43 protein-coding genes and 1 other RNA gene (1 of these 44 running past the window's edge) are annotated in these 42,846 nt (G+C 67.2%); 12 read left to right on the top strand and 32 right to left on the bottom strand.

The window, feature by feature from the left end; all coding sequences use genetic code 11:
• Positions 1-253: 253 nt before the first annotated feature.
• Together R2910_09670 and pyrE are read left to right on the top strand one after the other, a co-directional pair.
• Positions 254-1,147, top strand: a complete 894-nt coding sequence (locus R2910_09670; GenBank protein ID MEZ4413238.1) for a serine/threonine-protein kinase — start codon at positions 254-256, stop codon at positions 1,145-1,147.
• 2 nt (positions 1,148-1,149) lie between these two features.
• A complete protein-coding gene (pyrE, locus tag R2910_09665) occupies positions 1,150-1,698 on the top strand; it encodes an orotate phosphoribosyltransferase (GenBank protein MEZ4413237.1) in 549 nt (182 codons plus the stop codon).
• A gap of 114 nt (positions 1,699-1,812) precedes the next feature.
• On the opposite strand, the gene R2910_09660 is transcribed toward pyrE, so the two are convergent.
• The gene (locus R2910_09660; protein ID MEZ4413236.1) at positions 1,813-2,583 is read right to left on the bottom strand and encodes a thioredoxin domain-containing protein; all 771 of its coding nucleotides are present in this window, start codon (positions 2,581-2,583) and stop codon (positions 1,813-1,815) included.
• A gap of 68 nt (positions 2,584-2,651) precedes the next feature.
• Positions 2,652-3,551 (bottom strand): helix-turn-helix domain-containing protein, encoded by a 900-nt coding sequence (locus R2910_09655; protein ID MEZ4413235.1) that lies wholly within the window; start codon positions 3,549-3,551, stop codon positions 2,652-2,654.
• A 232-nt stretch (positions 3,552-3,783) separates the two neighbouring features.
• Between R2910_09655 and R2910_09650 the strand changes: the two genes are divergently transcribed.
• From R2910_09650 to R2910_09635, 4 genes are all read left to right on the top strand, one after another.
• Positions 3,784-6,873 (top strand): protein kinase, encoded by a 3,090-nt coding sequence (locus R2910_09650; protein ID MEZ4413234.1) that lies wholly within the window; start codon positions 3,784-3,786, stop codon positions 6,871-6,873.
• 38 nt (positions 6,874-6,911) lie between these two features.
• Positions 6,912-7,290: RNase P RNA component class A (rnpB, locus tag R2910_09645), an RNA gene on the top strand.
• A 108-nt stretch (positions 7,291-7,398) separates the two neighbouring features.
• The gene (locus R2910_09640) at positions 7,399-8,202 is read left to right on the top strand and encodes a hypothetical protein (GenBank protein MEZ4413233.1); all 804 of its coding nucleotides are present in this window, start codon (positions 7,399-7,401) and stop codon (positions 8,200-8,202) included.
• A gap of 26 nt (positions 8,203-8,228) precedes the next feature.
• Positions 8,229-9,101 (top strand): biosynthetic peptidoglycan transglycosylase, encoded by an 873-nt coding sequence (locus R2910_09635; protein MEZ4413232.1) that lies wholly within the window; start codon positions 8,229-8,231, stop codon positions 9,099-9,101.
• Between the two features lie 99 nt (positions 9,102-9,200).
• Here R2910_09635 and dnaN read toward each other — a convergent pair whose 3' ends face one another.
• A complete protein-coding gene (dnaN, locus tag R2910_09630; protein MEZ4413231.1) occupies positions 9,201-10,310 on the bottom strand; it encodes a DNA polymerase III subunit beta in 1,110 nt (369 codons plus the stop codon).
• Between the two features lie 218 nt (positions 10,311-10,528).
• Positions 10,529-11,914 carry a chromosomal replication initiator protein DnaA gene (dnaA, locus tag R2910_09625; protein MEZ4413230.1) on the bottom strand — a complete coding sequence of 462 codons (1,386 nt, stop codon included), beginning with the start codon at positions 11,912-11,914 and terminating at the stop codon, positions 10,529-10,531.
• Positions 11,915-12,601: 687 nt separating this feature from the next.
• On the opposite strand from dnaA, the gene rpmH reads away from it, so the two are divergent.
• The 5 genes from rpmH to mnmE all read left to right on the top strand — a co-directional run bounded on the left by rpmH (position 12,602) and on the right by mnmE (position 16,630).
• Positions 12,602-12,763 (top strand): 50S ribosomal protein L34, encoded by a 162-nt coding sequence (gene rpmH, locus R2910_09620; GenBank protein ID MEZ4413229.1) that lies wholly within the window; start codon positions 12,602-12,604, stop codon positions 12,761-12,763.
• Positions 12,760-13,125, top strand: a complete 366-nt coding sequence (rnpA, locus tag R2910_09615) for a ribonuclease P protein component (GenBank protein ID MEZ4413228.1) — start codon at positions 12,760-12,762, stop codon at positions 13,123-13,125. Before rpmH ends, rnpA begins: the two co-directional genes overlap by 4 nt.
• Entirely contained in the window at positions 13,112-13,339 is a 228-nt protein-coding gene (gene yidD / locus R2910_09610) for a membrane protein insertion efficiency factor YidD (protein ID MEZ4413227.1), read from the top strand. Before rnpA ends, yidD begins: the two co-directional genes overlap by 14 nt.
• A 15-nt stretch (positions 13,340-13,354) precedes the next feature.
• Entirely contained in the window at positions 13,355-15,070 is a 1,716-nt protein-coding gene (gene yidC / locus R2910_09605) for a membrane protein insertase YidC (protein ID MEZ4413226.1), read from the top strand.
• 177 nt (positions 15,071-15,247) lie between these two features.
• Positions 15,248-16,630, top strand: a complete 1,383-nt coding sequence (mnmE, locus tag R2910_09600) for a tRNA uridine-5-carboxymethylaminomethyl(34) synthesis GTPase MnmE (protein ID MEZ4413225.1) — start codon at positions 15,248-15,250, stop codon at positions 16,628-16,630.
• A 20-nt stretch (positions 16,631-16,650) separates the two neighbouring features.
• On the opposite strand, the gene R2910_09595 is transcribed toward mnmE, so the two are convergent.
• From R2910_09595 to R2910_09470, 26 genes are all read right to left on the bottom strand, one after another.
• Positions 16,651-17,103, bottom strand: coding sequence for a hypothetical protein (locus R2910_09595; GenBank protein ID MEZ4413224.1), 453 nt, complete (start codon positions 17,101-17,103; stop codon positions 16,651-16,653).
• A 136-nt stretch (positions 17,104-17,239) separates the two neighbouring features.
• Entirely contained in the window at positions 17,240-17,461 is a 222-nt protein-coding gene (locus R2910_09590) for a CDGSH iron-sulfur domain-containing protein (protein MEZ4413223.1), read from the bottom strand.
• A 220-nt stretch (positions 17,462-17,681) separates the two neighbouring features.
• A complete protein-coding gene (locus R2910_09585) occupies positions 17,682-18,620 on the bottom strand; it encodes a DUF2268 domain-containing putative Zn-dependent protease (GenBank protein MEZ4413222.1) in 939 nt (312 codons plus the stop codon).
• Positions 18,621-18,729: 109 nt separating this feature from the next.
• Complete coding sequence (locus R2910_09580) at positions 18,730-19,560, bottom strand: rhomboid family intramembrane serine protease (protein ID MEZ4413221.1); 831 nt, start codon at positions 19,558-19,560, stop codon at positions 18,730-18,732.
• 1 nt (position 19,561) lies between these two features.
• Complete coding sequence (locus R2910_09575; GenBank protein MEZ4413220.1) at positions 19,562-20,581, bottom strand: D-alanine--D-alanine ligase; 1,020 nt, start codon at positions 20,579-20,581, stop codon at positions 19,562-19,564.
• Positions 20,582-20,769: 188 nt separating this feature from the next.
• Positions 20,770-22,158, bottom strand: coding sequence for a pyridoxal-phosphate dependent enzyme (locus R2910_09570; GenBank protein ID MEZ4413219.1), 1,389 nt, complete (start codon positions 22,156-22,158; stop codon positions 20,770-20,772).
• A complete protein-coding gene (locus R2910_09565; protein ID MEZ4413218.1) occupies positions 22,155-22,568 on the bottom strand; it encodes an energy transducer TonB in 414 nt (137 codons plus the stop codon). Before R2910_09565 ends, R2910_09570 begins: the two co-directional genes overlap by 4 nt.
• 223 nt (positions 22,569-22,791) lie before the next feature.
• On the bottom strand, positions 22,792-25,410 hold the full coding sequence (mutS, locus tag R2910_09560; protein MEZ4413217.1) for a DNA mismatch repair protein MutS: 2,619 nt from the start codon (positions 25,408-25,410) through the stop codon (positions 22,792-22,794).
• An 8-nt stretch (positions 25,411-25,418) separates the two neighbouring features.
• On the bottom strand, positions 25,419-26,237 hold the full coding sequence (locus tag R2910_09555) for an SPOR domain-containing protein (protein MEZ4413216.1): 819 nt from the start codon (positions 26,235-26,237) through the stop codon (positions 25,419-25,421).
• 56 nt (positions 26,238-26,293) lie between these two features.
• Complete coding sequence (gene holA, locus R2910_09550; protein MEZ4413215.1) at positions 26,294-27,349, bottom strand: DNA polymerase III subunit delta; 1,056 nt, start codon at positions 27,347-27,349, stop codon at positions 26,294-26,296.
• Between the two features lie 79 nt (positions 27,350-27,428).
• Positions 27,429-28,040, bottom strand: coding sequence for a sigma-70 family RNA polymerase sigma factor (locus tag R2910_09545; protein MEZ4413214.1), 612 nt, complete (start codon positions 28,038-28,040; stop codon positions 27,429-27,431).
• 118 nt (positions 28,041-28,158) lie between these two features.
• Positions 28,159-28,707 carry an NUDIX hydrolase gene (locus R2910_09540; GenBank protein ID MEZ4413213.1) on the bottom strand — a complete coding sequence of 183 codons (549 nt, stop codon included), beginning with the start codon at positions 28,705-28,707 and terminating at the stop codon, positions 28,159-28,161.
• Complete coding sequence (locus tag R2910_09535; protein MEZ4413212.1) at positions 28,704-30,011, bottom strand: VanZ family protein; 1,308 nt, start codon at positions 30,009-30,011, stop codon at positions 28,704-28,706. Before R2910_09535 ends, R2910_09540 begins: the two co-directional genes overlap by 4 nt.
• Positions 30,008-30,442 (bottom strand): DUF1801 domain-containing protein, encoded by a 435-nt coding sequence (locus tag R2910_09530; protein ID MEZ4413211.1) that lies wholly within the window; start codon positions 30,440-30,442, stop codon positions 30,008-30,010. Before R2910_09530 ends, R2910_09535 begins: the two co-directional genes overlap by 4 nt.
• A gap of 346 nt (positions 30,443-30,788) precedes the next feature.
• Positions 30,789-32,165, bottom strand: coding sequence for a DUF2779 domain-containing protein (locus R2910_09525; GenBank protein MEZ4413210.1), 1,377 nt, complete (start codon positions 32,163-32,165; stop codon positions 30,789-30,791).
• A 30-nt stretch (positions 32,166-32,195) separates the two neighbouring features.
• On the bottom strand, positions 32,196-32,702 hold the full coding sequence (locus R2910_09520) for a macro domain-containing protein (GenBank protein MEZ4413209.1): 507 nt from the start codon (positions 32,700-32,702) through the stop codon (positions 32,196-32,198).
• Between the two features lie 2 nt (positions 32,703-32,704).
• The gene (locus R2910_09515; GenBank protein ID MEZ4413208.1) at positions 32,705-33,055 is read right to left on the bottom strand and encodes a hypothetical protein; all 351 of its coding nucleotides are present in this window, start codon (positions 33,053-33,055) and stop codon (positions 32,705-32,707) included.
• Positions 33,056-33,381: 326 nt separating this feature from the next.
• Complete coding sequence (locus R2910_09510; GenBank protein ID MEZ4413207.1) at positions 33,382-33,978, bottom strand: hypothetical protein; 597 nt, start codon at positions 33,976-33,978, stop codon at positions 33,382-33,384.
• A complete protein-coding gene (locus R2910_09505) occupies positions 33,975-34,742 on the bottom strand; it encodes a hypothetical protein (protein MEZ4413206.1) in 768 nt (255 codons plus the stop codon). The genes R2910_09510 and R2910_09505 overlap by 4 nt, the downstream gene beginning before the upstream one ends.
• 49 nt (positions 34,743-34,791) lie before the next feature.
• A complete protein-coding gene (locus R2910_09500; protein ID MEZ4413205.1) occupies positions 34,792-36,936 on the bottom strand; it encodes a xanthine dehydrogenase family protein molybdopterin-binding subunit in 2,145 nt (714 codons plus the stop codon).
• Entirely contained in the window at positions 36,933-37,388 is a 456-nt protein-coding gene (locus R2910_09495; GenBank protein ID MEZ4413204.1) for a (2Fe-2S)-binding protein, read from the bottom strand. The genes R2910_09500 and R2910_09495 overlap by 4 nt, the downstream gene beginning before the upstream one ends.
• Positions 37,389-37,419: 31 nt before the next feature.
• A complete protein-coding gene (locus R2910_09490; GenBank protein ID MEZ4413203.1) occupies positions 37,420-37,758 on the bottom strand; it encodes an META domain-containing protein in 339 nt (112 codons plus the stop codon).
• Positions 37,759-37,929: 171 nt separating this feature from the next.
• A complete protein-coding gene (locus R2910_09485) occupies positions 37,930-38,445 on the bottom strand; it encodes a hypothetical protein (protein MEZ4413202.1) in 516 nt (171 codons plus the stop codon).
• A gap of 4 nt (positions 38,446-38,449) precedes the next feature.
• Complete coding sequence (locus R2910_09480) at positions 38,450-39,010, bottom strand: hypothetical protein (GenBank protein ID MEZ4413201.1); 561 nt, start codon at positions 39,008-39,010, stop codon at positions 38,450-38,452.
• Positions 39,011-39,025: 15 nt separating this feature from the next.
• Positions 39,026-39,181 carry a hypothetical protein gene (locus R2910_09475; GenBank protein ID MEZ4413200.1) on the bottom strand — a complete coding sequence of 52 codons (156 nt, stop codon included), beginning with the start codon at positions 39,179-39,181 and terminating at the stop codon, positions 39,026-39,028.
• Positions 39,182-39,268: 87 nt separating this feature from the next.
• Positions 39,269-40,138, bottom strand: coding sequence for a c-type cytochrome (locus tag R2910_09470; protein ID MEZ4413199.1), 870 nt, complete (start codon positions 40,136-40,138; stop codon positions 39,269-39,271).
• A gap of 110 nt (positions 40,139-40,248) precedes the next feature.
• Here R2910_09470 and R2910_09465 point away from each other — a divergent pair, with 110 nt between their 5' ends.
• Positions 40,249-41,580, top strand: coding sequence for an ArsB/NhaD family transporter (locus tag R2910_09465; protein MEZ4413198.1), 1,332 nt, complete (start codon positions 40,249-40,251; stop codon positions 41,578-41,580).
• Positions 41,581-41,595: 15 nt separating this feature from the next.
• Here the strand turns inward: R2910_09465 and R2910_09460 are convergent, their stop codons facing one another.
• Positions 41,596-42,180 (bottom strand): YdcF family protein, encoded by a 585-nt coding sequence (locus R2910_09460; GenBank protein ID MEZ4413197.1) that lies wholly within the window; start codon positions 42,178-42,180, stop codon positions 41,596-41,598.
• A protein-coding gene (locus tag R2910_09455) for an MBL fold metallo-hydrolase (GenBank protein MEZ4413196.1) crosses the window boundary here: on the bottom strand, positions 42,181-42,846 show its 3' portion. Its footprint extends 720 nt past the window's final position; 666 of the gene's 1,386 nt are visible here — the last part of the coding sequence; the start codon falls outside the window, past its right edge; the stop codon is at positions 42,181-42,183. It abuts the gene before it with no gap.

Here is a 42,846-nt window from a genome sequence, read left to right as displayed (position 1 = left end):
ACTGGTGAGCGTCTCCTCGGGCGATGGCGTGGCACTGGTGCCCACGCGCTGCCAGGAGCTGCACGCCATCATTGGCAGAAGGAGGAGAAGCAGACTGTCGCGGAACCGGAGCACGAGGCCCCCTTCGATGACGGGCGGGAATTCAGGGCGTGCGGCGCACGCGAAGGGTATCCTCTGCGCCGAAGCATGGTCAAGCGCGGGCCGGTCTGCTGCTTGCCGGTCCCGCCGGCGGCGAGTACCTTCCCTCCATCTCATGACGCCAGACGAACTCATTGGCCGCACGGTAGCCGGCCACCGCCTCATAAAGCATGTCGGCGAAGGTGGCACGGCTTTGGTGTACAAGGCCGAGCACCCCGAGCGTGGCCCGACGGCCATCAAGGTGCTTCGCCCCCGGCTTGGGCAGGACCCCATCGCGGTCAAGCGCTTCCTGCGTGAGGCCGAATTCGGTGTGCGCGTGGTCCATCCGAACGTGGTCCGCACCTGGGAATACGGCGAGGAGAACGGCGCCTACTTCCTCGCGCTGGAATGGGCGGAAGGGGAGGCCCTCGAGCTCTTTGCCGCCCGGTCCGGCCCGCTGGCGCCGATGGTGGTGGCCCAGATCGTTGAGCAGGTTGGCGCGGCGCTGACCGCCGCCCACACCGCCGGGATCATCCACCGCGACCTGAAGCCCGCCAATATCATGTACGATCCCGCCACCCAGACCGCCAAGCTGCTGGACTTCGGGATTGCCCGCGACGCGGAACTCCCCCAGGAGGAGCGGCTCACCCGCGCCGGCTTCTTCGTTGGGACCCTGCAGTATGTCGCCCCGGAGGCGTTGTCCGGCGAGCTGGTGGGCGAGCAGGCCGACGTCTACAGCCTGGCCACGATTGCCTACTACCTCCTGACCGGCGAACTCCCCTTCCCGGGCAAGTCGCCGCGGGAGCTCTTCCAGCAGCTGCTGACCCAGACGCCCCGCCCGCTCAGCGAGGTGGCCAAGAACGCCAAGTTCGGTCCCGACCTCGAGGCCGCGCTGATGGCGGGACTGGAGCGGGACCTCAAAAAGCGTCCGGCCACGGTCAAGCAGTTCGCCACGCGATTCTGCGCGGCGGCCCGCGCCGAGCCGGAAAAGAAGAAGGGCTTCCTCTCCGGGTTGTTCGGCAAGGATTGACCGTGGACGAGCACGCCGCTCTCCTGCAGCTCCTCCACCACCGCTCGATCCGCCACGGCGACTTCACGCTCGCCTCGGGCGCCCATTCCACCTACTACATCGACGCCCGCCCGACCACGATGTCCGCCGAGGGGCTGTACCTCATCGGCCGGCTCGGCGTCGCGGCCCTGCGCGCGCGGGGATGGTCGCCCGCAGCGGTGGGGGGGCTCACCATGGGTGCCGATCCCGTCGCGTATGCCGTGGCGCTCGCCAGCCGGGAGGCGCCGCCGGTCGTCGACGCCTTCAGCGTCCGCAAGGAGGCGAAGGGGCATGGCACGAAGCGCCGGGTCGAGGGGAACTTCCGCGCCGGCGACCGGGTGGTGGTCGTGGAGGACGTCATCACCTCGGGGGGCTCCGCGATCCAGGCCATCGCCGCGGTGGAAGAGGCGGGCGGCATCGTGCTTGGCGTGCTGGCCGTCGTCGACCGCGAACAGGGCGGCGCCGCCGCGCTCACGGAGCGGGGCCACGCGGTGGCGGTGCTGACGACCGCGACAGAACTGGGGCTGCGGTAGGGGAAGCGACGGCGGCGTCGGCTCCCTCGGAGCGTCGTCGCCATGACCGACCGAAACAGCACGACCCTCCGGGATGCGCCTGGAGGGTCGTCGTTGTTTGGGGACAGGGGTGCGTCAGGGCGCGGCGGCCAGGTGCCGGTTGATGATCGGCACGAAATTGTTGGCGGGGTGCGCGCCCTCGAGCGACACGCCGTTGATCACGAACGCCGGAGTGCCGGTGAACCCGAAGGCCTGCCCTTCGGCGATGTCGGCGGCCACCCGCGCGCGCACCGCGTCACTCTGCTGGTCGCGCAGTGCACGTGGAACGTCCGCGCCGACTCGCCCCGCCGCCTCCACCACGAACTGCTGTCCCCGCTTCTCGAGCTGTTCCTGCTCGGCGTACATCAGCTCATAGAACTTGAAGGCCGGCGCGGCTCCCTGCAGCGCCAGCGCCTCGAACATCAGCGCGGCCGGCATCGCGTTCGGATGCATTTCGAGCGGGGTCTGCTTGACGACCAGGCGAACCTTGCCCTGATACTGCTCGAGCAGCTGATGCATCACCGCCACCGACTCGCGGCAGTAGGGACACTCGAAGTCGGTGTACTCGACGATGGTGACTGGCGCCGACGGACTGCCGAGCGATACGCGGTCGCTCAAATCGGGCTGTTTCGGGTTCTGGAATTCCGCATCGATCCTGGCGGCCGCGGCCTGCTGCTGCGCGGCCTGCGACGCCTGGAAGGCGGCGTTGAGGGCCTGCATGAACTCGGTGGGGTGCGCCCGGATGGCCCCGACGAGCACTTCGGGATGCGCGCTCAGCGTGCGCTGCAGCGCCTCGGGGGAGGGGTCCCGCGAGCAGGCGGTCGTGCCCAGCAGGGCCAGCACGGCGGTCAGGCGACGAAGCAACACGGGCACACTCGCGGTTAGGGAAGCCGCCCCAAGCTAGAGCCGAGCTGCCGTTCACCGCAACGGGCCGGTCACGCAGGAGGAGGGGCCTGACCCGCCAAACAGTGTCCGCTGTCCCAGCTCCCTGTTTCCAGGGGATGGAAGACGGGCCAGACGCCTCCGTAGGGCACGACCATGAGGTCGAGAAACCGTGCAAGCGCAGTGGGAAAGGGGAACCGGCGCCGGAATTCGAGGCTCGTGATGCCGAGCATGGCCCGGATGTGCCTGCCGAAGCTCTGCGGCGAGGAGTACTCCATCCGGTAGGCCACGTCGGCAATCGATCGCCCCGGCGCCTCGAGGAGGTGCGCGGCGTGGAGGAGCCGCACGCTGGCGAGATACCCCTTGGGTGAAGGCAGCCCCGCCCTGGCAAAGCGGGACATGAGGGTGCTGGGGCGTACTTCGCAGGCGCGGCAGAGGGCGCGGACGGTGGTGAGGTCCGGGGCCAGACGGACCAGCATCTCAAAGAAGAAGCGCAGGTCCGCCGGTGCATCGCCCAATGCGTGGATCAGCGGCCCCTGGATCCGGGCGGCAGCCCGGGTCACCGGCGCGGCCATGAGCTGCCGAAGGCGCTGCCAGCCCGAGGGGCCCGTAATGTCGACCACCTGCCGCAGGCCGGTGGCTCCGAGCTGAAGGAGCGTTTCGCTGGCGGAGGCGTCGTGTGTCGAGACGAGCGCCACGGTGGGGATGCCGGGGAAGTCGTGGACCAGGCGGCGGACGTCTCGGACCTCCGTGCTGGGACAGCGGTGGACCGAGAGGAGGATGCCATCCACCGGCCGCTCCCGGACGGCGCGGACGGCCTCCGGCACCGAGTCACGGTGCAGGAGGGTGAAACACCCCTGGCCGGCGGCCTCCACCTTGGCCCGTTCGGCGGGGAGGAGGACGGCGGCGATGGTCGGCGGCCCCTCCGGCATCTGGACAAGTGAATCAGGCACGGGCTGGCTCCGTAGTGGTGTGGTGGGGGGCACGCTAGGCGTCTCCCCTCAACAGCAGTCCAACCGGAATAGGGGCGGCGGGGCCGGCCGGGCAACCATTCTCGTGCGGCAGGCATCCCACCCAATACATCTCCCTGTCTGGAAGGGGGCCGGTGTGTATTTTGAAGAGCCCATCGGCGGTGCGGCCCCACCGCCAGTCACGGACGATTCCCCTCACACGTGGAGCCCGCGGGTGACCAAACCCCAGGCAGGCCCCGGACTCGCTGAGCGCCTGCAGGCCGCGCTCGGATCCCAGTACGTCCTGGGTCCGGAGCTTGGTCGCGGCGGCATGGGCGTCGTCTTCCTTGCCCGCGACGTGACGCTGGCTCGCGACGTGGCGGTCAAGGCGGTCCACCCCGAACTGGCCATCCACTCGTCCATCGCCGAGCGGTTCCTCGCCGAGGCGCGCATGATTGCGCGGCTCCGGCACCCGAACATCGTCACCGTCTACACCGCCGGCGAAGCCGACGACATCCTCTATTTCGTGATGGACCGCGTCCCGGGCGAATCGCTGCGGGAGCGGCTGAACCGCGAGGGGAAGCTGCCCCCCGAAGAGGCACGCCGCATCACGATGGACATCGCCGCCGCCATCGACGCGGCCGCCAGCGCCGGGCTGGTGCACCGCGACGTGAAGCCGGAGAACATTCTCCTGGAGGCGGGGAGCGGTCGGGCGCTGCTGGCGGACTTCGGCATCGCGCGCGCGCTGGCGGCCGAGCCGGCGGGAGCGGACGGACCGGTCACGGGGCAGGGGATGGTGGTCGGCACCCCGAACTACATGAGCCCGGAGCAGGCGGCCGGCGAAGAGGTCGACTCCCGGAGCGACCTCTACTCACTCGGCGTCGTGGCGTACGAGATGGTGGCGGGGCATCCCCCCTTTGTCGGACCGAACCGGGTCGTGGTCTCGAAGCACATCTCCGAGCAGCCGACGACGCTCACCCGGATCCGCCCCGACTGCCCTGCCGACCTCGGCGCCGGCATCATGCGGGCGCTGGCCAAGGCGCCGGGGGAGCGGTTCCAGTCGGGGTCGGAGTTCCGCGCGGCCCTCGGCGGTACGCCGACGCCGGTCCCCCTCTTCGGGCGACGGCGCCGCCGGCGGGCGCTCGTGGCCGGCGCCCTCCTGGCCGCGGTGGCAATCGTCGCGACGGTGGTGGCCCGCCGCCCCGCTGGCCCGCCGGACGGGGTCAATCCGCGGCTCTCGGTGCTGGTGCTGCCGTTCGACAACCTGCGCGACGATCAGAGCATCGAATGGCTGCGCAACGGCAGCGTCAACATGCTGGCGCTCAACATGTCGCAGTGGAAGGACATGACGGTGGTGGATCACGAGCGGGTCCACGACCTGCTCGCACGGCACGGCCTCAACACGGATAGCGACATCGGGCTCGACATGGCCCGCAAGCTCGCTCGCGAGGCAGGGGTCTGGACGGTGGTGCTGGGCGACTACCAGGACGTCGGCGACTCGCTTCACCTCACCGCCCGGGTGTACGACGTGGCCACCGGGACGCGCGAGGATGTCGCGGAAGTCAGCGCGCCAGCCTCCGACGATCCACGTCCGGAATTCGACCGGCTCGCGCTGCGCCTTCTGGACATCTCCGGCGCGCCCGGGGAGACGTGGACCGACCTCGCCTCGGTCACCACGCCGTCCATCGAGGCGTACCGCTCCTACCTCAGCGGGCTGGAACGCCTGACGCGGTGGGAACTCGCCGCCGCACAGCGGAATTTCGAACGGGCGGTCCAGGTCGACACCACCTTTGGGCTGGCCTACTACAAGCTGGCGCTGACCCGTGGCTGGCTGGTCGGCACGGCCGACTCGACGGGCCAGGTGGCCATCGACCGTGCGGTGCTCTATTCGCAGAAGCTCCCGGCCCACGACCGTGCGGTCATCGCCGCGTACCGGTTCTTCGTGCTCGGCCAGAACGCCGCGTCACGCAACATCTACCAGCAACTGCTCGCCAAGAATCCGCGCGACGCCGACGCCTGGTACGGGCTGGGCGACGCCTGGTTCCACGACGAGAAGTCCCGGCTGGCGACCCGTTTCACCGAGTCCCTCCGCGCCTTTCGACGGACGCTGGCGCTGGCGCCCGACTACGCCCTGGCCTACGAACACATCCAGTTCGCGCTGAACCTGGCGAGCGGACCGGGGACGCCTGTCCTGCTGGTGACCCCCGATTCGTTCGTGCCGGCCCCGGGCGCCGACAGCGGCACCCGCGTGGCGGCGTTGACACGGGCGCGCCTGGCGGGACTGGAGTCCGCGCGGGCGTGGAGCACCGCGCAGCCGGGCACCGGGCGTGCACACCTGGCAATGGTGGACGCGTTCCTGGCGAACCAGCAGTACCCCGACGCCCTGGCCGAGGTCGCGCGGTTCCGCTCGGCGGATCCGACCAACCCGGAGATGCCGTTTCTCCAGGCGCGGGTCCGCTTCGTCGGCGGGGATGGTCCGCGCGCGGCGGCGGAGCTGAAGTCGGCGCTGGCCACCATTACACCGGGCGATTTCGCCGGCGCCGAGGACGCACCGACCCTCATGACCGACGTCCTGGGGGGCGCCAATATCTTCGCGTATTACGGCGACCTCTCGAGCGCAGCCCGGGTCATCGAACTGGTCGACGAGATTCGCACCGACGTCTTGCCCGCTTCGATGCCGCAGTCGATGAAGGGAAGCGACTGGAACCGGATGATGCTCTCCAGCCTGTACGGATCGGTGACGGTGCCCGAGGCGAAGCTCCTCCGGCTCTGGGATGCGGCCGCGGAGGAGGCGCGCAGCGTGCCGGCCGAGAAGCGGAAGGACGCCCTGTACAGCGGTCAAAACGCGGCGCTGGGGTTGCTCGTCGGTCCGGCGGGAAATCCGCGCCCCGTCGAAGAGTACGATGCGATCAGCGGACACGCGCCGCCCCCCGAGGTCGCGGCGATCCTGGCCCTCATGAAGGGCGACACCGTGGCCGCCCGCGCCGCCCTGGCGACGCCGGACAGTGCCCGCGACATGTATCCGGGGTGGCTGCCGGTCTACGCGCAGGCCCAGTTCCAGCTCGGCGACTACGCCGGCACCGTGAAGACGCTGCAGCATTTCGAACCCGAGTACTTCAACACCCGCGGATTTGACTCCCGCTGGGCGTCGGTCGGGCGGATGCGACTGCTGCGGGGAGCGGCATACGAGAAGTTGGGCCGCCAGGCGGAGGCGGCCGAGCAGTATCAACTGGTGCTGGATCAGTGGAAGTCGGCGGACCCGGCGCTGGAGGAGTTCGTCCAGGCCGCGGCGGCTGGGCTGGCCCGGGTCCAGGGGCGCGGATGAGCCCCGCGGGGGCCGGCCCCCACGGCTATATTCCGGGCGGGGCAGGCTCGATGGTCGCGGGTGCTTCGGCATCCGAGGAAAGTCCGAGCTCCACAGGGCAGACTGCCAGGTAACGCCTGGGCGCCGCAAGGCGACGGACAGGGCAACAGAAAGCAAACCGCCCGAGGACGCGCAAGCGTCGGAGGGTAAGGGTGAAAGGGTGGGGTAAGAGCCCACCGCGTCGCTGGCAACAGCGATGGCACGGCAACCCCCAGTCGGAGCAAGGCCAAATAAGCGGCGAGGTGCGGCCCGCACCGACCCCACCGGCAACGGTGAGCCGCGGGTAGGCTGCTCGAGGCGGTCGGCGACGACCGTCCCAGACAGATGACCATCCCCTGGCGACAGGGTACAGAACTCGGCTTATGGCCCGCCCCGCGCCGCCCCGGCCCCCGCCGGGGCGGCGTTCGTTATAGATTCTTCCCAGCGAGAGTCGGCCCGCGCCCAGCGGTCCGGGGCTCACGCGTTCGCCCCTACTCCGAGGATCCCATGTTCGTACGACTGTTGTCCACCGCGGCCCTGGCCGGCGGATTGATCGGTACCCCGGTGCAGTCGGACCCCACCGCCGCGGTGACGACACTGCACTACAAGATCGGCATCGTCGCCCAGTCAACCCTCGACCTGTCGGCGATGGGCGCCGGCGAGCAGAAGAACACCGCCGGCTTCTCCGGCTACTTCACGATGACGCTCAAGGACACCACCGGCGGCAAGGCGCTGACCATGGTGCTCGACAGCATGGCTGTCGACAGCGCCACGCAGGGGCAGGCCATTCTGCAGGCGGCCGCCGATTCTTCGAAGGGCTCGACGTGGAAGGGTCTGCTCACCGAGAAGGGGAAGATCGACAACCTCGTCTTCGTGCAGGGCGGCCCCGGCGCGCAGCAGTTTGAGGCGGTGCTGGCCGGCTTCTTCCCGCGCGGCGCGGCGCACACCAAGAAGAAGGGCGACGTCTGGACCGACACCCTGTCGTACACCTCGACCTCCGACGCCGGCTCCACCAGCATCAAGATGGAGACGACCTTCACGGCGGCGGGCGAGGGGATGTACAACAACACCAAGGCGCTGACCATCAACACCACCAGCGTCACCTCGTCGGTCGGGAGCCAGAGCGGCCCCGGCGGCGACATGCAGTTGGAAGGCGCTGGCACGGGCGTGGGAACGTACTACGTGACGAAAGAAGGCACATACCTGGGCGGGACGAACACCCTCGACTCCGATATCGTGATCACCACGAGCCAGGCGCCGATGCCGATTCCGCTCAAGGCGCACACCGTCATCACGATCGGCTCCTTCTAAGTCGCGCGCGTTGCGCTAGCCCGCGCATGTGGCGCACCGCCGTGCGCTGGACCGCCATCGCCGGGGGAGTGTTCCTCCTCTGGTTGATGGCGGTTTGGCCGCCCCCGCTCTGGTACCGGACGCATTGGCCGGCGCAGACGGCATTCATGTCGATGCGTGGCGACGCAGTCGCCGGCGGGCCAGCGGGGCAGGGGGGCAGCGGGGCCGGGAAAGCGCGGAGTCGCGGCTTCCCCGAGCAGCCCACCTACCGGCCGGTTCCACTGGATTCCATTTCCGTCTGGCTGCCGCGGGCCGCGATGATCGGGGAGGACAACCGCTTCCTCGAGCACCACGGCATTGACTACCTCGCCATCCTCGAGGCACTGGGCTACCGTCGCGCAGATTTCGCCTGGAGCGACCCGAAGGACCGGGCCGAGCTCTGGTATACCCTGGGCTCCCTTTGGAGCCGACGGGCCAAGCTGCGCGGCGCCAGCACCATCACGCAGCAGCTCGCCAAGAACCTCTACCTGTCGCCGGACCGAAACCCCCTGCGGAAGCTGAAGGAGGGGGTGACGGCCTACAGACTGGAGGCGGCGCTCAGCAAGCGGCGCCTCATGGAGTTGTATCTCAACGTGGCGGAATTCGGGCCCAACATCTGGGGCGCCGAGGCCGCCAGCCAGTTCTATTTCGACCGGCCTGCCAGCCGGATGACACCGGCCCAGGCGGCCTCGCTGGCAGGATCGCTGCCCTTTCCCCTCTCCTCGAATCCGGCCTATCGGACGGGGCGGATGCGCTGGCGGCGGGACCTGATTCTGCGGCGGATGCGGGGCGAGGTGGTGGCGATTCCACAGGAAGCGGACGAGGAGACGGTCCCGCCACCGCCGGTAATCGAGGAGATGGTGGTGCCGGATAGCATTTAGGCGGGGCTGGAAAATCGAATGGCGAGCAGAAATGGCAAGGGGCAACCTCACAGAGGGTGCCCCTTGTGCTGTTACCGCCCAGCGGCCCTGCCGCCCCGCCTAATCAACCAGCCGCAGCGGCATCACCAGGGTCATGTAGCTGGCCGGGTCGTCCCAGCCCACCGGCTCGCAGGTGGCGGCGCGCTCGGGGGCCTTGAAGGTCATCCGCACCTCGTCGGTCGGGATGAACTTCAGGATCTCGAGGAGGTACGTGGCGTTGAAGCCGATTTCGAGCGGTTCTCCCTCGTAGGTGACCGTCAGCTCGTCCTGGGCCTCGCCGAGGTCGGGGGTCTGGACCGAGAGCTTGCAGCCGCCGCTCGAGAACGCCATCCGGATGCGGTGGGTCTGGTCGCTGGCCACGGTGCTCATCCGCCGCAGGGCTGCGGCCAGGGCCGCCTTGTCGGCGGTGGCCACCTTGTCGTTTTCCTTCGGGATGACCTGCTCGTAGTTCGGGTACGGGCCCTCGATGAGGCGGGTGTAGACCTGCGTCGTGGCCGACCGGAAGCCGAGGTGGTTGTCGCTGCGGGCCATTTCGACGCTGTCGTCGGCGCCGAAGAGGCGACGGATCTGGTCGAGGGCCTTGGGCGGCACGATCAGGTCTGCCTGAGTCTTGCCTCCCGAAACCGGGACATCCATGCGCGCCAGCCGATGGCCGTTGGTGGCCACCATGCGCATCTTGTCCGGACGGAGCTCCCAGAGCACGCCGTTCAGGATCGGGCGGCTCTCCTCGGTGCTGGCCGCAAACGCCACGTGGCCAATGAGCTTATGCAGCTCCTTGGCCGCCACCGTCCATCCGCCGTCGAAGCTGACGGTCGGGAAGGCGGGGAACTCTTCACGTGGCAATCCCAGCAGCTTGAACTTCGACTTGCCGCACTCCAGGCTGACTCGCTGCTCTCCGGAGGCGGTAAACCGGATGCTGGCGCTGGGGAGTTCCCGGACAATCTCCACCAGCTTCCGGGCTGGCAGGGTGATGGCGCCTTCCTGGTCGACACTGGCCGCCACGGTCGTGCTGACAGCAATGTCGAGATCGGTCCCCGAAATTCGGAGGCCGTCCTTGGTGGCTTCGAGCAGGATATTGGCCAGCACCGGGAGGGTGGTCTTGGCGGGAACGCTGGCCGCCACGGCCACGAGACCTTCCTGGAACTGTTCGCGTGTAATCGTGAACTTCATACCGTCCCCACCGTGCAAGTAGTACTAGTACTTCTATAGATATATATGACTAGTAGTAGTAGTAGAGGGTGTGGAGATGTGGGTGACCGCCCCAACTCACCGTCGAACAACACCCTGGACCACTTTGGCTCTGTCGGAAGCGTGTGGAGCAACTGGAAAGCTCCGCCGATTTCGAGTGCGAATGTCGATTCCACACTTAACCACATTCGCCGAGCCGACTATTGTGCGAACAACTCCTGCCGGGCGAGGTCAACTCGCTCTCGGAACGCACGATCCCGCGCCATCTGACGTTCAACCTTGTCCACACTGTGAATCACGGTGCTGTGGTCGCGGCCACCGAACGCCTGGCCAATTTCGACCAGCTGCATCTGGAGAACTTCGCGCGCCAGGTACATCGCGATCTGCCGCGGCACCGTCAGTGTCTGGATGCGCGCCTTGGAGCGCAGTCCCTCAGGAGTGACGCCCCACCGTCGCGACACAATTTCCTGCACCCGGTCCACGGAGGGGAGCGGCCGGGGTGTCACACTGGCAGCCTCTTCGCTGGCCTTGATCTTGTCGGCCAGGGACTCGCGCGCCAGCTCGATGGTGATTTCCCGGTGCTTCAGCGAGGCGAAGAGCAGCAGCTTGATGATACACCCTTCGAGCTCCCGGACGTTGGACCGGACGTGCTCGGCGATGAACCGGAGCACATCGTCCGGGATGGTCATCTCGAGATGGTCCTGCTCCTGCTTCTTCTGCAGGATGGCAATCCGGTGCTCGAGGTCGGGAAGACCGCTGTCAGCCACCATGCCCCACTCGAACCGGCTCACCAGCCGTGCTTCGAGGCCGGGGAGCTCCTTGGGGGGCCGGTCGGAGGTCACGACGATCTGCTTGCCGGCCTCGTAGAGGGCGTTGAAGGTATGGAAGAACTCCTCCTGGGTGCGCTCCTTGCCCTCCAGGAAGTGCACGTCGTCCACCAGCAGGAGGTCCACGTCGCTCCGGTACCGGCGCTTCAGCTCCGGCGTGGTGCGGCTGTGGATGCTCTCGATGACCTCGTTGATGAACTGCTCGGCGCCCACGAAGAGGACCCGGGTCTCGGGGGCCCGCTGCACGACGGCGTGGGCAATGGCCTGCATCAGGTGGGTCTTGCCCAGCCCGGTGGCGCCATAGATGAAGAGCGGATTGTAGGTCTTGCCCGGCGCCTCGGCCACGGCATGTGCGGCGGCGGCCGCCAGCTCGTTCGACTTCCCGATGACGAAGGTATCGAAGGTGTAGCGCTCGTTGAGCGGCTGGGTGTTCCGGATGGCAGCCGCTGCGGCCGGCTCGCTGGCAGGCGGCGCCACGAAGAAGTCCATCTGGGGCCGCTGCTGCCGCTCCTCCTGGACACGGAAGACGATCCTGGTGGCCTGCCCGAGGAGCGGCTCCGCCAGCTTCGAAAGCACACCGGCATGCTTGGTCTCGTTCCACTCGACGGCAAACTGGTCCGGCGCACCGATCACGAGCTCCGATCCGTCCAGGGCTATTGCCGAGGTCGGCTCCAGCCAGGTGCGGATTGCGTGTTCGGGAAGCTCACGGCGCGCATCTTCGAGAATGCGTTTCCAGGCTTCTTTGGCGGACAGCGGCATCGAGACTCGTGAACCCGGTGGGAGAAATGGCTTGGGGGGACGATTCTACGAGCCCAGTGTGGAAAAGTCAACGTAGCGGAAAATGTGGGTTGCGTTACACGCACTTGACAGCGCTGGAATCCATGTTCATGAACTTCGGAACCAGAGGGAAGCGAGCGAGTTGCGTGTGCGTGTCCACATGGGCGGGGACGCGGGAACGCGGGAATGCGGGAAGGATGAATCGATATTGCCGATGCCGCCCGACGCATCGAATCGGCGCCAGGGTCGCATCAAAGTGGGCTGATGACGACGCCTGAAAAGGCATCCCCCGGCTCGGTTGGACGGACCGGGGCGGGCATGTGCCCCGATGCCCATGGCGATCCCGTGCGTCGGCGGACCCACCGGGGTGGGCTCACGTCTGGGTGGGCTCACGCCGGGGTGGGCTCACGCCCACCCCTGGCACATGAACCCACCACTTCGTGCCGGATGCTTGGATCTCTCCAGACGGTCAATTCCACGAGAATCGTGGTTGACGGATCCTGGTGTACCACACAGCTTCGGCCCCGCTGCCCCGCTGCCCCGCTGCCCCGCTGCCCCGCTGCCCCGCTGCCCCGCTGCCCCGCTGCCCCGCTGCCTCCCCCTCCTTGACCTTTCCACACCCAGAGATTACGTTTTCGGGCTCATTAAGTCTCACTATAGGATAGAGTTATGAAGCCTACGTACAGGCCGAGAAACAAGCGGCGTATCAGCAAGCACGGCTTTCGCGCGCGCATGGCGACCCGTTGGGGTCGTGCGATTCTTTCGCGGCGTCGGAAAAAGGGTCGGAAGTCGCTGGTTGTCAGCCTTCCGTCGAAGCACGGGGGCTCCTGACGTCTAGTGAGCGATTTTCGCGGGCCAGTCGGCTCGCGAAATCGTCGGACATCCGCCGTCTGCTCAACACAGGCCGCCGGATGCGCACGGGACATTTGGAGTTTCTCTGGTCGGATAATGTGGCGGGCCTTCCCCGGATGGGACTCATCGTCCCGAAGTACCAGTCCACGGGGGTGGCCCGCAATCGTTTGCGCCGGCGCCTGAAGGAGCTGTGGCGTCGGGAGGTGCAGGGGTCCACGCCTCCGGTGGATTTGCTGGTGCGAGCCCGGCGCGAGGCCTACGCGGCCACGTTCGCGGCGTTGCGCTCCGAAGTCCACGCCTGGCGCGAGACCGTCGCCGGGAGTCCCGATGCGGCTCCGTGATGTTCCCCGCCGGATCGTCATGCTGCCGATCCGCGGCTACCAGAAGTTCATCAGCCCCGCCCTCCCGCCGAGCTGCCGGTTCTCGCCAAGCTGCTCGCAGTACACGCTGGAGGCGGTGTCCAAATACGGCGCCCTCAAGGGCATCTGGCTCGGTCTTCGGCGCCTCATTCGCTGTCACCCGTTCAATCCCGGCGGGTACGACCCGGTACCCTGACAGGGTGACCTGACCATGGATCGTCGATTTATCTGGGCGATGGCACTCATGACCCTCATCGTCATGGCCCCCGCTCTCCTCAACAAGAAGCCCCCGGTTCCGGTGACGGACGGCCCCGACTCGGTCGCCACGGCTCTGTCCGCTCCCGAGACGACCACCGCCGTCCCGATGGCACCGGCTCCAGTGCCGTCGTCCTCGCCGTCGATGGTGCCCAGCGCCACCGACGCGGCTCCCGAAGACACCATCCTGATTCACACCCCGCTTGCCAACTACGGGATTTCCACCCGTGGCGGCCGGCTGGTGCGAGCGGAGCTCGAGCGCTACGCCGACCAGGCGCCTGGAATGAAGGGTACGCGTGCCAATCTGATCCCCGCGGGCTCGGAAGTGATGGGGCTGCGGCTGGTCGTGGGCTCGGACACGCTGCGGCTGGACGACTGGAACTTCGCGACGTCGGCGACCAGCATGTCCACCGATGCCCCCCACACGATCGAACTCACGTCGACGCAGGGCGATGTCACGGTCACCCTGGCCTACACCTTCCTTCCCGACGAGTACCAGGTCGGCGTGGTGGGCTCGATCACCGGTGTGGGGCCGAACGGCGGGTTGCTCCTGGTGGGGATGGGCCCGGGGCTCGCCAACACCGAGGCCAACCTGTCCGAGAACGAACGGGCCATGGGATTCGTGACGAAGGCCCAGAGCACCAAGTTCAAGGCGTTCCAGTCGCTCGACACCGCCGAGGTCGCGACGGTGAGCGGCCCGTTCGAATGGGTGGCGGTGAAGTCGAAGTATTTCGTGACGGCCCTGCTCGCCTTTGAGCCGGGTGCCGCGCCGATTGGCGGGATGACGGTCCGCCCGCTGCCGCTGCCGGGACAGAAGAAGGCGTACCAGGCGGCTACCTGGGCCAGCATGCCGGTGACGTCCAACGGTGAATTCCGGTACCAGCTCTATGCCGGCCCGATGGAGTACAGCCGACTGGCCAAGGTCGGGCACGATTTCGACGACGTGAACCCCTACGGCTGGCCCGGCTTCCGGACCGTCATCCGGCCGGTGGCGGTGGGGGTCCGTTGGATGCTGGTGTGGATGCACGAGAACCTGCACCTGGCGTACGGCATGGTGCTGGTGCTGTTCGGCATCCTGGTGCGGCTCATCCTCTGGCCGCTCAACCAGAAGGCGATGCGGTCGACGATGGCCATGCAGGCCATCCAGCCCGAGCTGAAGGCCATCCAGGACAAGTACAAGGAAGATCCCGCCAAGCTGCAGCAGGAGATGTTCAAGCTCTACAAAGAGCATGGCGTCAACCCGCTGGGCGGTTGCTGGCCGATGCTGTTGCCGATGCCGGTGCTGCTGGCGCTCTTCTTCGTTTTCCAGAACACGATCGAACTGCGGGGGCAATCGTTCCTCTGGCTGCCCGACCTCTCGCGGCCGGACCCGCTGTACATCATCCCCCTGATCATGGGGCTCTCGATGTTCGGGCTGACCAAGATGGGCCAGCGCGGCGTCCCGCCGAATCCGCAGATGAAGATGATGATGTACGTAATGCCGGTGATGATGACGGTGCTCTTCCTGAATTTTGCGTCGGGGCTGAACCTGTACTACGCGGTCAGCAACATCGCGAGCATCCCGCAGCAGTGGCTGATCAGCGAGGAGCGGATGAAGCTGAACGCGCTGCGGAACGGCGGGGGAGAGAAGAAGCAGGACGCGCCAAAACAGCCGGCTTCGAAGAAGAAATAGCGTGGGGAGTCGGCGCCCCTCGCCCGGGACCGGCTCCTCCGGCACTGGAGTTCACGCCTGAGGGCTGGATCGCGCAGCGAGGCCACCGGTGAACTGACGTGCCTCCGGAGCCGGCCCGGGTTCGGAGGCTTGCACCTCCCCGCTTCCCCGCTTCCCCGCCTGAAGTACCTTCCTGACATGCTTTCCGACCCCATCGCCGCGCTTGCGACGCCGCCCGGCCGTTCCGCCCTGGCGGTGATACGACTATCGGGGCGGGGTGCGCTCGACATCGCGGCCAAGGTGGTGCCAACCTTCACCGCCGAGCCACCGAGGACGGCCCATCTGGCCAATTTTGTCGATGGTGACGGGATGCTGATCGATCGGGGTCTCTACACTGTCTTTCCGGGACCCCACAGCTATACCGGCGAGGATCTCGTCGAGTTCTCCTGTCACGGCGGGTTCGTGGTTCCGGTCCGGCTGGTCGCTGCTCTCCTCGCGGCCGGCGCCCGCCCGGCACTGCCCGGCGAGTTCACCAGGCGCGCGGTGCTCCACGGCCGGATGGATCTGCTACAGGCGGAGGCGGTCGGCGACCTGATCGATGCCACCGCCACGGCGCAGGCGCGCGCCGCGTTGCATCAGATCGATGGCGGCCTCTCACGCCGGCTCGCCGCACTCCGTACCGCGCTTCTCGACGTCGAGGCACTCCTCGGCTACGACATCGACTTCCCCGAGGAGGACGATGGGCCCGTTGCGCCGGCCCGAATCGCCGAGCGGATGACGGAACTGCAGGCGCAGGTGGCGCGGCTCCTCGCAACCGCCCCTGCCGGGGAACGGCTCCGTGCCGGCGCGCTGGTCGTGCTGGCCGGCCCGCCGAACGTCGGCAAATCCTCGCTCTTCAACGCGCTGCTGGGCGCCGACCGCGCGATCGTCACCGCCACCCCGGGCACCACGCGCGATGCCATTGAGGCCGCCACCGAGTTCCTCGGCTGGCCCATTCGATTGGTCGATACCGCCGGCCTCCGGGAGTCGGAGGACGAGGCGGAGCAGTTGGGCGTCGGCTTCAGTCGCCGGTATGTGGAGGGGGCGGAGGTCGTCGTCCTCTGCGAGGACGGGCAGGGCCGGGGGGCAGCGGGGCCGGACAACAGCGGGGCCGCCGGGCAGCGGGGCGGTTTGGCCGGACCGCCCGTGACGAGTGGACGAACGTTGTGTGTCTGGACGAAGGCTGATCTCGCTACGGCCCCGCTGCCCCGCTGCCCCGCTGCCCCGCCCATCCTCACCTCCGCCGTCACCGGCGAGGGCCTCGATGCGCTCAAGGCCGCCGTTGTACGCACCGCATTTGGCGAGCACGCGACCCTGACCGACCTGGAGCCTGGGCTGACCAGGGAACGCCACCGGATTGCCCTCACGCGGGCCCAGGGTGCGCTGCAGGAGGCGATGCCGCATCTCCTGGCCCGCGGGGACGCTGTGCTGGCCGCCCATCACCTGCGCGAGGCGGCGCGGGCGCTCGAGGAGTTGATCGGCGTGGTGGATGTAGATGAGGTGCTGGATCGGGTGTTTCGGAGTTTCTGCGTCGGGAAATGACTCACGCGACGACGCATCGGTCAGTAGACATCCGCTGCGGTCCACCAGCGGCTCTCAGGAAATCGCGTCCGTAGCTCCTCCCAGTACTCCCTGAGGAAATCCAGGTCCTTCCGATCCCGCTGATAGGCCGCGACTCCAGCCCAGTAGACGGCTTCGGGGGTGACGGGAGCGGGTGGCTCAAGATCGGCCACCGAGCGAAACGCCTCGAACGCTCCCGCCGGATCGCGGTGGAGCAACCGCACCTTGCCGAGCGCCACCGTCAGTTCTGCCAGGAACTCCCTCGGCGCCTGGTATCCCAGGAAGCGCCGCAATTCGTCGCCGCGCTGGTCGAACACCACGAAGCCGGGAGCCCAGAGGTGCCGGTAGCCGCGCACGGCGGCGCGCGCCTCCGGGCTCTTGTCGGCCACGCTTACCTTGACGCACTCGAAGTGGCTGGAGAGAAAGGACTCGGTCTGGTCGGATGGATACGTCACGGCATCCATTTTCTTGCAGCCCAGTCACCCAGGCGACCAGGTGCAGAGCAGAATCGGGCGACCGGACGATTGCGCCACCGCTTTGGCGGTGTCGAGGTCAGCGTGCCAGGCAGGCATCGTGGCTCCTGTGGATGGGTCAGCTGGCCGGTGTGGCCTGCTTGTGCTCGTTGTGGGTCCCGTCGCAAAACGGCGGTGTCTTGGAGTGGCCGCATCCGCAGAGCTTCAGGATGCCCGGATGCTTCTCGGCCGGGCGCGGTATGGCGTTGCCGTCGCGATCCTGCAGGACGACGTCTCCCTCGATGGAGATACTGCCCGAGGGCTTGATGGTGACGGTGACGGGCTTGGGTGTGGGAGTCATGAACAAAAGGAATCATGGTGGAGAGCGGAATGAAAGGCGGAGGCTGACCCTTCGACCGATCGACTCCCCCGGCACTGGAGTTCATACTCGCCGAAGAGACCCAGCAGAGAGGCAGCCCGTGAACTGACGTGCCTCCGGAGCCGCCCGGTCTCTGGCACTTCAGGCCGTGTCTGGTACCTTCGCGCCTCCTGCCTCCTGCCTCCTGCCTCCTGCCCGGCTGCTACGCTACCCCTCTTGCCGCCTCATCGGCCGCCTGCACGTCCTCCGCGGGCGCCCGCAGCGCGGCGGCGATGCCATGCTGGCGCACCAGAGCCTCCGTCATCCGGTGGCCGAGGTAGTACCCGCTCCGTTCAGGGATGACCTTGCCCTGGACCAGGCGGGCGGCGGGACTCATGCCGCCGGAGAGATACCGGAGCCGGAGCCCCAGCGCGGCGCGGTCGAGATCGGGCTCGGCGGCGCGGGTCAGGAAGGCCTCGAGCTCACGAAGCCGGCTGTACTGGCGCCGGGTGTATCCGAAATAGTCACTCAACCGAAAGCCGGGAGCGACGGCTTCGGCGGCACGCACCGCCAGGCCTTCGTTGACGAGGAGCTCACGCAAGGTGGCCCGCCGCCCCGTCTCCCAGTAGTCGTAGTACCCGCCTGAATCCGAGACCAGGCGCTTGAGATCGCTCCGGCTCGCGGGCGACGTGTAGCGCACCGTGTGCGCCATTTCGTGCCCGACCCAGAGGGGAATCAGGTCCGGGGTGAGGCCGAGGCCATACGTTTCGGGATTGGCGCGCCCGGTAAAATGCTCGAGGCAGATGAAGGCCACGCCGCGCCCGCCGACCACCAGTTCGCCGGCGTTGGCGCCGCCCATCCCGACCATCAGGTAGCAATCGGTCGGCCGGTCGATCTGCAATACCTCTTCGGCACGGGCGAGCGTCTCTTCGACGACGCGCACAACATCGACACCTGCGAGGAGGGCGTGCAAATCACTGCGGTCGGCGGCGAGGGCGTTGCGGACGACGATGTCGGCGGCGGGGGAGCCTGGTTCCAGTACGTAATTGCGCCAATAGGCGTTCAGGACGGCACTGTGGGATTCAAAATAGCGTTGCCAGGCGGCTTCGCGATCGTCGTCGGCAAGGACGGCGAGAAAATCGGGGACGAGATTAATCAGCACGCGCCAGAATAGGAAAATTTGGCGCGCGATGCAAGTGCCAACGACGGCGGAGAATTTTGAAGTGCGAAAGCGGGGAAGGAGTTTCGAACGAATGTCAAGCGGTCGCGCGCTAGTGCCGCTTCTTCTTCGAGACCTCGTCGAGGAACTTTCGCTCCGCTGGTGTGAGGCTCGCGATGCCCTGGCCGCTGATCTTGTCGAGGAGCCGGTCGGTTTCGACCGCGATTTCGTCGCGCTCCGGCTGTGCGCGGCGGCGGGGCCGCGGCACCGGGGTGTCGGAGCGCTCCGCCTCATGGGAACCCGACTGGACCATGACCGTCCGCTCGACTACCTGGGGCCGCGGGATGCGCGCGGGACCGGCGAGTCCCTGGATGCGGAAGAAGAGATACCCGAAGGCGGCGCCGCCGAGGTGGGCGATGTGGGCGACGCCGTCGCCGGGGTTCAGGAGCCCAAGCACGAGGTCGAGCACCAACAACGCGATGACGAGTGTGCGGGCGCGGATCGGCCAGGGGAGCGGGAAGACCATCAGCTCCGCATCCGGCCAGAACATGGCGTAGGCCACCGCGACGCCGAGCACCGCGGCGGACGCCCCGGCGATCGCCCCGGGCTGCAGCGCCGCCAAGCCGAGGGAAAAGAGGGCGCCGCCGAGACCGCAGTAGAGGTAGAAGAGGATGAAGGAGCGGCCGCCCATCCGTTCTTCGACCCGGGTGCCGAGGGAGTAGAGAATGAGCATGTTGAACGCGAGGTGCATCAGCCCCGCGTGCACAAACATGTAGCTGGCGAAGGTCCAGGGATGGGTCAGGGCGTAGGACAGTTCGGGGACGAACAGGAGCGACGGCTCGAGCGCGGGGAGGAGCGCCGTGAGGAGCAGCAACACGACCGCGTTGGCGATGATGAGTCGCCAGACCCAGGGTGTGGGACGCGGAAGGCCATACATGCTCATGTCACTCCGACGGGGTGGACCCCAGGATCCGCGCCGACCGACAGATCCGGTCGCAGAGTTCAGGAAATTCGATCCCCACCGCCCGGGCCGACTGCGGGAGCAGGCTCGTGGCGGTCATGCCGGGGAGGGTGTTCACCTCTAAACAGGAGAGCGAACCCTCCGGTGTCAAGCGGAAGTCCACCCGGCTGTACCCGCCGAGCTTGAGGGCCCGGTGGGCGGCCAGCGCCTGCTGCTGACAGTCCGCGGTCAGGGCCGGGGAGAGGTCGGCCGGGAAGATTTCCTCCGACATGCCCGGCGTGTACTTGCACTCATAGTCGAAAATCTCGTGCTGCGGGATGATCTCGCCCACCGCGAGGGCCTGGTCGTCCAGGACGCCGACGGTGAGTTCCCGGCCGGGCACGAAGGCCTCGATCATGACTTCGTCGTCGTACTTGGCGGCCAGCGCCACGGCGGGTTCCAGCTCCGAGGCCTTCCGCACCACGCTGAGCCCGACGGTCGAGCCCTGTTTCGAGGGCTTGACCACCACCGGCCAGCCGAACCGGCGCTGGACTTCGGTCAGCGAAATCGGTGCCATGGCCCAGTCGGCCGTGGCCACCCCCGCCGCCCTGAAGAGTCGCTTGGAAATGTCCTTGTCCATGGCGATGCCGCTCGCCATCGGTCCGCTGCCGGTGTAGGGCACGCCGATGATCTCGAGCAGCGCCTGAAGGGTGCCGTCTTCGCCGGTGCCGCCGTGGAGTGCGAGGAAGATGACCTCCGCGTGGCGGACCACGTGCAGGTCGCCGAGCCCCGACACGAGGAGCCCGCGCTCCAGGGAGCGCAGCTTTTCGATGGAGGGGGGCGCGACGCCGACCGTGCCGGCGAGTTCGCGCGCTTCGTCGGACTCGGGGATGTAGCCGCGCGCGGTGTCCACCACCGCCACCTCGTGCCCGCACTTGCGCAGCGCGGCCACGACCTGTACGGCCGACGCCAGCGCGACGTCGCGCTCGCTGCTTGTTCCACCAGTAAGGACGGTGACTTTCACGGACGGATCATCTCCCATTCGAGCGCGCGGCTCAAGCCGCGCCTCGGCTGATGTCGCTGAAGCGACGCGCAGTGCCTCCCGGCCCCGCGGCCCCGCTACTCCACTGCCCCACCGCCCCACCGCCCCACCGCCACCCCGACCCACCTCACCCCCTGTCCCCCTCTCCACAATGTGGAGAGGGGGGACGCCTATCTGGCTCCGATCATTTCGCGCAACACATCGTAGCGACTGACGATCCCGATCAGGGTCCCGTCCTGCTCCACCAGCGCGGCGGGGAGGTCACGGGTGAGCATCGGCGCCAGGCGGTCGGAGGCGAAGCTGGCGTCGACCACGGGAAGCGAGGCCTCCATCACTTCACGCACCGGCCGGTCGAGCAGCGCCGGCTGGCTCAGGGCGCGCGTCATGAGGGTGGCTTCGGTGAGGGTGCCGATGGAGCGCCCCTCCTCCAGCACGGGAATCTGGCTGACGCCCCAGGTGCTCATGAGCCCCAGCGCCTGCCGGACCTGCGCGGAGGGGGCCAGGCTTACCAGCGCGGGGTGGGATCCCTGCCGGCGCGCGAGCAGGTCGGCCACGGTGCTGTGCGACGCGTCGAGAAGCTGGTTCTCCTGCATCCACTCGTCGTTGAAGAGCTTGCTCAGGTACCGCTCGCCGGTGTCGCAGAGGATGGTGACGACGCAGGCCTCCGGGTCGTTCACCTCCCGCGCCACCTGGAGGGCCAGCGCCACGTTGAGCCCGGCGGAGCCGCCGACCAGCATCCCTTCCTCGCGCGCGAGGCGGCGTGCCATGGCCATCGCGTCGCGATCGCCCAGCTGGCGGAACTCGTCGATGAACTCGAAGAGAATGGTGGTCGGGATCTTGTCGCCGCCGATTCCCTCCACCTTGTACGGCGCGCCCTCGCCCATGGTCCGGTCGCGCGCCCAGTTGCTGTACTGCGAGCCGACGGGATCGCCGGCGATGACGCGAATCTTCGGGTTCTTCTCCTTGAGGAACTTGCCGGCGCCGCTCACCGTGCCGCCGGTCCCGGCACCCGCGATGAAGTGCGTCACCTTGCCCTTGGTCTGTTCCCAGATTTCAGGGCCGGTGGTGCGGTAGTGCGCCTCGGGATTGACGGGGTTGTAGAACTGGTTGGCGAGCACCGCGCCTGGCGTGTCCTTGACGATCTGCTTGGCCTTCATGACGTAGTTGTCGGGATGATCGGGCGGGACGGCGGTCGGGGTGATGACCACCTCCGCGCCATACGCCTTGAGCAGCCGGACCTTTTCCTGCGACATCTTGTCGGGCATCGTGAAGATGCAGCGATACCCCTTGAGGGCGGCAGCGACGGCGATGCCCACGCCGGTGTTGCCGCTGGTGCCCTCGACGATGGTCCCACCGGGCTTGAGTTCGCCGCGCTGTTCGGCGTCCTCGATGATGGCGAGGCCGATGCGGTCCTTGACCGATCCACCCGGGTTGGCGTACTCGGCCTTGCCGTACACGGGGGTGCGGACGCCGGCGCCGACCCGGCCGAGCCGGATGAGCGGAGTCCAGCCGATGGTGTCGAGGACGTTGTCGTAGGGAGTCTGATGGGGATGCGTCACGGCGTGGTTCCTCCAACACCGGGATGGCGGAAATAGATCGGTTGCAGGAACGAGGCGGCGACCGCTCGGCCGTCGTGCCGTGCGGGGGCAAACCGGAGGTTGGGCGCGGCGGCCACGGCGGCGGAATCGAGCGCCGGGAACCCGCTGGATTCCTGCACGCGCGTGGAGTCGTTCACCAGCACCCCGGCGGTGTCGGCATAGAGCCGGAGGATCACGGTGCCCTCGATGCCCTGGTCGAAGAGCGCCGGGGGGTACTCCACCGGCGTCTGGGCGTTCAGCGCCACCGGCGGGAGGTCGCGCGATTGATCGACAGGCGGGGGCGTGCCGTCGGGCAGCTTCATGATGCCGGTCTCGCCCTTGTCACAGGCGAGGGCGAGCAGCGCAACGGCCAGCACGGTGAGTCGATGCATCAACGCTCCAGGACTGAATCCACGAATACACAAGAACGCACGAAGAGAAAGACGCCACGAAGGTGGTCACCCCGGCGAAAGCCGGGGTCCAATTCTCGGCCGGCTCGGGTCGGTCCTCCGGGGAGGACAGTTCGCGAGCGGCTGGCAGGTTGGTAACATCGCGCAACCGCTCACTGACTCCCCTCCGGACCGAACCCTTCGCCAGCCTCTGGACAAGCGCTTGTTACCGGACGTCCCCGCTGCCGCCCCGCCCAGCCTTGCCCTGCAACTCCGCCAGCCGGTTCAACGCTTCCAGCGGCGTCATGTTCGACACGTCCATCGCCCTGAGCGCTTCAAGGGCGGGATGGGGCGCGGCCTCGACAAACAGCGGCAACTGAGTCGGGTCCGGCTCGGGCGGCGGTGGTCCCTTCACGACGCGGTGGGTTCCCTCCAGCGTGGTGAGCACCGCGCGAGCCCGGGCCACGACCGCGTCGGGGAGACCCGCGAGCTGGGCCACGTGCACGCCATACGACCGGTCGGTGCCGCCGGCTTCCAGGCGATGGAGGAATACTACCGTGTCTCCTGTCTCGCGCACGGCCACGTTGAGGTTGCGGGCGTGGGCCAGCCGCTCCGGCAGCTGCATCAGTTCATGATAGTGGGTCGCGAACATCGTCTTGCACCCGACCTGGTCGTGCAGGTGCTCGCTGACCGCCCAGGCAATGGCCACCCCGTCGTAGGTGCTGGTGCCGCGGCCGATCTCGTCGAGGAGGACCAGAGAGGCGCTCGTGGCGTTGTGGAGGATGGCGCTGGTCTCCGCCATCTCCACCATGAAGGTGCTTTGCCCCTGCGCCAGGTTGTCGCTGGCGCCCACCCGCGTGAAGAGCCGGTCCACGATCCCGATCTCGGCGGCGTCGGCGGGGACAAAGGCGCCCATCTGTGCCAGCACCACGCAGAGCCCGATCTGCCGGAGAATGGTGCTCTTGCCAGCCATGTTGGGGCCCGTGACCAGCAGCACCCGCTCCGATTCGGTGAAGCGCACGTCGTTGGGCATGAACGCCTCGCGCGGCATCATCCGTTCGATGACGGCGTGCCGGCTGGCGGTCAGCGACAGCCCGAAGCCGGAGGTCATGACCGGCCGAACGTAGCGTCCGTGCACCGCGCGCTCCGCGAGTCCCGACCAGACGTCGAGGCGGGCCAGGAGCTGTGCGGTGCGCTGGATCCGGGCGACGTCGCCCCCGACACGGTCGCGCAGCGCCGCCACGAGCTCCGCCTCGCGCGAACTCATCCGCTCTTCCGCGCTGAGCACCTTGCTCTCGTATTCCTTCAGCTCCGGAATGACGTACCGCTCGGCACCGGTGAGGGTCTGCCGCCGTTCGTAGTCGGCCGGGACCCGGCTGGTATGCGCGTGGGTGACTTCGAGGTAATAGCCGAAGACCTTGTTGTATCCGACCTTGAGAGACGGAATGCCGGTACGCTCCCGTTCCCGCTGCTGCAGTCCGGCAATGTACTGCTTCCCGCCGTCGCGCAGGTCGCGGCTCTCGTCGAGTTCCGCGTCGTATCCCCGCCGGATGGCGCCCCCTTCGGCGAGGGTGGCCGGCGGCCGCTCCTCGAGCGCGGCGGCAAGGAGCTGCCCGAGGTCGGCAAGGAGGTCGAACGCCGACTCGGCGGCAGCCAGGGCGGCGCTGTTGTCCCGGTGCGCGAGGCTCCGGAGGCTTTCGAGCACGTCGGGGAGGCGCAGGAAGGAATCGCGGAGGGCGCCGAGTTCGCGCGGCGTCGCCCGTCCGGCGGCGGCGCGTCCGGCCAGCCGCTCGATGTCGCGCACCCCCTCGAGCGCCTCGCGGAGCCGGGAGCGGCCACGGGTGTCGTCCACCAGCACCGTGACGGCGTCGAGCCGCTCCTCGATGCGGTCCAGGTCGGAGAGCGGGTTGAGCAGCCAGGCGCGGAGGAGGCGGGCCCCCATCGGGGTGACCGTCGCGTCGATGGTCTCGAGGAGGGTGACGCCACGCGCTCCGGCGCGGAGCGGCTCCACCAGTTCGAGATTGCGGCGGGTCATCTCGTCGATCCAGAGGTGCCCCTCGGAACGGCGCACGGTCGGGCGGGCAAGATGTTTGAGGCCGCCGGGCTGAAGCTCGGAGAGGTAGCGGAGCAACGCTCCTGCGGCGCCGATGGCGGGATCGTCGGCGGGGCCGAGGCCGAGCCCGTCGAGCGAGGCGAGGTTGAAGCGTCGGGCAATTTCCTCGCGGGCCAGCGCGGGATCAAACTCCCACCGCTCCCGCGCCGTGCGCATCACGCTGTCGTCGAGCTCCAGTTCGGCATCGGCCGGACTGGCCACCTCGGCCGGCGCCAGGCGGCTCAACGCTTCACTCAACCCATCGGCAGGCATCGTCTCGAGAATGAATTCTCCCGTGGACAGATCCACTGCCGCGAGCCCGACAATGTCCGCGGCTGACGCCGCGGCTCGGCCCGCGACCCCGCCGACGGCGACGAGATAGTTGTTCCTCGCGCCTGCGAGCCATCCTTCCTCCAGCAGCGCGCCGGGGGTGATCGTCTCGATCACCTCTCGCTTGACGATGCCTTTGGCCTGCTTGGGGTCTTCCACCTGTTCGCAGATGGCCACGCGGAGTCCGGCACCCACGAGTTGCCGCAGGTATTCCGCGGCCGCCTTCACCGGCACGCCGGCGAGGGGGATCCCGTCGCCGCGGCTGGTCAGGGTGATGCTGAGCAGCTTCGCGGCGCGCTCGGCATCGTCAAAGAACATCTCGTAGAAGTCGCCCATGCGAAAGAACAGGATCGCGTCCTGGTGCCGCGATTTGATTTCGCGGTACTGCAGCATGAGCGGAGAGTTCAGCGGATCGGCGGCCACGGGCGGTCCTAGGGCACCAGCACGAAGGGGCTGCCGCCGAGCCTGGCCTTGATGGCGGCGGCGGCGGCATCGGCGGCCTCGCGGGATGCGAGCCCCAGGACGCGCACCTTGTAGAGATTGCCCTTCTCCTTGACGGCCGTGCCGGTCATGCCCATCGCCTTGAGATCGGCGATGACGCTGTTGGCCGAGGCCTGTGACGACACGGCGGCGACCTGCACACCCCAGGCGCCGGAGGGGGGCTGGGCTGCGGGGCTGGGAGCAGGGGGGCCGGAGCTGGTGTCGGCCTGGCCGCTGCATCGGCCCTGGAGGAACTCGAGGCGGTTCTTCGCTTCGACATCGGCGCTGGGGCTGGTCAGGCCGCGGGTAATCCACGCACAGGCGTCGGCGGGCTTGTCGAGCTCGAAGCTGGCGCGGGCGGCCCAGTAGGAAGCCGACGGAAGGAGCGTGCTCGAGGGATCGTTGGCGCGGATCTGCTCGGCGCCGCGGACGGTGCCGGCAAAGTTACGGGCAGCAAAATCCATCTGCGCGAGGCGGAGGAGCGCGTCGTCGGCCCACGGGCTGGTGGGATATTCCACCGCGACCTTCTGGTAGGCGCGCTGCATTTCCGTCGTGGTGCGGGCGATGGAGCCCTGCGTGTAGAGAATTTCCGGGTACAACGGATCGCTGACCGGGGTGACGGCCAGCAGTCCGTTGACGATGGCGGTGGCGGAGTCGGGCAGACCCTCGGCGGCCAGCTGCACGGCGGTCTTGAGCCGGGCGTCGGTCTGGGCGTGGGCCGGTGCGCTTGCGATGGCGAGTACCAGGGTCAGCATGATCAGGCGTTTCACTGTTGCTCCGGGAACTGAATCCACGAAAACACGAAAACACGAAAACACGAAAGTCTTTAGTCCTCAGTCCGAAGCCGCAGCACCAATTCCTGGATCGTACCGATGTCGCCGGTGATCGTGGTGCTCTTGCTGGCGCGGTCGGCGTCAAGCGTGGCCTTCAGGGCGGCGCGCAGGCGGGGCTGCGTCCAGCGCTCCGCCCAGCGGCAGAAGTTGTTGACTTCTTCGCCCCACTGGCCGAGGCCGGCCGGGCGGGCCGACTTGACGAGGTTCCAGACGGCGGCGTTGAGCTGCCGGCCCCGAACCTTCCTGTCATAATGCGCGCGCGCGGCCGCGGTCGCCACCAGGGCAGTGCCGAGCAGCTGGGCGAGGCGCACGCCGGACACGCCGGTCTGTGAGAGGACCACAGGGGTCAGCCGAAGCGCGGTCGCGGTATCACCCTGCATGACAGCGTTGCGCCAGTCGTAGGGGGTTTCGCCGTGGCGGACGCCGACGAGGTCGCCGAGACGTTCGAGGGTGACGGGGCCCTCGCTGGCGAGGCCATAGAGCTTCTGGAGTTCGGAGCGAAGGGCGCCGAGGTCGGTACCGACAGTCTTGATGAGATGTGCCTCGGCACCGGGAGCGAAGGTGATGCCCATCGTCCTGGCTTCGCGCGCCACCCAGCGGGTGGCCTCCTCGACGGTGAGTTCCGCAAACGCGACGGTGTAGGTGTGCTTGGCGAGGTCGGTGTCGGGCTTGTCGTCCTTGGCTTCTCCGGCGGCGCCCTGAACCAGCACCAGCACGGTCTCGGGAATCGGCTGCTCAAGGTACTGCAGGACCGCCTTCTTTCCGCGCGTCTTTCGCTTCCACGCCTCGACGTCGCGCACCACCACCACGCGGCGATCCGCCATCATTGGGAGGGTCGTGCAGAGGGAGAGCACGTCCTCGGGTTCGAGCTGCTGGGCGGAGCGGATGTCGAGGTTGAAGTCGCGGAGCCCGGGGTCGAGCACCTTGTCGAGGAGGGCGGTGGTGGCCTCGTCCTTCAGCACATTCTCGGCGCCCAGGAAGTAGTACGCGGGCGCAAGTTTCCCCGCGTCGAGGGCTTTGGTGAAGGTGCCGTAGGAGTGGGTAGGCATCGCCTAAAGATAGGCGATGCGGGGGGGCAGCGGGGCCGGGAGGCGGAATATCGGCCCCCCTGCCCCGCAGCCGTGCAGCCTAGCCCAAGTGCGGCTGGATTTCCTCCGCAAACGCCGACCGGGCTCGGTTGAGGCGGCTCTTGACGGTGCCGAGGTTGGTGCGGGTGATCTCGGCGATCTCCTCGTAGCTCTTCCCCTCCAACTCGCGCATGACGAACACCTCCCGGTGGGTCTCGCCGAGGCGGTCCACGGCGGCGTCCACGAGTTCGCGCAGGTGGCGCTGGTGATAGAGCTCGTCGGGCCGATTGTCCGGGTCCTCGAACTCGATCGGAGCCCCGTCGGGATTGTTGCTCTCGAGGGTCTGGTAGAGCACCAGCGGGCTCCGCTTCCGGTTGCGGAGTTCATTCCGCGCCAGGTTGGAGGCGATGGTGTAGACCCAGGTGGAGAACTTCCGGCTCTGGTCGAAACGGTTCAGGTGGCGATAGACGCGGAGGAACGCCTCCTGGACCAGGTCCTCGGCGCGCTCGCGGTCCTGGATCATCCGGGTGACAAAGTTGACGAGCCGCGGCTGGTAGCGGGTGACGAGACGAGTGAAGGCCCGTTCGTCGCCGGCGAGGTGGGCGGCGATGAGGTCGTTGGTGTCGGTCTGGGCAGAGAAGCTGGGAACGTAGGCCAGTGCGGTGGCAGACATCGGTTCCATCTCCATCCGGACTTGAGTCCGGTCGCTGGTGTAATGGCCCCGGAAATACCGAGGCGCCAACATTGTTCAATGTTGACGCCGACAAGTTTATACAAACACGGCCGTTTGTTCAAGTATCTACTTTGTAACATTGTACAAACAACAGGGCCACCAGGCTCTTCCCGTCGGTTATCTCCTTGTCTTGTATCATCTTACGAACCTTTGACAGGGGAAACTCGTGCAATTCCATGAATTCATCTGCCTCCCTGGCGTGCTCCCCCTTGGTCAACCCGGTGGCCATATATAGGTGAATCACCTCGTCGGAAAATCCGGGCGTCGTCACGATCGACAGCAAGTGGGTGACGGCCTCCGCCGAGTACCCGGTCTCCTCCTGCAGCTCACGCTTTGCGCACCGCTCGGGATGCGCTGCTTCTCCGGCGTCGAGCTTCCCCGCGGGGATTTCCCAGAGCCAGCCGCCAGCGGCGTGGCGGAAATGCCGGATGAGCAGAATGCGGGGGTCCTTGGCGGTGGGATCATCGAGGAACGGAACCACGGCGGCCGCCCCCGGGTGCCGCACAACATCGAGCTTCCCTTCGGTGCCGTCGGGGAACTCGACGGTGTGCTCCTCGAGCCGAATGATGCGGCCCTGATGAATGACGTCGGCGTGCTTGAGGGTCACGAATGGCTCTCTCCGTAGGGGTGATAGCCGGCGCGTCGAATGATGGTCCATCCGATGATGGCGCCGGAAACCTGGATCAGTGGATCGGTCACATCGACGAAGCGACCCTGCACGACGAGCTGCAGCGCTTCGGTGCCGAAGGCGAGCCAGACGGCGGGCCAGAGATTGCCCAGCCACCCCGTTCGGCGCCACGGCCAGACGGCGAGCAGTGCGCCGAGGGGGATGTAGAGACAGAAAGGTCCAACGACGTCGGCCACGCTGAAGACATCCATGCGCCCACCGAGTGCGGCGAGCGGCACCCACCAGTCATGGGAGAGGCGATCGGAAAGGGGAAGGAATTCCGGAACCCACGGTCGGAGTGCCCACAGGGCAATGAGCGCCGCGAGGAAACGAAGCACCCAGCGGGGGCGTGCGGCGCCGCGCACCGCCTTGGAGAAATCGGGGAGGAGAGCCGCCGCGAGGAACGCACCGGCGGCAATGGCCAACGCGTGGACGACCACCGCGCCGGCAATGATTGGCTGCCCGTTCGGACCGTGCAGCAACTCGGCGAGCACCGCGAGCGCGGCACCGTACAGCACCACACGAGTGCGCGCCGCAGCATATCCGAGGTCCGCTTCGACCAGGGCTGCGACGGCGAACATGCCGGCGGGCAGGAAGAGGAAGAAGTCCTCGATCGGCAGGTCGAGCAGTGATCGCCAGGTGAACGAGCCAAGCGCGATGCTCATTCGCGCGAACGGCCCCCCCGAGGCGCCGAACACCTCGTCCTGTCGGAGGAGGGGGACCGTCGCCTCGATGAAACAGGCCAGGCCGTACGGTCCCGCGATGGCGCGTGCCGGGATGCCGACGAACGAGCGATGTCCCTTGAGCGAGGCGGCGAGCCGGACGAGGAAGACGAAGGCAAGCGCGCCGATCGCGGTGCCGACCGTGTTGGTAAGCACGTCGACTATGCTGGCGTTCCTGGTGGCAGAGAAGAGCTGCGCGGTTTCCACGCTCAGGCTGATGGCGGCGCCGGTCAGGAGGGCCAGGAGCAGCTGCCTGCTGGTCCGGCCCGCGGCGGCGGTGGCCATCCAGACGACACCCCAGCCGGCGAAGAGCGCCAGGTTGCGGAGCGCGTCGATCGCATCGCGCGCGCCGATGTGCGGATCGAGCGCTCGGCCCAGCCGCCAAGCCACCCGCGCGGTGTCGGGGCTGAAGTCAAAGGAAGAGAGCGTGGCGAGGAGGAGGATGCCAACGAACGCCACACGCGCCGGGAGGCGTGCGCGGTCGAGGATGCCGACGAGGGAAGGGCGTGGGGGTGTGGTCAATGGGAGGTGGCGGCCTTCACCCGTTCCTGCACGGCGAAGACCGATTGCCGGATCATCTCCTGCAGAACCTCAAGGTCGATATCGGACAACCGCTTGATGTAGAGGCAGGAACCACCGCTCTTCTTGAACTTGCCCAGCTTCTTGAGCAGGGGTCCGGATCCGGCGAAGCCGGCCATCAGATAGACCGTCAGGGCCTGCTTCCTCGGCGAGAACCCCGCGAGAAACCAGTCGCCTTCACGGCCGCTGGCGTACTTGTAGTGGTACTTGCCGAAGCCGATGATTGACGGCCCCCACATCACGGCCGGTTTGCCGGTGGTGGTCTTGAACAGCTTGAGGAGGGTGCGACACTCGGCGCGCCGGTTCTCGTCCGGGATGCCGGCGATGAACTTGGTGACGCTGAGCTTGGTCGCGGTGGTCTTGTTGTCGGCCATCGGGGCTCCTTGTCCGGTGGGAATCTGACGGGGGAGTGCGGGGAGGGCTAGACCTGGTGTGGCGGGGGGTGGGTGGGGAGACGAGGGAGGGCGTGACGCCCAGAAGGGAGAATCTCGCGGGTGCACAAGATCGTGAAATTTATCAATAGCTCAGGAGAATTGCTCGAAAATCGCGAAAATTGGTGATTTCTTGTCAAATATTGGGCAATCTCGCGCTTGGGTCAGCGATCGGGGCGTTGGCTTACGCGAAGGCGCGAAGATGCCAAAATTGGTATGAAGTAGGCGAAAATGTTCCAGAAATGCCACAAAACAACGGAAAAAATGAAGATTTTCGACAGAATACCAACTACTTGGCAAGTCCTTGAAGTTCTGCGTGGAGGACCACCATGGCCCAGGTGTCGCGCTCGCAGTAGGCAAGAAGGTCAGTCCGCAGCTGTGCCTCCTCGTCGGGGGCGATGGGGGTGGTGCCATAGAGCATTCTAGCAATCTCCAGTTGTGCGGTGCTTCCGTCTCTTATCGCGAGCCCGTCGTAGGTGACAGAGGGGCAGAGCGTGGGAAGGACGACCTTCAGGGAGAATGACCCATTGAAGTCTGGGTGATACACGTGGTGGGCCACCATGGGCTCCAGGTCGACCACTCGCGCATGAATTCTCATCAGGTCGTCGGCGAGTTCAGGTACTGCTTCGGCCAACCCCTTCAGGCAGGATTTTTCGAAACTGGAATGGTAGGTCACCACGGAGCCATCACCCACACAATGGGCGACCAGCGACTCAGCGAGCGCCCGACGCGGGTCGGCGCCGTCTTGAGCCAGGAACGCGACGTGCTGATGACCGCTTCCCTCTTCTCGGTGGGCAGAGTACTGGACCGGGATCTTCGTCCATGGAGCTGTAGCCGGGAAGCGAGGAATCGCGAACGACACGGTTTCGAAATCGAGGTAGACCAAGGGCTTCCGCCATTCGGCGAGCGCGCCGCGTAGCGTCGGCTCGACCACCAACGCACCGATGCGTGCCGCTGCCTGTTGTCGCCGCTGAATGGCGTTGAGCTTCGTTGTCGGCGGTATGTCCACGAAAGTTGTGGCACCCGCCCGCTCAAGATCGAGCTTGTCGCCCCACTTCATCCGGTAGAACCGGTTGACCGCAAATCGTTCCCGAGGCCAGCAGCGATCGTAGAACGGACACCCTCCGCAGGAGGCATTCCTGCTATCATCTGGGAGCGGGCCATCAAGGACCGTGAGCAATCGTTCGACCTTGTTCGGCACTTCGGATAACAATCGCTCGGTCTCGCTTGTGACGTCCTGTCGAACGAAGAGCGAGCCAAGGTCCGGATGCTGGCAGGTCCGGTTCAGGTGCATCACCTCCGCCCGCGTCACCTCGACACCGGCCAGCGCGGCCACATGTCGCTGAAAAGCGACGTCGCACAGATGCTCCTCTCGGATCTCGTTGCTGCCCTTCACTTCAATGAGCGCGTTCGTCTCGTCGTGTAGCGGCTCGAGCAGGTCGACACGTGCGTGAAGAGGCCCCGCCTGGAGCGGCACCTCGTGCCGAGCCCCGCGCACCCAAGGCCGGGCGGCCAAGGTGACCTCCTGGCCTTGGCGGAACATCCACTGGGCCTGCGCATCGGGACGCAGTTCGGGTGCGTCTGGGTCGTGCACTTCCCACCAGAGGCGCTTTGGACAGGCAAGGCCGCTCTGAAACAGCGTCTTTGTCAGCGTGACAGACCCCACTTGATCAGCCTTTCGCGAATTCCTCAACTCCTAGGCCATGACTCCCTCATGCCGATACGCCGCCAGCACATCCTCGCTGAAGCAGACGAAGATGACTTCTTCTACCCCTGACGCCGGCGCCACTTCATGCGCCACCCGCACGGCAATGGCCGTGGCGGGATGGAGCGGGTACCCGAAGATGCCCGCGCTGATGGCCGGGAAAGCGATGCGCTTCACCCTGCTCTCCTGCGCCAGGCGGAACGCTGAGCGATAGGCATTGGCGAGCAGCTCCGGCTCACCCTGAACACCGCCGAGCCAGCGGGGGCCGACCGCGTGGATCACGAGCCGCGCCGGCAGGTCGAAGCCGGGGGTAACGCGTGCCTCGCCGACGGGGCAGGGGCCCAGCGCCGCGCACGCCTCGGCGAGTTCGGGTCCGGCGGCACGGTGAATGGCGCCGCAGACGCCGCCGCCTGGCGCCAATTGATCGTTCGCGGCGTTGACGATGGCGTCCACGTCGAGCGTAGTGATGTCGGCGAGGACGGCGCGGAAGATGACCATGCTCAGGGTTCCTCCGGCCCGCCTTGAATGCGATACAGCACATCCCAGACGCCATGGTAGAGATGGGCGCGCGCCGACCCCTGTCGCTTGCCCACCGCCGACTTGAAGTTGTCGTAGTCAATTCCCTCCACCTGCGCCTGCACCGCACGGGATACCGCTGCGCGAGGTGCCTGGGCGCGAAAGCGGTAGTCGGCATTGGGGTCTTCCTTGATATCTCCCAATTCCGGAAGCCCGGCCTCGCGAAGCGCCTCGAGATCGGCCTTTGCCCGTGCCCTGACGGTGAGGGTCCCGCCTTCCCGGTCCCACGGCTTCTCGACGACGCTGTAGAACCCGGTGGTGGTGATCAGCCACATAGGCTGCCTCCTGGGGCAGGATGGGATAGGGGGCTCACGCGAAGACGCGAAGTCGCGAAAAACGTCAGAATATATCACGAAATCAGAGGATTCTGACCGAAAACGACTCAAAAACTCAACAAATGGCGCCATCTTTCGCTATTCCGACCCTCCGGCTCTCCTCCGACCCTCTCTCGTCCTCGGGCCGGGGCGCCAGTCCAGCTGGATGGAGGCGAAGAATTCATCAGAAACTGGGGAAAACAGCGCAATAATCGCGATACAATTGGGTAAATGGTCGATATTTTGACGAGAAATGCTGATTTTGTGCGACCTTGGCGCTTGGGTCCTCAGCCCTCCTTCTTCCCTCCCCGCCACACCTCCACACCCCGATCCGTTCCGTGCACCATCAGCCGGGCGTCGGGGCCGCCGTAGCACCGCATCAGGTCGTGCATCATCGCCTCTTCCCCCGCCCAGGGGTATCCGAAGACGAGGTCGAACTCGTCGAGCGACTTCCCGAGTTCGAGGTATCCTGAGCGCCCCTGCCCGATCGTGCCGAGCCGGCCATCGCCGTCCTTCGGCTTCCAGGCGTACCCCTCCGGCAGGAAGCTGCCGGCCACGAACGTCGCCCCGGAGTCGAACTTGGCGGCGAGCGAGCGCGCCGTCGCCACCAGCGACGCATCGAGTTCGATCCCGTACGCCTCATAACCCAGCAGATCGGCCATGATGGTGATGACGCCGGTGGCCGAGCCCCACTCGAGAAACGTCGAGCCAGGCGCTCGCTGCGCGATGAGCGCCTCGAGCACCGACTCGTAGTTGGCGGCCACGAAGGGATGAAAGCGATGGTCCCGCACGTCGTGGTCGAACTGGTCGAACAAGGCCCACCCCGCTTCGCGGAGGGCATCCAGCCGCGCCTCGAGTTCTGGTGCAATGGTCGCAACGGTCATAGGTGCTGCACCCCGCGTATTCCTTCCTTGAAGGCGTCCATCTCGTCCCGCGTGATGCGGCGCGCCGGCACCCCGCCCCACGTCTCGCCCGCGCCGACGCGGGACCCGGGGAGCAGCACCGAGTTCGGCAGGACCGTGGCGCCGTCACCCACCTCCACGTCCCCCATGACCGTCACGGCCAGCCCAAGCGTGGCCCGGGCGCCGATGACGACCGGCGCCACCGTCAAATGCCCGCCGCCGCCGAAATGCGCGCAAATCCGCACGCTGCCTCCCAGCGCGGCATCGTCCCCAATCTGAATCAGCTGCGGATCGGAAATGTACTCGGTGTTGATGAAGGCGTGCCGACCGATCTTCATCCCCATCGCCTCGAGAAACCAGACGCCAAACGGTGTCAGGGTGACGAACGGGAGGAAGGTGTACCGCACCAGGTAGAACAGGGCGTTGTGCAGGAGCCAGGGCGCCGCCTGCAGGGTGTAGTAGCCCCCCCTGAACGGCCGGACCCTGGTCGGCAGCACCAGATTATAGAGGGGGACGACGATGAGGAGGGCAAACCCGAAGACGAAGAACGCCACCGCCGTGCCAAGGGCGATGGCGAAGGCCTGCCCGAGCATGGACAGCCTGGCGCCCCATTCCGCCACCCACTGCCACACCAGCACCGCCGGGGTCAGGGCCAGGCCAAGCGCACTGGCCACGATGGCATAGAGACCGAGCACCACGATGATGTACGCCGGCCGCGCGTACCGGCGGACCAGCCGGTCCAGCAACGTCCTGGGCGGCTGGTTCCGCGAGTCGTCCTCGGCGAAGGGCTGCGTGTCAGACCTCGATCGGCAAGGTCCGGATCCGCTTCCCGGTCAGCGCAAAGATCGCGTTGACGACCGCCGGCGCAATCGGCGGCGTGCCCGGCTCGCCCACGCCACTGGGCGGCTCCGTGCTCGGCACGATGTGCACGTCCACCTCCGGCATCTCGTTCATCCGGAGCATCTGGTAGGTGTCGAAGTTGCCCTGGACCACGGCGCCGTTCTCGATCGTAATCTTGCCGTAGAGCGCGGCGGTCAGGCCGAAGACGATGGCGCTCTGCATCTGGGCCGCGACGATATCCGGGTTGACCACCACGCCGCAGTCCACCGCGCAGGTGACACGGTGCACCCGTACCTTGCCGTTCTCGATGGACACCTCCGCCACCTCGGCGACATAGCTGCCGAACGAGTTCACGACGGCAATGCCGCGCGCCCGACCCTCGGGGAGCGGCGTGCCCCAGCCGGCCTTGGTGGCCGCCAGCTCGAGCACCCCGCGGTGACGGGGAGCATTCGCAAGCAGGTTCCGGCGGAATTCATACGGATCCATTCCCGCCGCATTCGCCACCTCGTCCATGAACCCCTCGGCAAAGAACCCATTCTGCGAGTTGCCGACCGAGCGCCAGAAGCCCACGGGCACATCGACGTTGGCGTCCACCCAGCCGACATGGAAATTGGGAATCCCGTACGCGATGTTGGCCGCGCTGTCCACCGCGTCCATGTCCAGGCCGTTCGGGAGCGGCCCGAACACCATCGTGAACCGCTTCATGGTGGATTCGGACACGAGCGTTTGCGACCAGGCGACCGGCAACCCTTCCTCGTTCAGGCCCGCGCTCACCTTGCACACAGCCGCTGGCCGGAAGAAGTCGTGATGGACATCGTCTTCCCGCGGCCAGATGACCTTGACCGGCGCCCCCACCGCCTGCGAGGTCTGCACCGCATCGATCACGAAGTCGAGCTCGAACCGCCGCCCGAAACCGCCACCGAGGAAAGTGGTATGGACCGTGACCGCGCTTTCGGGCAGGCCGGTCAGCTTGGCGGCGATCCCCTGCACGCCGAGCCCGCCGCCCGACTGGAACTGGGTCGGCGCCCAGACAGTGCACTTGTCGGCCTCGACCGACGCCGTGCAATTCATCGGCTCCATGCAGGTATGCGCGAGGTAGGGCACCTCGTACGTCGCCTCGATCGTCTTGGCGGCGCTTCGCATGGCCCCGGCGGGATTGCCATCGTGGCGCGCCGTAACGCCGGGCCGGGCCGACAGCGCCCTGAGCTTGGCGGAAATGGCGGCGCTGTTGAGGTTGGCGTTCGGGCTCTTGCTCCAGGTGACCTCCAGCTTGTCGCGTCCCTTCATGGCCGCCCAGTAGCCGGTGGCGACCACCGCCACTCCGTTGCCGATCTGCACGACCTGCGAGACACCGGGCACGGCGAGCGCCTGCTCGGCCGAGAAGCCAGTGACCGTGGCGCCCAGGACCGGCGCGCGCGCCACGACGGCCACCAGCATCCCCGGCGTCGTCGCGTCAATGCCGAAGCCGGCGGTGCCGTTGACCTTGCCCGTGAGATCGGTGCGCGGCATCGGCTTGCCGATGAGCTTGAAGTCCTTCGGGTCCTTGAGGGTGACGGTCTCCGGCACCGGCAGGGCCGCGGCGGCGACGGTCAGCTCGCCGTAGCTCAGCTTGCGGCGCTTGCCCGTTTCCCGCACATAGCCGTTCTCGGTGGAGCAGGCGGAGGGGTCGATGCCCCACTGCTGCGCGGCGGCGGCGATCAGCATGGCGCGGGCCTTGGCGCCGGCCTCGCGCAGCGGCTGCATCGAGGTCATGACGCTGGTGCTGCCGCCGGTGCCCTGCAGTCCAATGGCAGGGTTGAGGAATGCCGGGCCGGCGGGAGCCGACTCGATCTTCATGGTGGTCCAGTCCCCGTCAAGCTCTTCCATGACCATCTGGGGCAGGGCGGTCATGACCCCCTGGCCCATTTCGGACTTGTCCACCACGACTGTCACGATGCCGTCGGTGCCGACCTTGAGCCAGGCGTTGGGCTCGAACGGGGGCCCGGTGACCGCCGCCACCTTCGGGGAGCAGCCCGGGAGGTAAATGGCCAGGGTGAGGCCGGCGCCGACCGCGATGCCGGCGCGCATGAAGTCGCGGCGTGAGACGTCGTTGGCGCTCATGCGGCACCTCCCGCCGCCCGGTGCACCGCTTTGCGGATGCGCTGGTAGGTGCCGCAACGGCAAATGTTGCCGGACATGGCGTCGTTGATCTGTTCGTCGGTGGGGTTCGGCGTGTCGGCCAGCAGGGCTGCCGCGGCCATGATCTGGCCCGACTGGCAGTATCCGCACTGCGGTACCTGCTCCTCGATCCATGCGATCTGGAGCGGGTGGTCGCTGTCGTCGGAGAGACCCTCGATGGTCGTGATGGTCTTCCCCTCGACCGCGGAAACGGGGAGCTGGCAGGACTTCGCCGCGTCACCGTCGACATGCACGGTGCATGCGCCGCACTGGCCGATGCCGCAACCAAACTTGGTACCGGTCAGCCCGAGGTCTTCCCGGAGGACCCAGAGCAGGGGAGTGTCCGGCGAGGCGGCGGAATCGATCGCCTTGCCATTGACAGTGAACTTGGCCACACAACCTCCAGAGGGTAATCGGTGCCGTGGTCTACTTCGTGAATTTAGCCAGAAGGGTGGAGCCCTTGCGCAGGTCCAATCCCTTTGAGGTCATCTTCCATTCGGTGGCCTGCTCAAGCGCCATGGTGTACCGGGACTCGAGCTCGCCGCCCTGGGCGCAGGCCATGCGGGTCATGGCGAGCGGGCCAAAGCTGACCGAAGCCCCCGACAGCGTGTAGCTGCCCGAGAACTGGTTGCAGCCGGCGTAGCCGCTCGCGCGCCCGCTGGTCTCGTCGAAGCGGAGGGTGGCCGGCTGGCCGTTGGCGCCGGTCCCGGCGGGGGTGCCGCCGATTGCCACGAGCCGCCACTCGACGCCGACGGGAGACTGCATGGGGCTCGTTCCTTCCGGAGCAGCGCTGGAGCACGCTGATGCGCCAACCATCCCGATACCCACCGCCAGCGCCAACGCCACCCGCATCTGTGTTTCCTTCCATCAAGGCTGCCCAGATACAATCGGTCCGCTTCCCCGCTTCCCCGCTTCCCCGCTTCCCCGCTTCCCCGCCTAAAGGTATCTCGCCACCGCCATGCAGATAGTGGCGATGGCCAGGAGCAGCGCCACCCACCGGAGGGCGCTGCCCGACCGCATCCGGTAGCGTGCCAATTCCGTCTGCAGGTCGTCGCGTTCCGCGCCGGGCGCGGCAGCGGCGAGTTGCTCAGCGACGCGAACCATGTTGATCGAGGCCGGCCGCAGCCAGAAGATGCCGAAGGCCAGTGCCACCAGGCCGGCGGCGGCGCCAACGCCATACACCCGCGCCGACATCGATCCCGCCCAGATCGGTCCGACGGTGGCGATCATGTTCCAGTAGAGCCAGAAGCCGGACACGACGGTGACCAGCGCGAGGACCGGCATGACGGTGAAATACCCGCGCTTCTGGAGGCCCTGAAGGATCGGCAGGCCGCCGGGGCCGGCCTCCCGCATGCTCGGCGAGAGATAGACGGCCACGAAGATCACCGCGCCGGCCCAGAACACTCCCAGGCAGACATGGAGGATGCGCATCAGGAGAAACAGCGGTTCCATGGGGTCACTCCGGGAGAGAGAACTTTTCCTTCAGCACCCACACCTTCATGGCGAAGAATAACCGGATCATCATCTCGTGGTCAGCGTCCTGCACCAGCGCGACGAGCGCCTTGCCGTCGGTCCCCCTGGTGCGGCGCACACTTTCCTTGGCCCGGAGCCGGTGGCTGATGAGATCGAACCACTTCGGCAGCTGGTGCCGCTGGTCGGTGCGCACCACGTCCTTGGTCTTGCGGCCCGTCGCGTCGGCCAGCGCCACCAGGCAGTAGCGCTTCCCCCTGGCCGCCGGCATCGTGGCCCGCATGAAGGTCAGCGACCGGTCGGTCAACTCCTCCCACACCTTGAGCTTCGGGGTGCTCCGGGGGCGGACCTCGATGCGATCGCCTGCCGTCTTGGGAATCCGCAGCACGAACTCCCACTTGTTCCGGGCCGGGAAGTTGCCGTCGGTCACGCCGTACCACTGCTCCGTGCCGCTCATCGAGGTGCCGGCAAAGGTCCATTGCGCGGGATGCGCCTCGCCCTGCTCGACCATGACCCGGTCGAGTCGATAGTTCTTCATCTTCGCCATGCGCTCCTCCGGTGGTCAGTAGCGGATCGCGTAGTAGACGACGTAGAACCAGCTGAACAGGCCGTGCAGGATGGCCCACAGAATGGAGTGGTTGGCGCTCCAGGAGATGGTGATGGCGAGGGCGCTGCCGAATCCGATGCCGGCCTTGGCGGCGGAGTTGGTATGGCTCACGGGGCGCTCCAGATCAGGGGAACGGTCTTGGGTGTCCCTCCACGATAGGGATTCCGCGGGCCCTTGGCCAGAGGGGAGATGACCGCCCTATCGCCCTGCCTGGATCGCCTGCGCCCGCGCCACCAGGTAGGCGTAGAGCGCGGCCTCTTCCTCGTCGGTGAAGTTGCTGAAGCGGTTCCGGGCCATTTCGCTCATCAGTGTGAGCTCCCGGCCGCCGAGCGCCTCCCCGGTCGCGAAGAAATGCGCGAATTGTTCCGGTGTGTACCCCGCCGCGATGGCGAGATCAGGGGTGTCACCCGGATAGCCCTGCAGGCGGAGATTGTGGCATTCCGGACAGGAGGTGCGTGCAAGGTAGGCGCCGCGGGCGTGGGGCTCATCGCCGGCGGGGAAGTACCCGGCGGCGGTGAGCGAATCAGTCTCCCAGACCACCTCGGCGGCGGGACGGTAGTCTCCCTGTACGATTTCCCAGCGTGCCAGCGGCCCGGGGGCAAAGAGACGCGGGAGCCCCGCGACCGGCGGCGCGCTCCGGATGTAGGCGATGATCTTCCCGAGGTCGGCGTCGCTCAGTGGGGCGAACATCTCGGAGGTCATGGACCAGACACTCCGGCCATTGGGACGGACCCCCCGGCGGATGATGCGCACCAGCTCCGCGTCCGAGTAGTTCTGCGCGGCCTCCGTCAGGTTCGGCGCGTTCTGCCGGCCGAACCAGACGTCGTCCTCCCAGACCTGGCCGGACATGTCCTTCGCATGACACCCCCGGCAGCCATGGATCAGGGCAATGCGGCCACCATCAGCGATCGACGCCGAGTCGGTGGGAATGGGGATGGAGACGAGGGGTTCGTCGTAGGTGCGGCGGATGACACGTTCCGAGAGCGCGTATACGGTGGCCGCCGCGATCAGCAGCAGGGCGACCATCGCGGCAATGGCGTTCCTGAGCCTTCGGAGGACACGGTGCACGGGGGCCCTTGGTTAAGGGAGTAATCCGGTCAAGATACGGGTTGTCGCCGCGACTGGCCATACCATTCAGGCCGTCGTAATCTTCTCTCCTCCTCCTTTCGGCGAGTTCCATGGAGTCTCCGCACCTGCTGTTCGGCCTCAACCCGCTGTGGGTCGCCACGGCCCTCCTCGTCATCGCCTACATCGCCATCATCGCGGACAGGGTGAACCGCGCGCTGGTGGTGGGGATCGGCGCCTGCCTGGTCATCGTGACCGGCGTGCTCAGCCAGGACGAGGCGATCCGCGGCGTGGACTGGAATACCATCATGCTGCTGGCCGGCATGATGCTGATCGTCGGGATTGCGGGCCGCACCGGGCTCTTCGAATACGTGGCCATCCACGCGGTCAAGCTGGCACGCGCACGCCCGGCTGCCATCCTGGCGCTCCTGGCCATCATCACCGCCGTCTTTTCCGCGCTGCTCGACAACGTGACCACGGTCCTGCTCGTGGCCCCCGTGACGCTGGCCATCACCAGGCAGCTCGAGGTGGATCCATGGCCCTATCTCTTCGCGGAGATCATGGCGTCCAACGTTGGGGGCACCGCCACCCTCGTCGGCGACCCGCCCAACATCATGATCGGCTCCGCCGTTGGCTTCACCTTCAACGACTTCCTCTTCAATCTCGGGCCGGTGGTGGTGATCATCGTCGCCGTGCACGGCGCGATCGGCCACCTGGTGTGGGGGCGCCGCCTGCGCGCCTCGGACGAAGCCCGGGCCCGGGTGCTGGCCATGGACGAGCGGGAGTCGATCACCAACCCGCGGCTCCTCCGGCACGTACTCATGGTGCTCGGAGGAGTCGTCGCCGCGTTTGTCACCGCCCGGTACACCCACCTCGAGGTCGGCACGATTGCCATGTTCGGCGCGGCGATTCTTCTTCTCCTGGATGTGCACGACCGCACCGCCGAGGAGCAGGCGCACCATGTCCACTCCAGCTTCGGTGAGGTGGAGTGGATTACGCTCTTCTTCTTCATCGGCTTGTTCGTGATGGTCGAGGGCGTGAGCAAGACGGGTCTGCTGACCATTCTGGGCGAGAAGCTGCTGGCGGCCACCGGGGGAGACCCGACGGTGACGGTCCTCGCGGTGCTCTGGGTCTCGGCGCTGCTGTCCGCCGTGCTCGACAACATTCCCTTCGTGGCCACCATGATCCCGCTGGTGAAGGGGCTTGAGCCGGCGTTCGGCGGTGCCACCGGCCTGCATCCGGTCTGGTGGGCGCTGGCGCTCGGCGCCTGTCTCGGTGGCAACGGGACGCTCATCGGCGCGAGCGCCAACCTGACCGTGGCCGGCCTCGCGGAGCGGGCCGGCGTTCCGTTCCGCTTCAGCAAATTCACGGCACGCGCCTTCCCGCTCATGTTGCTGAGCGTGGGCATCGCGCACGTCTATCTGTGGTTGCGGTACCTGCGATAGGGCGGAGGGGCGCAGCTACCAGCCGCGACTCCCCGCGACGAGGACCTTGGCCGCTTCCGCGACCAGGTAGGGGAGCTCCCGACCGAGGCGGGCCGAGATGGGGCTGGTCCGCGTGGGGCTGGTATAGGCGGTGAGGCCCTGGCGGCGCGCCTCGAGTCGCACCCGCAGCATGTGGAACGGATCACTCACCACCACCACCTCGGTGATGCTATACCCCCGACACCATTCGGCCACTGCCACCATCGATTCGTCGGTGGTCCGTCCTGACGGCAGCACGACCAGCGCCGGAGCCGGCACCACCTTGGCCAGGTACGCGGCGGCGGCCTCGGCTTCGCTGGTTTTGTCGCCGGTGGCCACGCCGCCGGTCAGCACGATGATCGGGGCCACGCTGTCGGCATAGAGCTGCGCCGCGTGGTCGAGCCGGGCCTTCAGCACCGGGCTCGGCTTTCCGTTGTACTGCGCCGCGCCGAGCACGATGATGGCAGAGACCGTGCGGGCCTGATCCTGCCGACTGACGGCGAGCACGGAGAAGAAGGCCACCAGGTAGCCCACCACCACGAACAGGACACCAAAGCCGAGGACGGTCTTGAGCCACCTCACCTAGAGGTCGAACCCCTGGCCAAGCGCCGGAAGCACCACTTCGCCAACTCCCTCTTCCTTGAGAATCTTGCCCATCGCCTCGCGTGCGGGCGTCTCGCCATGCACCACGAAGGCCCGCTTGACCGGGCCGCCGATCTTCCGCACCCACTGCCGGAGTTCGTTCCGGTCGGCATGCGCCGAGTACCCGCCGATCGTCTCTATCTCGGCCGCCACCGGGTACATGTCGCCGAAGATCTTCACCTCGCGCGCCCCCTCCTGGATCCGCCGGCCAAGGGTGTGCTCCCCCTGGAACCCGACGAAGAGCACGATGTTCTTGTGGCTGCCGATGCCGTTCTTGAGGTGATGGAGAATTCGGCCGGCCTCGGCCATGCCGCTCGCGGCGATGATGACGGCGGGGCCGTTCAGGGTGTTGAGCGCCTTCGACTCGCCCACGTCGCGGACGTACGTCACCAGCTGAAAGTCGAAGAGGGCCTTGGAACGCCCGATGAGCTGTTCGCGCTGGTCGAAGATTTCCGGATGCAGGCGGAAGACCTCGGTGGCGTTTACCGCCAGCGGGCTGTCGATGTAGATCGGGATGCCGGGAATCTTGCCGGTCAGCCAGAGCGAATGCAGCGCGTACACCAGTTCCTGCGTGCGGCCCACGGCAAAGGATGGAATCAGCACCTT

The sequence above is a fragment of the Gemmatimonadales bacterium genome (genome assembly GCA_041390145.1).
Lineage (GTDB): Bacteria > Gemmatimonadota > Gemmatimonadetes > Gemmatimonadales > GWC2-71-9 > SPDF01.
Note: the sequence above shows the minus strand (reverse complement) of the source record. Positions and strands in the feature narration are given on the sequence as shown.

What these genes read in the sequence shown, in the direction of transcription:
- R2910_09670 (MEZ4413238.1), top strand. Translation starts at nt 254, where the DNA reads ATGACGCCAGACGAACTCATTGGCCGCACGGTAGCCGGCCACCGCCTC.
- R2910_09640 (MEZ4413233.1), top strand. Translation starts at nt 7,399, where the DNA reads ATGTTCGTACGACTGTTGTCCACCGCGGCCCTGGCCGGCGGATTGATC.
- R2910_09635 (MEZ4413232.1), top strand. Translation starts at nt 8,229, where the DNA reads ATGTGGCGCACCGCCGTGCGCTGGACCGCCATCGCCGGGGGAGTGTTC.
- dnaN (MEZ4413231.1), bottom strand. Translation starts at nt 10,310, where the DNA reads ATGAAGTTCACGATTACACGCGAACAGTTCCAGGAAGGTCTCGTGGCC.
- dnaA (MEZ4413230.1), bottom strand. Translation starts at nt 11,914, where the DNA reads ATGCCGCTGTCCGCCAAAGAAGCCTGGAAACGCATTCTCGAAGATGCG.
- rpmH (MEZ4413229.1), top strand. Translation starts at nt 12,602, where the DNA reads ATGAAGCCTACGTACAGGCCGAGAAACAAGCGGCGTATCAGCAAGCAC.
- yidD (MEZ4413227.1), top strand. Translation starts at nt 13,112, where the DNA reads ATGCGGCTCCGTGATGTTCCCCGCCGGATCGTCATGCTGCCGATCCGC.
- yidC (MEZ4413226.1), top strand. Translation starts at nt 13,355, where the DNA reads ATGGATCGTCGATTTATCTGGGCGATGGCACTCATGACCCTCATCGTC.
- mnmE (MEZ4413225.1), top strand. Translation starts at nt 15,248, where the DNA reads ATGCTTTCCGACCCCATCGCCGCGCTTGCGACGCCGCCCGGCCGTTCC.
- R2910_09590 (MEZ4413223.1), bottom strand. Translation starts at nt 17,461, where the DNA reads ATGACTCCCACACCCAAGCCCGTCACCGTCACCATCAAGCCCTCGGGC.
- R2910_09580 (MEZ4413221.1), bottom strand. Translation starts at nt 19,560, where the DNA reads ATGAGCATGTATGGCCTTCCGCGTCCCACACCCTGGGTCTGGCGACTC.
- R2910_09565 (MEZ4413218.1), bottom strand. Translation starts at nt 22,568, where the DNA reads ATGCATCGACTCACCGTGCTGGCCGTTGCGCTGCTCGCCCTCGCCTGT.
- holA (MEZ4413215.1), bottom strand. Translation starts at nt 27,349, where the DNA reads ATGCCTACCCACTCCTACGGCACCTTCACCAAAGCCCTCGACGCGGGG.
- R2910_09545 (MEZ4413214.1), bottom strand. Translation starts at nt 28,040, where the DNA reads ATGTCTGCCACCGCACTGGCCTACGTTCCCAGCTTCTCTGCCCAGACC.
- R2910_09530 (MEZ4413211.1), bottom strand. Translation starts at nt 30,442, where the DNA reads ATGGCCGACAACAAGACCACCGCGACCAAGCTCAGCGTCACCAAGTTC.
- R2910_09520 (MEZ4413209.1), bottom strand. Translation starts at nt 32,702, where the DNA reads ATGGTCATCTTCCGCGCCGTCCTCGCCGACATCACTACGCTCGACGTG.
- R2910_09515 (MEZ4413208.1), bottom strand. Translation starts at nt 33,055, where the DNA reads ATGTGGCTGATCACCACCACCGGGTTCTACAGCGTCGTCGAGAAGCCG.
- R2910_09510 (MEZ4413207.1), bottom strand. Translation starts at nt 33,978, where the DNA reads ATGACCGTTGCGACCATTGCACCAGAACTCGAGGCGCGGCTGGATGCC.
- R2910_09500 (MEZ4413205.1), bottom strand. Translation starts at nt 36,936, where the DNA reads ATGAGCGCCAACGACGTCTCACGCCGCGACTTCATGCGCGCCGGCATC.
- R2910_09490 (MEZ4413203.1), bottom strand. Translation starts at nt 37,758, where the DNA reads ATGCAGTCTCCCGTCGGCGTCGAGTGGCGGCTCGTGGCAATCGGCGGC.
- R2910_09485 (MEZ4413202.1), bottom strand. Translation starts at nt 38,445, where the DNA reads ATGGAACCGCTGTTTCTCCTGATGCGCATCCTCCATGTCTGCCTGGGA.
- R2910_09480 (MEZ4413201.1), bottom strand. Translation starts at nt 39,010, where the DNA reads ATGGCGAAGATGAAGAACTATCGACTCGACCGGGTCATGGTCGAGCAG.
- R2910_09465 (MEZ4413198.1), top strand. Translation starts at nt 40,249, where the DNA reads ATGGAGTCTCCGCACCTGCTGTTCGGCCTCAACCCGCTGTGGGTCGCC.